Source organism: Candidatus Poriferisodalis multihospitum (assembly GCF_028283155.1).
GTDB lineage: Bacteria > Actinomycetota > Acidimicrobiia > Acidimicrobiales > Poriferisodalaceae > Poriferisodalis > Poriferisodalis multihospitum.
Genome location: NZ_JAPYOK010000080.1, coordinates 1 through 57,671, shown reverse-complemented (window position 1 = coordinate 57,671; position 57,671 = coordinate 1). Strand labels below are relative to the sequence as shown.

47 protein-coding genes and 1 pseudogene (1 of these 48 running past the window's edge) are annotated in these 57,671 nt (G+C 67.2%); 23 read left to right on the top strand and 25 right to left on the bottom strand.

Annotated features, from left to right (window positions below; all coding sequences use genetic code 11):
- On the top strand, window positions 1–2,203 hold the 3' portion of the coding sequence (locus VI480_RS07675; RefSeq protein WP_323672238.1) for a UvrD-helicase domain-containing protein. 1,406 nt of this gene lie to the left of the window's left edge; the window shows 2,203 of its 3,609 coding nt (coding positions 1,407–3,609); its start codon lies off the left edge, out of view; its stop codon occupies window positions 2,201–2,203.
- Window positions 2,204–2,233: 30 nt separating this feature from the next.
- Here VI480_RS07675 and VI480_RS07670 read toward each other — a convergent pair whose 3' ends face one another.
- The 9 genes from VI480_RS07670 to VI480_RS07630 form a co-directional block, all read right to left on the bottom strand.
- A complete protein-coding gene (locus tag VI480_RS07670; RefSeq protein ID WP_323672237.1) occupies window positions 2,234–3,604 on the bottom strand; it encodes an amidase family protein in 1,371 nt (456 codons plus the stop codon).
- A 114-nt stretch (window positions 3,605–3,718) separates the two neighbouring features.
- Window positions 3,719–4,777 (bottom strand): TIGR03857 family LLM class F420-dependent oxidoreductase, encoded by a 1,059-nt coding sequence (locus VI480_RS07665; RefSeq protein ID WP_323672236.1) that lies wholly within the window; start codon window positions 4,775–4,777, stop codon window positions 3,719–3,721.
- A gap of 92 nt (window positions 4,778–4,869) precedes the next feature.
- Window positions 4,870–6,291 carry a hypothetical protein gene (locus VI480_RS07660; RefSeq protein WP_323672235.1) on the bottom strand — a complete coding sequence of 474 codons (1,422 nt, stop codon included), beginning with the start codon at window positions 6,289–6,291 and terminating at the stop codon, window positions 4,870–4,872.
- A complete protein-coding gene (locus tag VI480_RS07655; RefSeq protein WP_323672234.1) occupies window positions 6,288–6,962 on the bottom strand; it encodes a sigma-70 family RNA polymerase sigma factor in 675 nt (224 codons plus the stop codon). The genes VI480_RS07660 and VI480_RS07655 overlap by 4 nt, the downstream gene beginning before the upstream one ends.
- A 93-nt stretch (window positions 6,963–7,055) precedes the next feature.
- On the bottom strand, window positions 7,056–8,267 hold the full coding sequence (locus VI480_RS07650; RefSeq protein ID WP_323672233.1) for a CaiB/BaiF CoA-transferase family protein: 1,212 nt from the start codon (window positions 8,265–8,267) through the stop codon (window positions 7,056–7,058).
- 24 nt (window positions 8,268–8,291) lie between these two features.
- Window positions 8,292–9,188, bottom strand: a complete 897-nt coding sequence (locus VI480_RS07645; protein ID WP_323672232.1) for a TauD/TfdA dioxygenase family protein — start codon at window positions 9,186–9,188, stop codon at window positions 8,292–8,294.
- On the bottom strand, window positions 9,185–10,204 hold the full coding sequence (locus tag VI480_RS07640; protein WP_323672231.1) for an LLM class flavin-dependent oxidoreductase: 1,020 nt from the start codon (window positions 10,202–10,204) through the stop codon (window positions 9,185–9,187). Before VI480_RS07640 ends, VI480_RS07645 begins: the two co-directional genes overlap by 4 nt.
- On the bottom strand, window positions 10,201–11,604 hold the full coding sequence (locus VI480_RS07635; protein ID WP_323672230.1) for a cytochrome P450: 1,404 nt from the start codon (window positions 11,602–11,604) through the stop codon (window positions 10,201–10,203). Before VI480_RS07635 ends, VI480_RS07640 begins: the two co-directional genes overlap by 4 nt.
- 5 nt (window positions 11,605–11,609) lie before the next feature.
- On the bottom strand, window positions 11,610–12,977 hold the full coding sequence (locus VI480_RS07630; protein ID WP_323672229.1) for an MFS transporter: 1,368 nt from the start codon (window positions 12,975–12,977) through the stop codon (window positions 11,610–11,612).
- A gap of 125 nt (window positions 12,978–13,102) precedes the next feature.
- Here VI480_RS07630 and VI480_RS07625 point away from each other — a divergent pair, with 125 nt between their 5' ends.
- From VI480_RS07625 to VI480_RS07590, 8 genes are all read left to right on the top strand, one after another.
- A complete protein-coding gene (locus VI480_RS07625) occupies window positions 13,103–13,945 on the top strand; it encodes a nitrilase-related carbon-nitrogen hydrolase (RefSeq protein ID WP_323672228.1) in 843 nt (280 codons plus the stop codon).
- 57 nt (window positions 13,946–14,002) lie between these two features.
- Complete coding sequence (hydA, locus tag VI480_RS07620; protein ID WP_323672227.1) at window positions 14,003–15,412, top strand: dihydropyrimidinase; 1,410 nt, start codon at window positions 14,003–14,005, stop codon at window positions 15,410–15,412.
- Window positions 15,413–15,478: 66 nt separating this feature from the next.
- Window positions 15,479–16,480 (top strand): TIGR03842 family LLM class F420-dependent oxidoreductase, encoded by a 1,002-nt coding sequence (locus VI480_RS07615; protein ID WP_323672226.1) that lies wholly within the window; start codon window positions 15,479–15,481, stop codon window positions 16,478–16,480.
- A gap of 187 nt (window positions 16,481–16,667) precedes the next feature.
- Window positions 16,668–17,519 carry an ABC transporter permease gene (locus tag VI480_RS07610; RefSeq protein WP_323672225.1) on the top strand — a complete coding sequence of 284 codons (852 nt, stop codon included), beginning with the start codon at window positions 16,668–16,670 and terminating at the stop codon, window positions 17,517–17,519.
- A 13-nt stretch (window positions 17,520–17,532) separates the two neighbouring features.
- Window positions 17,533–18,354: an ABC transporter ATP-binding protein gene (locus VI480_RS07605; protein ID WP_323672224.1), complete on the top strand. Its 822-nt coding sequence runs from the start codon at window positions 17,533–17,535 to the stop codon at window positions 18,352–18,354.
- Window positions 18,351–19,133 (top strand): ABC transporter permease, encoded by a 783-nt coding sequence (locus VI480_RS07600; RefSeq protein WP_323672223.1) that lies wholly within the window; start codon window positions 18,351–18,353, stop codon window positions 19,131–19,133. Before VI480_RS07605 ends, VI480_RS07600 begins: the two co-directional genes overlap by 4 nt.
- 52 nt (window positions 19,134–19,185) lie before the next feature.
- On the top strand, window positions 19,186–20,310 hold the full coding sequence (locus VI480_RS07595; RefSeq protein ID WP_323672222.1) for an ABC transporter substrate-binding protein: 1,125 nt from the start codon (window positions 19,186–19,188) through the stop codon (window positions 20,308–20,310).
- 229 nt (window positions 20,311–20,539) lie between these two features.
- Window positions 20,540–21,535, top strand: a complete 996-nt coding sequence (locus VI480_RS07590; RefSeq protein ID WP_323672221.1) for a molybdopterin-dependent oxidoreductase — start codon at window positions 20,540–20,542, stop codon at window positions 21,533–21,535.
- 72 nt (window positions 21,536–21,607) lie between these two features.
- Here VI480_RS07590 and VI480_RS07585 read toward each other — a convergent pair whose 3' ends face one another.
- Window positions 21,608–22,846, bottom strand: a complete 1,239-nt coding sequence (locus VI480_RS07585; protein ID WP_323672220.1) for a cytochrome P450 — start codon at window positions 22,844–22,846, stop codon at window positions 21,608–21,610.
- A 143-nt stretch (window positions 22,847–22,989) separates the two neighbouring features.
- On the opposite strand from VI480_RS07585, the gene VI480_RS07580 reads away from it, so the two are divergent.
- From VI480_RS07580 to VI480_RS07570, 3 genes are all read left to right on the top strand, one after another.
- Window positions 22,990–23,568, top strand: a complete 579-nt coding sequence (locus VI480_RS07580) for a hypothetical protein (RefSeq protein WP_323672219.1) — start codon at window positions 22,990–22,992, stop codon at window positions 23,566–23,568.
- A gap of 110 nt (window positions 23,569–23,678) precedes the next feature.
- Complete coding sequence (locus VI480_RS07575) at window positions 23,679–24,626, top strand: crotonase/enoyl-CoA hydratase family protein (protein ID WP_323672218.1); 948 nt, start codon at window positions 23,679–23,681, stop codon at window positions 24,624–24,626.
- 60 nt (window positions 24,627–24,686) lie between these two features.
- Window positions 24,687–25,538, top strand: a complete 852-nt coding sequence (locus tag VI480_RS07570) for an alpha/beta hydrolase (protein WP_323672217.1) — start codon at window positions 24,687–24,689, stop codon at window positions 25,536–25,538.
- A 34-nt stretch (window positions 25,539–25,572) separates the two neighbouring features.
- Here VI480_RS07570 and VI480_RS07565 read toward each other — a convergent pair whose 3' ends face one another.
- The 5 genes and pseudogenes from VI480_RS07565 to VI480_RS07540 all read right to left on the bottom strand — a co-directional run bounded on the left by VI480_RS07565 (window position 25,573) and on the right by VI480_RS07540 (window position 31,636).
- A complete protein-coding gene (locus VI480_RS07565) occupies window positions 25,573–26,355 on the bottom strand; it encodes an SDR family oxidoreductase (RefSeq protein ID WP_323672216.1) in 783 nt (260 codons plus the stop codon).
- Window positions 26,356–26,422: 67 nt separating this feature from the next.
- Window positions 26,423–27,673, bottom strand: a complete 1,251-nt coding sequence (locus VI480_RS07560; protein ID WP_323672215.1) for an acyl-CoA dehydrogenase family protein — start codon at window positions 27,671–27,673, stop codon at window positions 26,423–26,425.
- 36 nt (window positions 27,674–27,709) lie between these two features.
- The gene (locus VI480_RS07555; protein ID WP_323672214.1) at window positions 27,710–28,960 is read right to left on the bottom strand and encodes an acyl-CoA dehydrogenase family protein; all 1,251 of its coding nucleotides are present in this window, start codon (window positions 28,958–28,960) and stop codon (window positions 27,710–27,712) included.
- A 177-nt stretch (window positions 28,961–29,137) separates the two neighbouring features.
- A pseudogene (locus tag VI480_RS07550) lies at window positions 29,138–30,507 on the bottom strand (acyl-CoA carboxylase subunit beta).
- Window positions 30,508–30,604: 97 nt separating this feature from the next.
- A complete protein-coding gene (locus tag VI480_RS07540) occupies window positions 30,605–31,636 on the bottom strand; it encodes a zinc-dependent alcohol dehydrogenase (RefSeq protein WP_323672212.1) in 1,032 nt (343 codons plus the stop codon).
- 101 nt (window positions 31,637–31,737) lie between these two features.
- On the opposite strand from VI480_RS07540, the gene VI480_RS07535 reads away from it, so the two are divergent.
- Window positions 31,738–32,367, top strand: coding sequence for an SDR family oxidoreductase (locus VI480_RS07535; protein ID WP_323672211.1), 630 nt, complete (start codon window positions 31,738–31,740; stop codon window positions 32,365–32,367).
- A 120-nt stretch (window positions 32,368–32,487) separates the two neighbouring features.
- Here the strand turns inward: VI480_RS07535 and VI480_RS07530 are convergent, their stop codons facing one another.
- Window positions 32,488–32,898, bottom strand: coding sequence for an acyl-CoA thioesterase (locus VI480_RS07530; RefSeq protein WP_323672210.1), 411 nt, complete (start codon window positions 32,896–32,898; stop codon window positions 32,488–32,490).
- Window positions 32,899–32,997: 99 nt separating this feature from the next.
- Between VI480_RS07530 and VI480_RS07525 the strand changes: the two genes are divergently transcribed.
- Window positions 32,998–34,662 (top strand): Ppx/GppA phosphatase family protein, encoded by a 1,665-nt coding sequence (locus VI480_RS07525; protein WP_323672209.1) that lies wholly within the window; start codon window positions 32,998–33,000, stop codon window positions 34,660–34,662.
- Here VI480_RS07525 and VI480_RS07520 read toward each other — a convergent pair.
- The gene (locus VI480_RS07520) at window positions 34,590–36,629 is read right to left on the bottom strand and encodes a 5'-nucleotidase C-terminal domain-containing protein (RefSeq protein ID WP_323672208.1); all 2,040 of its coding nucleotides are present in this window, start codon (window positions 36,627–36,629) and stop codon (window positions 34,590–34,592) included. The two genes, VI480_RS07525 and VI480_RS07520, sit on opposite strands and share 73 nt — an antisense overlap.
- Before the next feature lie 149 nt (window positions 36,630–36,778).
- Here VI480_RS07520 and VI480_RS07515 point away from each other — a divergent pair, with 149 nt between their 5' ends.
- Window positions 36,779–39,157, top strand: coding sequence for an MMPL family transporter (locus tag VI480_RS07515; RefSeq protein ID WP_323672207.1), 2,379 nt, complete (start codon window positions 36,779–36,781; stop codon window positions 39,155–39,157).
- Between the two features lie 25 nt (window positions 39,158–39,182).
- On the opposite strand, the gene VI480_RS07510 is transcribed toward VI480_RS07515, so the two are convergent.
- Together VI480_RS07510 and VI480_RS07505 are read right to left on the bottom strand one after the other, a co-directional pair.
- Window positions 39,183–39,698 carry a YbaK/EbsC family protein gene (locus VI480_RS07510; RefSeq protein ID WP_323672206.1) on the bottom strand — a complete coding sequence of 172 codons (516 nt, stop codon included), beginning with the start codon at window positions 39,696–39,698 and terminating at the stop codon, window positions 39,183–39,185.
- A 9-nt stretch (window positions 39,699–39,707) separates the two neighbouring features.
- Window positions 39,708–40,751 (bottom strand): LLM class F420-dependent oxidoreductase, encoded by a 1,044-nt coding sequence (locus tag VI480_RS07505; RefSeq protein WP_323672205.1) that lies wholly within the window; start codon window positions 40,749–40,751, stop codon window positions 39,708–39,710.
- Between the two features lie 110 nt (window positions 40,752–40,861).
- Between VI480_RS07505 and VI480_RS07500 the strand changes: the two genes are divergently transcribed.
- A complete protein-coding gene (locus VI480_RS07500) occupies window positions 40,862–42,064 on the top strand; it encodes an acyl-CoA dehydrogenase family protein (RefSeq protein ID WP_323672204.1) in 1,203 nt (400 codons plus the stop codon).
- 47 nt (window positions 42,065–42,111) lie between these two features.
- Window positions 42,112–43,713 carry an FAD-binding oxidoreductase gene (locus VI480_RS07495; protein WP_323672203.1) on the top strand — a complete coding sequence of 534 codons (1,602 nt, stop codon included), beginning with the start codon at window positions 42,112–42,114 and terminating at the stop codon, window positions 43,711–43,713.
- Window positions 43,714–43,815: 102 nt separating this feature from the next.
- Here VI480_RS07495 and VI480_RS07490 read toward each other — a convergent pair whose 3' ends face one another.
- Complete coding sequence (locus tag VI480_RS07490) at window positions 43,816–45,516, bottom strand: ABC transporter substrate-binding protein (protein WP_323672202.1); 1,701 nt, start codon at window positions 45,514–45,516, stop codon at window positions 43,816–43,818.
- 207 nt (window positions 45,517–45,723) lie between these two features.
- Window positions 45,724–47,433, bottom strand: a complete 1,710-nt coding sequence (locus VI480_RS07485) for an ABC transporter substrate-binding protein (RefSeq protein WP_323672201.1) — start codon at window positions 47,431–47,433, stop codon at window positions 45,724–45,726.
- Between the two features lie 308 nt (window positions 47,434–47,741).
- Between VI480_RS07485 and VI480_RS07480 the strand changes: the two genes are divergently transcribed.
- On the top strand, window positions 47,742–48,659 hold the full coding sequence (locus tag VI480_RS07480; RefSeq protein WP_323672200.1) for an LLM class F420-dependent oxidoreductase: 918 nt from the start codon (window positions 47,742–47,744) through the stop codon (window positions 48,657–48,659).
- Between the two features lie 68 nt (window positions 48,660–48,727).
- Window positions 48,728–50,755, top strand: a complete 2,028-nt coding sequence (locus VI480_RS07475; protein WP_323672199.1) for an ABC-F family ATP-binding cassette domain-containing protein — start codon at window positions 48,728–48,730, stop codon at window positions 50,753–50,755.
- 75 nt (window positions 50,756–50,830) lie between these two features.
- Here VI480_RS07475 and VI480_RS07470 read toward each other — a convergent pair whose 3' ends face one another.
- Window positions 50,831–51,628, bottom strand: coding sequence for a metallophosphoesterase family protein (locus tag VI480_RS07470; protein WP_323672198.1), 798 nt, complete (start codon window positions 51,626–51,628; stop codon window positions 50,831–50,833).
- 85 nt (window positions 51,629–51,713) lie between these two features.
- Between VI480_RS07470 and surE the strand changes: the two genes are divergently transcribed.
- Window positions 51,714–52,529: a 5'/3'-nucleotidase SurE gene (surE, locus tag VI480_RS07465; RefSeq protein WP_323672197.1), complete on the top strand. Its 816-nt coding sequence runs from the start codon at window positions 51,714–51,716 to the stop codon at window positions 52,527–52,529.
- 95 nt (window positions 52,530–52,624) lie between these two features.
- Here surE and VI480_RS07460 read toward each other — a convergent pair whose 3' ends face one another.
- Complete coding sequence (locus VI480_RS07460) at window positions 52,625–53,818, bottom strand: MFS transporter (RefSeq protein WP_323672196.1); 1,194 nt, start codon at window positions 53,816–53,818, stop codon at window positions 52,625–52,627.
- A 26-nt stretch (window positions 53,819–53,844) separates the two neighbouring features.
- Here VI480_RS07460 and VI480_RS07455 point away from each other — a divergent pair, with 26 nt between their 5' ends.
- The gene (locus tag VI480_RS07455) at window positions 53,845–54,570 is read left to right on the top strand and encodes an SDR family NAD(P)-dependent oxidoreductase (protein WP_323672195.1); all 726 of its coding nucleotides are present in this window, start codon (window positions 53,845–53,847) and stop codon (window positions 54,568–54,570) included.
- Window positions 54,571–54,704: 134 nt separating this feature from the next.
- Here the strand turns inward: VI480_RS07455 and VI480_RS07450 are convergent, their stop codons facing one another.
- Complete coding sequence (locus tag VI480_RS07450; RefSeq protein ID WP_323672194.1) at window positions 54,705–55,643, bottom strand: sterol desaturase family protein; 939 nt, start codon at window positions 55,641–55,643, stop codon at window positions 54,705–54,707.
- A 112-nt stretch (window positions 55,644–55,755) separates the two neighbouring features.
- Between VI480_RS07450 and VI480_RS07445 the strand changes: the two genes are divergently transcribed.
- On the top strand, window positions 55,756–56,373 hold the full coding sequence (locus tag VI480_RS07445) for a 5-formyltetrahydrofolate cyclo-ligase (RefSeq protein ID WP_323672193.1): 618 nt from the start codon (window positions 55,756–55,758) through the stop codon (window positions 56,371–56,373).
- 184 nt (window positions 56,374–56,557) lie between these two features.
- Window positions 56,558–56,989 (top strand): hypothetical protein, encoded by a 432-nt coding sequence (locus VI480_RS07440; protein WP_323672192.1) that lies wholly within the window; start codon window positions 56,558–56,560, stop codon window positions 56,987–56,989.
- A 28-nt stretch (window positions 56,990–57,017) separates the two neighbouring features.
- Here the strand turns inward: VI480_RS07440 and VI480_RS07435 are convergent.
- Window positions 57,018–57,671, bottom strand: a 654-nt coding sequence (locus VI480_RS07435; protein ID WP_323672191.1) for a hypothetical protein, incomplete at its 5' end; no start/stop codon positions are given.

Below are 57,671 nucleotides of genomic sequence, written 5' to 3'. Positions count from 1 at the left end.
GCTGCGAGTCAATTTCCGTTCGGCTGAGCCGATCATCGACTGGGTCAACGCAGTCTTCGCCGATCTGATCGACGGCGACCCCTCCGGTGCCGGCGCCGGCTTGCAGCCCGCATACACACCGTTGATGTGCTGGCGACCGGCCATCGGTCCGGGACCGGCCGTGGTGACGCTTGGCCAGCTCCCGCACAGCACTAAGCAGCAGGGCGGTGTTCACACGGCGGCGAGCATCCGTGAGGCCGAAGCGGCCGACATCGCTGCGCTCATCGGCGAGATGCTCGACGACGGTTGGCAGGTGGAGGACCGCCACACCGGGCAGTTGCGGCCCGCCACGCTGGCCGACATCGCCATCTTGGTGCCGACCCGCACCGGCCTGCCCCAGCTCGAGCAGGGATTGTCCGACGCTCGGATCCCCTATCGGCTCGAAGCGTCGGAGTTCGTCTGGCGCAGCCGCACCGTACGAGACCTCATGATGTGCTTGCGCGCCGTCGCCGACCCCGACGACGAACTCGCCGTGGTCAGCGCGTTGCGCACGCCGATCTACGGATGTGGCGACGACGACCTGTACCGCTACCACCGGGCAGTCCGCTCGTGGAGCTGCTTCGCATCGGACCTGTCGAGACTTGCGGAGGGCCACGCTCACCCGGTCGCGCGAGCCCTAGCCCATCTGCGTGAGTTGTGCGAGCAGCACACCGAGGTGTCTCCCGCGACCCTCCTCGATCGCCTCGTGCGCCAGAGGCGGCTGCTCGAACAGGCCGCCGTGGGGTCGCCGCAGCGTGAGGTGTGGCGCCATGTCCGCTACGTGATCGATCAAGCGCGCGCCTGGTCGGAAAGCCAGCGGGGCGGGCTGCGCGGTTTCCTGCGATGGGCCGAGACCCAAGCATCCGACCGAGCCAAGGTGACCGAGGCCATCCTGCCCGAGTCCGACGACGACTCGGTGAGGGTGCTGACCATCCACGCGGCCAAAGGGCTCGAGTTTCCCATCGTGATCCTGGCGGGGCTGGGCGGTGGCAATCGCGCTCGCTCCGAGTCGGTGCAGGTCGGCTTCGGCGACAGCGCTTGGGAACGGCAGACCACCGAAGGTGGCGACGCCGCGCGCTGGTCAGGAGCGGCGGCAGTTCGACTGCGCAGCGGCGTCGAGACCGGCGGGTTCGAGGCGTGGCGTGAACGGGAGCGCCGCGCCGAGCACTTCGAGCGGATCCGATTGCTCTACGTCGGCTGCACTCGCGCACGAGACCACTTGGTGGTGTCGCTGCACCGGCCTCAGCCCTCCGACGCTTCGTTCGCGCCCGGCGCCGAGCATCTGCGCACCAGCGCGCAGCTCATAGCGGAGGTGCTCCCCCCGGCGTCCGGCAACGTCGACGACCTGTGGGACTACCGGGAAGAACCGACCGAGCGCCGCGAGTCGGGACCGAGCGCGGAGCCTGCGACCGTGCCGCTGCAAGATGCACTGCCAGACCGCTCGGCGTGGCTCGAGCGCCGCGAACGTGCCGCATCGGCATCGCAGGTCCATTCGTCGATCAGCGCGAGCCACATCGCCCGCCATCACCTCCAGCAGGATCTCCCGCTGCCAGCCAAGGACGACGCCGACTCTCTCAGCGCACGGCAACAGCCGCAACGCCGCGGCAGGGGCGGGACCGCCGTCGGAACTGCCACCCACGGTGTTCTGCAAGTCATCGATCTGAGCACGGGCGCCGATCTCGAGCGTCACGTCGCGGCGCAGGCCTACGCCGCGAACGTGCCTCGCCACCAGCACGCTGAGATCGAGCGCTTCGTGGGGTCCGCGCTGGCCAGCGACGAAGTCGACCGGGCACTGGGCGGCCGCATCTGGCGAGAGCTGTACGCGGCGTCGCCGCTGCCTGGCTCCGGCGCGCCGAGCACCCTCGTCGAAGGACTCATCGACTTGCTCTACGAGGACAGCGACACAGGCGATCTCGTCGTCGTCGACTTCAAGACCGACGCGCTCGGCGTGATGCCGGATTCTGACGGCGCGACCCTAGGACAGGCCGATGCCTACCGCACCCAGGTCGCAACCTACGCGTGGTGTGTCGAACGCTCGACCGGCCGCCGCGTCGGACGGGTGGTGCTGCTGTACCTGCGCGCCGACGGAACACCGGCGACGCCGGACGTTCTCGAAGGTGAGGCGCTGCGGCAGGCCGTCGATGCTGTGCCCACCCGGGCGCTCGATGTCCTGGCTTCGCTGTGACAGCCGGCCAGCTCCGAGGCTGCGCGACGCTCAGAGGGCGCGGGGTGGGGGCTGGTAGCCGCCGGTGAGCTCGCCGATGCGGCGGGCCAGCGCCATGGTGGTGCGGTCGCCGCCGTAGGGGCCGACCACTTGGAATCCGACCGGCAGCCCCTGCGGCGTGAGACCCAGCGGCGGCACGGTGGCGGGCAGGTACGACATGCCGGTCAGGATCGTCCAGCGGGTCATCTCGATGTAGGGCCGCTCGATGCCGTTTGCCGGGATGCGGCGTTCCGCGAACGTGCCGTCCTGCATGTGATCGAAGGGAGGGTGAAAGCTCACCGGCATCAGGATTGCGTCGTAACGGGTGAAGAAGTCGGCCCACTTGCGGCGGCACGCCTCGCGCGCCATGTGACGCTCGAGCCATTCACGATGGCCCGGGCCTTCGCCGCGGCCCGCAAGCGTCATGGCGGCCCGCACCAGCCACAGCCCCGTTTCCCACGCCGGCATCGGATCGATGTCTGGACGGGCCGCGTGGTCGACGCTCACGCCGCTGGCGTCAAGGGCCGCCACAGCCGCATTCATCACCTCGAGCACGTCGCCGTCGACCGGGCAGTACTCGTCGTCGAGCCATGCGGCGACACGCAAGCCGCTCACATCGTCCGGTGCGGGCGGCAGCTGCGGCACCCACGGGGCTTCGGTGCGCAGCAGCACATCGAAGAGCAACTCCAAGTCGTCGCAGCTGCGCGTCAGCGGGCCGAATACGTTGATGTCCGGCTCAGTCGTGCCGCCCCGCACGTGATCCAGGTAGCCGGTAGTCGGGATCACACCGAAGCTCGGCTTGTGGCCCCAGATGCCGTTGTACGAGGCCGGAAAGCGGATCGAGCCGCCGATGTCGGTGCCGATCTCGAAGCCGGTGAAACCCATCGCCGTCGCAGCCGCGGCCCCACCGGACGAACCGCCGGGGACCTTGGACAGGTCCCAGGGGTTGTTGGTGGTGCCGAACAAGTCGTTGAAGGACTGGTTGTCGGCCGACCAGCGAGGAAGGTTGGTCTTGCCGATCACGATCGCCCCTGCCGCGCGGCAGGCCGCCACGACGGCTGCATCGGTGTCAGGAACGTTGTCGGTCAGCTCTCTTGCCCCGCCGGTCGAGCGGATGCCCGCCGTTATCAGGGCGTCCTTCGCCGTGAACGGCACACCGTGCAGCGGCCCGAGCGGCTCGCCGCCGGCTTGCGCGGCATCGGCCGCCGCGGCGCGTTCGAGCGCCGCTTCGAAGTCGCGGGTGACCACTGCGTTGATGTCGCCGTCGAGCCGCTCGACGCGGTCGATGACATGTGCAGTCAGCTCGCGGCTCGACAGCTCCCCCGAGGCCACTGCCGCAGCCTGCGCGCTCGCACTCCACAGTCCCGGATCATCGCTCGCCATCTCGTCCCCTGATCCCCAAGCGCCAGGACAGCCCCGGCGCTGCGCCGACGTTAGTTCTGACGTCGCAGGGAGGTTTCGGGTCGAGCCCTGTCGTGACGAAGGCAGCCGCGGTGCTTAGGTGGCGAGCAGTCGGTAGGCGTCAATAACCGGTGCCAGCTCGGCAGGCGTTGCGCCGTGCATGAGCACGGCGTCGCAGCCGAGGTCGATCTGACGTCTGACCGCCGCGGCACATTCGGCGGGCGTACCCGCTGCCATCGGGGCCAGCCATTCATCCGGCAAGAGCGTGCCGATGTGCTCGAGCTCCGAAACCGTGGCCGTGCCGTCAATCGGGGCGAGGAACTTGGCCACGACTTCGTCCGCGCGGAACTGCGCCAGCACATCGGGATCCCAGCGGTTCACCCGCACCAGCACATCGCCGTAGTACTGCAGGTAGGTGGCCAAGCGTCCGACCGTCTTGCGCAACCGCAGCTCCAGCGGAACCTCGTCGCTGACCACCACGAAGCACGACCAGACGTTCACCTCAGCCGGATCGCGCCCCGCCTGCTCGGCAGCCACCGTGACCGCGTCCACCGAGCGCACCACCGTCTCGTCGGAATAAAACGGATGCAAGATGACGTCGTCGAAACAGCGTCCGCCCAAGGCCAGCGTGTTCGGTCCCATCGCCCCGAGGGCCAGGGGAAGGTGCTCGTCGAGCGCCATGTCGAGAAACAGGATCGGCACGCGACCGGTCGGACCGTCGTAGTCGCCGACGATCTCGCCCCGGAACAACCGGCGCATCACTAGGGCGAAATCCTCCAGTTCGGCCGTGGTGACGGGCTCCAGGCCCATGATCTGCTGCGCCACAGCAACGCCGCGCCCGAAGCCCATCGTGAATCGACCGCGGGCCAGGCTCTGCACCGTGAGCGCGAGGCCCGCCGTGAGCGTCGGGTGGCGTGTATTGATGTTCGTGACTCCCAGCGTGATGCCAATGGAGTTCGTGACCGCGGCGGCTGCGCCGCAGATGGCGCCGGCCTCCTTGCGATTGGGTCGTTCTCCGAGAAACGCCCTGCCAAGCCCCATCGCTTCGGCAGCTTGAACCTCGGTGAGGGCCTCCGAAGAGTCGTCGGCATCGCCAGGCAGCATGTAGAAGCCCAGCTCGGGAAACTCTTGCGGTGCCACTGCTCTGTCTGACATCTGCGAGACACTAGGACACTGCCTGCGCGTGCAGTCGATTCATCGGCTGCATGCGACGCGCAGCAGGTGCACGACCGCCTGACCGCTCGCCGTTACTCGGTGCGCTCGACGATGAACAGCGTCTGTTCCGGCTTGCCGACGACGACTGCGAGATGCTCGCCCGCCCTGCCGACCTCCCCGTTGACCTGGTCCAGCTCCTCATCGGCGATCGGGCAGACCTGCCACGTCTGTCCGCCCCGCCGCAGCATCGCCATTCCATGACTGACGTGCACCGTCGTGGCGACATCCATGACGGTCGTCTCGTGCAGGGCTACGTCTGCGGCCCCCCCGTCGGTCGATCGACTCGGCGTCAGCGGCAACGCCGCCACCGTGTACCTGGGCGGACTCATCGTCGTCCAGTCCAGATCGGCAGCCGATGCCGCGGCGGCATGCGCGTCGGTGCGAGCCACGTGCGGCCAGCGATCCGCGAACCCTCCGTCCAGCCGTGCGTACGGCCAGCTGTCGCGCTGGATCTCGCCGAACTCCTTCAGATCGGCGATGAATTCCGCTGCCGCACCAGTCGGTGCTTCATAGCCCGTGAGGTCCGGGCACTGCTCGTCCAGCCACAGGCGCTCGACGCGCTCAAGTTCGATGGCGGAGTCGGTGACGCGAATCCGGGCGTCGAGCAGCTCCCACCCCACCGTCGGCGGTGTGTCGTCATCGACGCGGACGTAGCTCCACCGCTCGCCTGTGCGGATCGCCACCACCTGCTCACGTGCGCAATCGAGCGGTCGAACCACGCCGAGCACGGCAATGCGCCCCGATCCGGAGAGATCTACCGCCACGACATCCATGTCGTCGGGCAGGCCCACCGACTGCCAGTCCGCGCCGTCGTACGCGTACCAGTTGCCGGCTGAGCGGGCGACGGCGTGCGCGCCGCTGAACGAGTAACGCATGTCCGCGCCCTCGGCCTCTGGCGGCGGTTTTACAATCGACACGGTCGTGGCGAACACAACCGCTTCGGGGTCGCTGCTGGCCGGCGGCTTGCTGTCCCAATTCTCCGACTCACCAGCTATCGCCGGTTCGAGCGTCTCGCCGACGGGCGGCGTGGCGGCGCCAGCCGCTGCGTCCTCCGACATCTCCGCTGCGTCCTGCTGGGATTCGTCATCACCCGCCGCTGGCGCGGTCACGATCTCGGCGGCAACCTCGTCGGCCATTTCCTCCTCGGCCATTTCCTCTTCAGCGACGCTGAATGCGACGGCAGCAGTCGTCGCCGACATGGGTTCGGCCGCCTCCTGCTGCTCTGCGGCCACCACGGAGTCGGTGAGTTCATCAAGCCCGCCGTCTCGCAGTGACACCACGCCGACAAGCGCGACCGCCACGAGCGCAAAAGCGCCCACGCCGCCGCGCACTGCGCTGCGCCGACGCTGCAATTGGGCTGCGCGCGCCTGGACGCCCGTAAGCGAGCCCGAGCCCACCGGCATCTCCGATGCAGCGCTGCGCAGCCGCCCGCGGAGGAGGTCCTCGTCGGTCACGACCCGTCCTCTTCGTCGGCTGCCGTTTCCAGCACGTCGCGCAGCTGTTCGAGACCGCGGCTGAGACGGCTCTTGACCGTGCCCGTCGCGATGCCAAGCGCGTCGGCAGTCTCGGCCACTGACCAGTCCAGGTAGAAGCGGGCCACAATCACCGCGCGGTGCGAATCATTGAGCGTCGCCAATGCCCGCTCAAGGTCGACGTCGCGCGCCCGGTCCTCGGTGGCGTGCGGCTGGGCCAGCAGGGGTCGCCGCTCTCGTTCCCGGCGGACCCGCCGCAGCCACGACCGTGCCCAATTCAACCCAACGCGGAATACCCAACCCTGCGGATTCGCGTAGGCGCTGACCTGTCCCCAGCGCTGGCACGCGCGTGCAAATGCCTCGTCGGCTGCTTCGGCGCCGAGCGCGCTGTCGCGCAGTGCCAGCCCGAGCGCACGCGCCAACTCGTCGCGATGGGTCGCATAGAAGTCCTCGAAGCGGACCGCCACCGCATCGATGGGGCCGGCCCCGGTCGCCGGCGTGCCCTCAGCCGCGCTCACCGTCAGTCCTGAGCGGATGGCGCCCGAGCCGATCGTGCTCGATTCCGCCAACGGGACAGCCATCAGCGAAGCATCGAAACGCAGACCCAAGCTCATCACTGCCGGAATCGTCAATGCAATGGGCGCGCCAGCCATGCCAAGTCCCCACGAAAACTGCCTGCCCCTTCAGACTCCCGCCGGACTGTTTCGGTTCCATGAAGATCGTTGCATGAACGTCATGGACAACGGTCACGGTCGCCTGTGCGCGCGCCCCTCGGCCGCGAACTCGTCCTCGACGAGCACGCCTGCTTCACGCAACGCGTCGATTTCCGTGCGGCCGGCGCCCAGCCACTCCGCCAGCACCTCGCCGTTGTGCTCCCCGAGGTACGGCGCCAGCGAGTCCGATGTCACCCCAGAGACCGCCGCCGAATCCGCAGTAGCTCCGGCAAATCTGTACGGCGTCTGGGTCACGCGGCGCGTGCCGCCGTCGCGAGCACTGATCTCCACCGAGGAACCCCGATGGGTCGCGGTAGGCGATTCGTGCGCCTCCGTAGTCGTGCGGATGTCGCCCCATGCCAGGTTCGCTTCGTCGAGGGCCGACAGCATCTCCGCACGGGTCGTGAACGAGCTCAGGAACGCGTTGATCGCATCGGTGCGGTGCGCCCGCTTAGCCGGAATGTCGGCATCGGGGGGCGATGGGTCCGCGAGCCCGTGGGTTTCGCTCAACTGCCGCCAGATCCATCGGAAATCGCCTGCGGTCAGAACTGGCCCGTCCACACCGTCCCACACGAGCCCGCCCTGGGAGGTGTAGTTCCCGCCGTCGAGTCCGGCCTGGCTCCCCTCATCGGTCGCCAAGAACGATTCGAGCATCGCGATGTCGATGTGTTGGCCGTGCCCAGTCGTCTCCGCGACGCGCAGCGCAGCGAGAACGCCGATGGATCCATGGAGCGCCGCGTTGGTATCGGCAACGGCGAGGTACGGCTCTTGGAGCGGCTGCTGGTGGATCTTGGCGGCGCGAGCCATCCAGCCCGACTCGCCGTGCAGCACCGCTGCGTAGGCCGCTCGCTGCGAGTCCGGGCCCTCCTGGCCGAATCCGCTGATCGACAGCATCACCAGTGCTGGATTGACCTGGCACAGCTCGGCAAACGACAGGCCGTGGCGCGCCATGACACCCGGTCGGAAGTTCTCGACGAGCACATGGGCCTCCGCCACGAGCCGCTTCACCGTCTCGGCGCCGCCTTCGGCACGCAGGTCGATGCAGACGTTTCGCTTGCCCACGTTCTGCTGGGTGTAGAACCCGGCGAGCCCCGCTCGATTGACGCCCCACAGGCGCGAGATGTCGCCTTCAGGCGGCTCGACCTTCACGACGTCTGCTCCGAGATCGCTGAGAATCCGTCCGGCGAACGGCCCGGCCAGAACGCGGCTCATGTCGACCACGCGGATGCCTGCCAGCGGTCTCATCGACTCAGCCTCCCGCGCAGTGACTCAGCGAGGCCGGTCGCCGGCGATCGTCACCCGGAGCATGTGCCGACGCTGCCCGTGGTAGTCGTTCAGGGCGTAGTGCTGGACGCTGCGGTTGTCCCACATGGTCAGCGTTCCCGGCTCCCACCGCACCCGGCACGTGAACTGCTCGCCGACCGCATGGCTCCACAGCATCTCGAGCAGCGCCTTCGACTCGTGCCGGTGCATTCCCGAGATGGTCTCGGTGAAAGCCCGATTCACATACAGTGCTTTCGCGCCGGTCTCCGGATGGGTCCGCACGACCGGATGCTTCAGCTGTGCGTGCGCCTCGTCGGACACCTGGACCTTCATCGAGCTGCGCTGGCCGGCGTACCGGTCCGAGTCGCCCCGCCGCCCGTACTGACGGGCTGCCGAGTGCACCGCGCTGAGGCCCTCGGCGAAGCGCTTCATCGTATCGGACAGCCCCGTGTAGGCCGCCTGCTGATTGGCGAACAGCGTGTCCCCGCCGAAGCTGGGCACCTCCACCGCGTACAGCGCCGTCGCCATCGGGGGGCACTCCAGGAACGACATCTCCGAGTGCCAGCCGCCGCCGAAGTTGACGGTCTCGTGGGGCTCTTTGATGACCGGAACCACTTCGGGCTCTTCAGAGGTGCCGCCGAGGTAAGGGTGGCGCTCCAGCTCGCCGAAGCGACGGCCGAAGCACGCAACATCCGCGGCATCCATCTGCTGCTCGCGGATCACCACCACGTGGTGCGCGCACAGCGCCTCCCGGATCGCCGCGGCACCCGCGGCGTCGAGCGTGGTGACGTCGAGCGGGCCCCCGCCGGCTGCCCAGAGCTCGGCGCCCAGCGCCCCGGCCAGCGGACGTATGTCGAGCATCTCACGGTCGCTGCCCCGCTCATGTGCTGCTGTCGTGCTCATCGCCCGTCACTCTCCCGCGGTGTGCGGCGGTCCGCTCCCCCGACCGTGGCGCTAGCCAGCGGATCGGCCTCCCGCAGGCGCCGTGCCACTTCCCCCGCAGCAAGTATCGCCTCATCGGGGTTCCCGCCACACAGCGTCATGTTGATGTGGCGGCAGCCGGCGTCGAGGTACGGCATGAAGAACTCGACGATGTCGTCAACCGTGCCGCATGGCGTGTATTTCTCGAACGCCTTGAACGGCACCCGGTAGAAGCGTTCCAGCTCTGGGCCGACCCAGCCGACCGCTTCTTCACGGCTGTCGCCCAAGCCAATCCATAGCTGGATGCCGTGATCAGGTGCTTGGGGTGCAGGGGTGTCGATCGCCCGTTCGGCGGCGGCCGTTTCTGCGTACAGGCGAAGCGCCGCTCGGTAGTGCTCGACCGTGCACCAGATGCCCAGCCAGCCGTCAGCGAAGCGACCGGCCCTGCGGATGGCGGCATCAGACCGGCCGCCGACATAGGTCGGGATAGGCGGTTCGGGCACCGGCACGATGCGGGCCTCGGAGAATGAGAAGAACTCGCCTGCGTGATCGACGGTCTCGCCGGCCAGCAACCGCAGCACGATGCCGAGCGATTCGTCGGTTCGGCGCCCCCGGGTTCGTGGATCGACACCGCACACCTCGACTTCGTGGCGGTCGTCACCGCCGATGCCGACGCCGAAGCTGATCCGTCCCGGTGCCATCTCGGCCAGGTTCGCGAGCTGGCGGGCGACCGGAATCGGGTGGCGCAGCGGGAGCAGATACACGCCGAGATAGACGCCCAGCGTGGGATGCAGGTTGGCCAGCGCCGCCGCGGTGACCATACCGTCATTGCCGTGCCCGATCCGGAAGCTGACGTGGTCGGCAATGAACACGTGATCGATGCCCGCATCCGCGACGAGCTCGAGCATGCGACGGCGCTCGGCCCACGGTCGTGACCAGAGCTTGACGTCGGGTGTGACACCGACCCGGATGGGCGGCGCAGCGGGGGGCCCGGTCACGGCGCAGCCGCCTCGCGGCTGGCAGCCGCCTCGTCGCCGGCAGGCGCATCCCAGAGCACCGGCAGGTGCTTGAAGCCGTGCTGGAAGTTCGACAGCAGGCGCTCGGGCCTGCGGGCCGGGTCGAGGCGCAGATTGGGGAGCCGCCAGAGCGACTCAGCGAACATCGCGGACATCTGTCGACGAGCCAGGTGAGCGCCCAGGCAGAAATGCGGTCCTGCCCCAAACGTGAGGTGGTCGTTCGGGCTGCGCTCGATGTCGAACCGGTCGGGCTCAGCAAACACGGCCGGGTCGCGATTGGCAGCCACATGGAAGACCACCACCTTGTCGCCTGCACGCACGGAGCGGCCACCGAGTTCGACATCACGCGAGGCCGTGCGGCGGAAGTGCACCACCGGCGGTATGAACCGCAGCATCTCCTCGATGGCACCGGGCAGCAGATCGGAATTGGCGAGCAGCTTGTCGAGCTGTTCGGGATGCTGCAGCAGCGCCCAGAGCCCGCCGGGGATGCCGTTTCGCAGCGTTTCGTTGCCCGCCACGGCGAAGAGGAAGAACATGGTCTCGAACTCTTCGTTGGTGATGCCACCCTCGGCGTCGTCGGCGGCCAGCAAGATCGACACCACGTCGGAGCCCGGGTTCGCCCGCTTGTAGGTCGCGAGGTCGTGCGCGTACGCGTACATGTCGGCGAGGCCCTCGCGCGAGCGAGGGTCGGGCATGCGACCGTCGGGGCCGGGGCGGATCTGGGTGCGCACCTCGCAGGCCCGCTGCGCCATCTCGGTACCGGTGGCGGGATCGAATGCGTCAGACACCGAGTACTCGGCGTCTTGGTAGCCGATGACCCGGTTGGACCAGTCGAACAGCAGCATCCGGTCCTCGGACGGCACACCCATGATGTCGGCGAGCGTCAGCAGCGGCAGCTCGGCCGAGACCTCCTTGGCGAAGTCGGCGTGCCCGCGTTGCGCCACCGCGCTCACCAGCCGCTTCGCGCGGTCCGAGACAGTGGCCTCCAGCTCAGCCACGGCGCTCGGCGTGAACGAGCGCATGAGCAGGCGCCGCAGCCGCGTGTGCTGCGGTGGATCCTGGTTGAGCATCATCCGCTGAACGAATTCGAGCATCGCAGCGGTCTGAGGGTCGCGGATCTGCGTGCCGCCGAGGTGGGACGAGAACGTCCCCGGATCGCGCAGCACCCGGTTCATGAGCTCGTGCGTGAGCACCGCCCAGAAGCCAGGCCCGGCCTCCCAGCCCATGAGCGCGGGCTCGGGCACCCAGTGAACCGGGGCGCGCGAGCGCAGCTCGGCAACCAGATCGTGCGGCACACCGTCCAGGTACGTGCGCGGATCAAACAACTGCGTCGGATCCGGTGCAGTGCTGTTCGAGCCGCTCGCGGCACAAACCGTGCTCACGCCGCTCAGCCTGCCACCTGACGCTGCGCGGAACCCACGTCCGCACCGTCGCTCGACCCCTCGGCGACGCCGGGAGCACCGACATCGTTGCTGTTCGGCTTGGCCGCAGGCCTGCGAGGGCTGCTGCCGCCTCGCTCCGGCGGCGCCGGCGGCTTCGTGACGACAAAAAACAGCATGCCCAGCGCCGTGAGTACCGCAAGCGCCACAAAGCCAGTCACGTAGCTGCCGGTTGTGTCAGCCACCCACCCTGCAGCGAGGGGGCCGACGATCGGCCCGATCATCACGATGAGCGAACTCACGCCCATGATCGCAGCGAACGCCGAAGAACCGAAGTAGTCGGCTCGTAAGGCTTGCATGAGCGGGCCACGCGCTCCCCAAGCCAGCCCATGAAAGACGACGGACAGCACCACCACGAATGCGTTGGGAGCCCACGCCAGCAGCAGGATGCCACCGGCGTGCCCGAACATGGCCACCGACGCGATGAGCCGCTTGTTGATCCGGTCGCCGAGGTAGCCGCCCACCGCCATGCCGGCAAGCTGCATCAGCGGCAGCGCGGCTGCGAACAGGCTGGCCTGCTGCAGCGAGTAACCCCGTTCGGACGTCAGGTAGAGCTGCAGGTGCGCCATCACCGCGCCGACCACGATCAGGGCGCTCAGGTGACCGAACGAGATGGTCCAGAACGCTCTCGTGCGCATCGCCTCTTTCGCCGTGAAATGGACGTCGGTGAGGCCTTCGGCGCGTACCGTCCTCCCATTGGCAACGATCTTGGCCCCGCCGTCGACCTCTTCGCCGAATTCAGCAGGGCTGCCGTCGAGGTACTTGGCCAGCCACCAAGCGACAGCAGCGCCAGCGACACCGGTGACCGCAGCAGTCGTGCGCCAGCCGAACCACGTGAACATCAGGACCACGAGCGGGACGCACATGCCGCCCAGAGCGAGGCCCATGCCGCCAAGCGCCAGGGCGCGGGCCCGCAGCCGCTCGAACCATCGGACGATCGCGACGGTGACCGTCAGGAACCCGCAGAACGCGCCGCCGACCGACAGGACGAAGAAGGCGCCATAGAACTGCCACAGCGACTGCAGCTGGCTGAACCACACGAAGCCGACCGCCATGCACACGGCGCCTGCTCGGGTAATGGTTTTGGGCCCGAACCGGTCGATCAGCCAGCCCTGCGCCGGCCCCAGCAGCGCCGTCTCGGCGCGATTCACCGCGAACGCGCCCGACAGGGCCGTCTTGCTCCAGCCGTACTCCCGATCGAGCTCCACCAGGTAGGCGCCCAGCGAGTGCATGACGAAGGCGCTCTGCAGCCCCTGGATCACTGCCCCCGCACCCACCACCCTCCATCCGCGGAAGGTGGTGCTGCGTCTGGACATCGTTACATCCTGCCTGATGAGGCGGCTGCTGCGTCGGTTCAGAGCCCCTCTTTGGGCTGATCTAGACTCGTTTTTTTCCTCCAGCCACGCACCAAGTACTCCCAACGGAGCGAGGAGGGCACAACATGGCACGCAACGTGACGGCGGCAATCGTGCAGACCGCCTGGACCGGCGGCAAGGAGTCGATGATCGAGCTCCACGAGAAGTACGTGGCCGAGGCGGCCGCAGCCGGCGCCCGGGTGATGTGCTTCCAGGAGCTGTTCTACGGGCCGTACTTCTGCCAAGTACAAGACGCCGAGTACTACTCCTACGCCGAAGCGATACCTGACGGCCCGACTACCAAGCGCTTCGGCGAGCTCGCGGAACAGCACGAGATGGTGCTCGTGGTGCCGATGTACGAGCGGGAGCAGGCCGGGCTCCTCTACAACACCGCAGCTGTCATCGACGCCGACGGGACCTATCTCGGCAAGTACCGCAAGAACCACATCCCGCAGGTCAAGGGGTTCTGGGAGAAGTTCTACTTCCGGCCGGGCAATCTGGGCTATCCCGTCTTCGAGACCGCGGTCGGGACGGTCGGCGTCTACATCTGCTACGACCGTCACTTCCCCGAGGGCTGGCGTGCCCTCGGGCTGGCCGGCGCGGAGATCGTGTTCAACCCCTCAGCCACCAGCCGGGGGCTGTCCGCATACCTGTGGCAACTCGAACAGACATCTTCCGCAGCGGCGAACATGTACTTCGTCGGGGCCATCAACCGGGTCGGCGTCGAGCCGCTGGGCGACAACGACTTCTACGGCACCTCGTACTTCGCCAACCCCCGGGGGCAGATCGTGGACGGCGCAGCATCGGACCGCGCCGAGGAGCTAGTGGTGCGCGAGCTGGACCTCGAGATGCTCGATGAGGTCCGCAACCAATGGGCCTTCTACCGAGACCGCCGGCCCGATTCCTACGAACCGCTCGTAGCACCTTGAGGGGGTCCGTCAGGACTGGTTGGGGCTTCACAGATCGCGACCTAGGGGGACACGAAGATGACGACGCTGATCAAGGGGGGCACCGTTGTCAGCTCGACCGGAGCGGATCCGGCCGAGGTACTCATCGACGGCGAACAGATCGCCGCGGTGCTGCAACCCGGCAGCGACATCGCCGTCGCAGCCGAGCAAAGCGCTGAGGTCATCGATGCCACCGGGCGGCTTGTGGTGCCCGGCGGGGTGGACGTGCACACGCACATGGAGCTGCCCTTCGGCGGCACCTATGCCTCGGACACGTTCGAGACGGGCACGAGAGCCGCGGCGTGGGGCGGCACCACCACCATCGTGGACTTCGCCGTGCAGCGCTACGGCGAGAACGTGCGCGAGTGCCTCGATGAGTGGATGGCCAAGGCCGAGGGCAACTGCGCGATCGACTTCGGCTTCCACATGATCGTCGGCGGCGTCGACAATGACTCGCTCAAAGAGCTGGACCTGCTGGTCAACGAGGGCATCACCAGCTTCAAGCTGTTCATGGCCTACCCGGGCGTCTTCTATTCCGATGATGGGCAGATCCTGCGGGCGATGCAGCAAGCCGCTGGCAACGGCGGGCTGATCATGATGCACGCCGAGAATGGCCTGGCTATCGATGTGCTGGCCGACCAGGCCTTCGAGCGCGGCGAGACCTCGCCGGTCACCCACGGCTACGTACGCCGCCCCGAACTGGAGTCCGAAGCCACTCACCGGGCCATCCAGCTGGCCAAGGTGGGCGCGGCTCCGCTGTACATCGTGCACCTCTCGGCCGCGGAGGCCCTCGAGCAGGTGGCGCTGGCACGCAACGCAGGCATGAACGTGTTCGCGGAGACCTGCCCGCAATACCTGCATTTCAGTCTGGAGGACCACCTCGACCGGCCCGGCTTCGGGGGCGCCGCCTACGTGTGCTCGACGCCGCTTCGCTCCCGCGAAGACGGCCACCAGGACACCCTGTGGAAGGGGCTGCGGACCAACGATCTGGCCGTCGTGTCCACAGACCATTGCCCGTTCTGCATGAAGGAGCAGAAGGAACTCGGGCTCAACGACTTCCGGGCCATCCCCAATGGCATCGGCGGCGTCGAGCACCGCATGGACATGATCTACCAGGGCGTGGTGACCGGCGAGATCGGCCTGCCTCGCTGGATTGAGCTGTGCGCCACGACCCCTGCTCGCATGATGGGCATGTACCCGCGCAAGGGAATCATCGCCGCAGGTTCCGATGCCGATGTCGTCATCTACGACCCCAACAAGCAGTGGACGATCAGCGTCGACAACCACCACATGAACATCGACCACTCGGCCTATGAAGGGGTCGAGGTGACAGGACATGTCGACACGGTGTTCTCTCGGGGTCGGAAGATCATCGACGACAACCAGTACCTGGGCCGGGCCGGCGACGGCCAGTACCTGCGCCGGGGTCTCTGCCAGTACCTGCAGTAGGGGGCATCACCATGGCCCGACGCAACGGAGCGTTCGGGCAGCGGAACGGATCGGGGGACTGAGAACATGGATTTTGGCGTTGTTCTTCAGACCGATCCGCCTGCGTGGCGAGTGGTTGATCTGGCCCAGCGCGCAGAGACGCTGGGGTTCGACTACGGGTGGACCTTCGACAGCCATGTGCTGTGGCAAGAGCCCTACGTGATCTACAGCCAGATGCTGTCGGCCACGAACCGCATGATTGTCGGTCCGATGGTCACCAATCCGGGAACGCGGAACTGGACGGTCACCGCGTCGCTGTTCGCCACGCTCAACGACATGTTCGGCAACCGGACGGTGTGCGGCATCGGCCGGGGCGACTCGGCCATGCGGGTGCTGGGCCACCGTCCCACCAGCCTGGCCACGCTGTCGGAGTCGATGACGGTCATCAAGTGCTTGGCCGAGGGCCGCGAGGTCACCTACAACGGCACACGTCAGCAGATTCCGTGGTCATCGGGGAGCCGGCTCGACATCTGGATGGCCGCGTACGGACCCAAGGCGCTGCAACTCTGCGGCGAGCAGGCCGACGGGTTCATCCTGCAGCTCGCCGACCCCCAGATCACCGAATGGACCGTTGCCGCCGTCCGCCGTGCCGCGGCTGATGCCGGGCGCAACCCCGATGATCTCTACATCTGCGTGGCAGCGCCCGCCTACGTCGGCGACAACCTCGCCCACCAACGCGATCAATGCCGCTGGTTCGGCGGCATGGTCGGCAACCACGTCGCCGATCTCGTCGAGCGGTACGGCGACACCGGGGGCGGGGTGCCCCAAGCGCTCACCGATTACATCGCTGGGCGCGAGGGCTACGACTACGCCGAGCATGGCAAGGCCGGCAACATCCACACCGACTTCGTGCCCGATGAGGTGATCGACCGGTTCTGCATTCTCGGCGACGCCAGCAGCCATGTCTCGCGCCTGCGCGAACTGCGAGATCTCGGCGTGGACCAGTTCGCCATCTACCTGATGCACGATGCCAAGGACGAAACCCTGAACGCCTACGGCCAGCGGATCATTCCGGCGCTCGCGACCTGACTGGCGAGCCGTGCAAGCAGAGACCGCTCCCGTATCGCCCTCTCCGGCACAATCACCGGCACATTCTCCCGGGTCAAGCCCGTCGGAGACAGACGACCCGATCGTCCGCGACCAGTTCAGTCGCCTGCAAGCTGCGCGCGAGCGCCGCCGAGCACGCACCCGCCGCATTATTCGCCAAGTCGTCGTATTGGCCGCTTTCGTGTGCCTGCTGGGCCTGGCGTACACCGCCTACAAGGCATTCGGTACCGCCATTGACGACGCCCAGTCAGGATGGCTGGTGATCGGGTCGTTCCTGCCGGAGACCACCGACCTCAAGATGCCGCCGGTGCTCGACATACTCGCCGGGATCTTCGAGGAGCCGCGAGGCACAGGCGATCCCTTCTGGACGATCGTCGCCTCCGAGGCAGCGTTCACACTGCGGGAGGCAGCGGTCGGTTTCGCGATCGGGGTCGTGGTGGGTCTGGGCATCGCGATCGCGCTGACGACCTCAGGGCGCTTGGAGCGAGCGCTTGTGCCCCACGTCATCGCCAGCCAAACGATCCCGCTGATCGCGATCGCTCCCATCATCGTGATCTGGGGACGCAAGAGCTTCGATTTCCTGCCATTCGAATGGCAGGACTGGATGTCGGTGTCGATCATCGCCACGTACCTGACGTTCTTTCCGGTGACGATCAACGGCCTGCGGGGCCTGCAATCACCCCGGCCGGAGAATCTCGAGCTGATGGATTCCTACGCCGCGCCTTGGGGACAGACCCTGTGGCGGCTGCGCCTGCCGGCATCGCTGCCATACCTGTTTGCCGCGTTCAAGATCGCGGCGACCGCAAGCGTGGTCGGTGCCATCGTCGGCGAGATCTCCGCTGGGGTGAAGGGCGGGCTCGGCCGCCGGGTGCTGCTCGAAGCCCAGCGCTACACGACCGGACCCGAGCGCCTCTATGTCGCTGTGCTCGGCGCGGCCGCGTTGGGAATCTTCGTATTCGTAGTGATCTCGACGGTGGAGTATGCGCTGGTGGGACGCAAGGGCCGCGAGGCTGTGACATGAACGGCGCGGGCCCATGAGCGATGCGCCCGACGCGAACGGCCCCGACGGCGACATCGCGCCCGATGTCGCGGCCGTCGAACTGGACGGCGTGGGCAAGGTGTTCAACCCGGGTCGGTCCAACGAGGTGAATGCACTGACCGGCATCGATCTGTGCATCGCCCCGGGAGAGTTCGTCACGTTGATCGGCCCGTCGGGCTGCGGCAAGAGCACCTTGCTGCGGCTGATCGCCGCGCTGACCGGCGTGACCGACGGATCTGTCAGCGTCAATGGCAAGACGGCAGACCGGGCCCGGCTCGACCGCGACTACTCGATGGTGTTCCAGCGGGCCGGTCTGTTCGACTGGCGCAACGTGTCGCGCAACATCGAGCTGCCGCTCGAGCTGATGGGTTGGAAAGCGGCCGACCGACGGCAGCGATCGGCCGAGATGCTGGACCTGGTGAAGCTGAGCGAATTCGCCCGGCATCATCCAGCGGAGCTGTCGGGTGGCATGCAGCAGCGCGTCGCCATCGCCCGAGCGATGTCGTTCGATCCGAAGCTGCTGCTGATGGACGAACCGTTCGGCGCACTCGACGAAATGACCCGCGAGCACATGCAGAACGAGCTGCTGCGGATCTGGGCTGAGACGCAGACCACGGTGATCTTCGTGACGCATTCCATCAGCGAGGCGGTGTTCCTGTCCACGAGGGTCGTGGTGATGTCGCCCCGGCCGGGCAGGATCTCGGCGATCATCGACACCGACCTAGGCGAGCGCAGCGAGGCCACCCGCGACCATCCGGAGTACTTCGCCAACGTGACCGCAGTGCGCAACGCGCTGCGAGGAGACCACGCCTCATGACCGCCGCGAAGGCTGTGCTACGCGCATGGCTGCCCCCGGTGGTGGCCGCGGCGATCATGTTCGGCTGCTGGGAAGCCCTGCTGGCCGTGCTGAACCCCGACGGCTTCGTGCTGCCGCCGCCCTCACGCATCGTCAGCGCCCTGTTCGGCGACTTCGACACGATCTCGACTGCGACGGGCATCACAGGATTCATCATCGTCACCGGCTTGATCGCCGGCGTGGCGGTAGGTGCATTGGCAGCAGTGCTCGTAACCGCGTTCCGCTCGGCCCACGAGACCCTGACGCCGCTGGCCGTGGCAGTCAATGCGGTGCCGATCATCGCCCTGGCACCCATCTTCAACGCCTGGTTCGGGATCCTGTCGCCCCGATCCAACCAAGCGGTCGTGGTGGTGCTGGTTTTCTTCCCGGTCTTCATCAACACGACCAGGGGGCTGGGGCAGGTCGAGCCCAGCCAGATCGAGCTCATGGAGTCGTACGGCGCAGGCAAGTGGCGGATCATGCGCGAGGTGCGCATTCCGAACGCGATGCCGTACTTCTTCACCGCGTTGAAGCTCGCCACGTCGCTCGCGGTGATCGCCGCCATCGTGGCCGAGTACTTCGGCGGCCGCCAGGACGCTTTGGGCAACATCATCACCAATTCGGCCGGCCTGACCCGCTACGACGACGCCTGGGCGGCCGTTCTGGCCGGCTCGCTGGTGGGCATCGGCCTCTACGCGATCGCTGTCGTGCTCGAACGGCTCGTCATGCCGTGGTACTTCGCAGCAAGGAGGGCGACATGACCTTGACCTTGGGCGTGAGCGCCCATTGGGAATCCCAACACGGGGGGAAAATATGAAGGTAAGAAAAACACTGATCCGGACGCTGGCGCCGCTGCTGGCGCTCGGCTTGCTAGCCGCGGCGTGCACCGGCGGCGACGACGCAGATGAGCCCGAATTCGAGCCCATCTCTGAGGTGTCGCTGCAGTTGCAGTGGTTCACGCAGGCACAGTTCGCCGGGTACTACGCGGCGCAGGCGCTCGGCTTCTACGAAGACGTCGGGCTCGACGTGACCATCCTCGAGGGCGGCGTCGACATCGTGCCGGCCTCGGTGCTCGACTCCGGTGCCGCGGAATTCGCAGTCTCGTGGGTGCCGAGGGGCCTTGTGCCTCGAGAAGAGGGCGCCAACATCACCAACATTGCTCAGGTGTTCCAGCGAAGCGCCACCTTGCAAGTGTCCTTTGTGGACTCAGGCATCAACTCGGTGGCGGACCTCGAAGGCCGCACCGTGGGCAACTGGGGATTCGGCAACGAATTCGAGCTGCTGGCTGGGCTGCGCCGCAGCGGGCTGGATCCGGATTCTGACATCCAGCTGGTGCAGCAGAACTTCGACATGCTGGCGCTGATCTCCGGCGAGATCGATGCGGCGCAGGCGATGATCTACAACGAGTACGCGCAAGTGCTCGAGACGGTCAACCCAGCCACCGGCGAGCTCTACCAGCCGTCCGATCTCAACATCATCGACTGGAACGACGAGGGAACGGCGATGCTGCAGGATGCCCTGTGGGCTGATGCCGACCGCCTCGATGACGATCCTGCGTACTACGACGCGGCGGTCCGGTTCGTGGAGGCGTCGCTGCGCGGCTGGATCCACTGCCGGGACAACACCGAAGAGTGCGTGCAGATCGTGCTCGACAATGTCCCGACGCTGGGTCAGTCGCACCAGACGTGGCAGATGAACGAGATCAGCGCGCTGATCTGGCCGTCGCCGTTGGGTGCGGGCATCATGGATGCCGACCTGTGGGCGCAGACCGTCGAGGTGGCCACCAGCGAGGGCATCCTGGCTGCCGAGCCCGATGAGGGTGCGTACCGCACCGACATCGCCGAGGCGGCGGTGGCGAATCTGCGGGACGCCGGCGTCGATGTCGTGGGCGACGACTGGGAGCGGATCCCCGTCGTGCTGCTCGAGGGCGGCGAGTAGCCACTCGCACGCTCACCAGACCGATTCGGGGTGGCGGCGGGCTCGCTGCCGCCACCCCGGTCGGCTACCTCCAGCGCCGGACCGGTGCGAGCCGCATGATGGCGGCATCCGTCGCCGGGACCATGAGCGCGCCGCGCGTGGGCCGCAATGGCTTCGCCGACGGACATGATGGAGCGATTAGTTCGCCGAGACCTTCGAGCACGCGGTGGCCGACTCAGATCGACCTGACATGAAACGCGGCCCGTGGCTCACCGCCCGGCAGGTCGATGTGCTCTTGGCTGCTGCAGCGATCATTGCGGTCGGGACGGGTCTGGCGTCGTGGGCGGTGGGCACCGGCTGGGGCCGCTGGCTGACCGTCACGCACGCCCTCGCCGGCCTGACCCTGCTGGTGCTGGCCCCCGCCAAACTCCGCGGCTCGGTGCGCACCGGGTTGAAGCGCCGCCGCACCACCCGATGGCTGTCGATGCTGCTCGGAGCTCTCGTCGTCGCGACCGTCGTGCTCGGGGTATTGCACGCAACCGGGCTGTGGCACGGCGTGGGCTACTGGTCGGCGTTGTGGACCCACGTCCTGCTGGTCGCGTTCGTGGTCCCGCTGCTGGTGTGGCACATCGTCAGCCGGCCGGGCCGTCCCGGCATCGCCGACCTCGACCGCCGGGCGTTCATCGGCGGCGCCATCGCAATGGCGGCTGCAGGCGCGGCCTACTGGATCCAGCAGCTGGTGGTGGGCGACAACCGACGATTCACCGGCTCACACGAGATCGGCTCGTTCACGCCCGCCGAGATGCCGACGACCATGTGGCTCAACGACAGGTCGCCTCGGGTGGCCGTGTCGGACTGGGAGCTCACGGTCGCCGGTGAGCCGGTACAGCTGCAGACCCTCCACGATCGAGCCACCTCGTTGACCGCCGACCTCGACTGCACCGGCGGATGGTGGAGCCGCCAGTCGTGGGACGCAGTGCCGTTGGCCGAGCTGCTCCCAGCCATCGACGCGCCCACGCTGGAAGTCACATCGCTGACCGGCTACAGCCGCCTGTTCCCCGCCCGCGACGCGGCAAATCTGTATCTGGCCGTCGGCTACGGCGGTGAACCGCTGCGTCGAGGCCACGGCGCCCCGGTGCGGCTAGTAGCGCCCGGCAGGCGAGGCTTCTGGTGGGTCAAGTGGGTGACCCGTATCGACGTCGTCAGCCGCCCATGGTGGCTCCAGCTCCCCTTCCCGGCGGAATAGCGGAAGACACGCTCAATGCCGCGGGCGTGACGGGACGAGCGACCGTCAGATGCCTGAATCCGTTCGGCAAAGTCAGATGCCGACGCGGATTTGCAGGTTGCGGGGGCCTCGGATCTGCGAGCCTCCCCATTCGGCGCTGCGGCCGTCCGCATCGGTGGCGAGCTCGAAGTTCGGAAAGCGTGCGAGCCACTCTTCGAGCGCGACCTTGAGCTCCATGCGGGCCAGGTTCGAACCCAGGCAGCGGTGGATGCCGATGCCGAAGGCGACGTGCCGGTTGTGGGCGCGATCTATGAGGACCTCGTCGGGACGGTCGAACATGGCGGGGTCACGATTGCCTGCCCCGAACGGCAGATACACCTTGTCGCCCTTGGGGACCGGGCAGCCACTGATCTCGGCGTCGTCGGTGGCGCTGATCCGTGCCATGGTCACCGGTGCGTAGGCCCGCAGGAACTCCTCGATGGCCGAATCGAGCAGTTCCGGCTCGGCCAGCAGACGCTCGCGGTCGTCGGGATAGGTCGCCAAGTGCAGTAGGCTGGCCGAGATCGAGCTCCAGGTGGTGTCGATACCTGCGAGCAGCAACAGGAAACCGACACCAGTGATGTGGCGGTTGGTGAGCGGGTCGCCGTTCGGCAGCCGCATGTCGATCAGCTTCGAGGGAAGATCATCTGCACGTTCCTCGCGGCGAGCGTCAACGAGGTCGCCGAAGTACTTCAGCACTTCGCGGGTCGCCAGGGCTCGGTGGTCGTGCTCCTCCGGCGTGGCCTGCAGCACGGCGACAGCCCAGCGAGTGAACATCGGCTCGTCCGATTCGGGCAGGCCCAGGATGCGGGCGATCACCCGCACCGGGATGTACTTGGAGAATGCGTCGGCCGCATCGACTACCCCGGAACCACCTCGGTTCGCCCCCGTCTGCGCGGCAATGACGTCGAGGCGCTCACGGGCGATGCTGCGCGTCACCTCGACGAGGTCCTCCACTGCCTTGGGCGAGAAGAACGGCAGCAGCATCCGGCGAGCGTCGGCATGAAACGGCGGATCGGAGGTGATCGGCGGGGCCGAGATGAAGGACGCACCTTCAGGCGTCCGAGCCACCGAGCTGTCGCGTGAGCTGAAGTTGTCGGTGTCGTACGCCACTGCCGCGATGTCATCCCAGGTGGTGGGCATCCACCCGCCGCCGTTCCGCTCACTGTGCGCGACGGGGCACTCGGTGCGCAGTTCGTCCCAGACCCGCGATGGGTCCGCGATGTACTCGTCGCTGAAGATGTCGAAGTCGCGCTCGACACCACCGTGATCAACACCGGTCGTCGTGCTCACGGCAGCCTCCTCGTCTGCGGCCCAGCAGTCCGGGACAGTGCCAGCGTAGGTCAGACGCTCGGAGGGGAACGCATGTGCAGTCTCAGTAATACTATGAACTATCGGCATGCCCTAGTGAATGGCGCCACTTCTAATCTGCGGGCATGCACTTCACCCGACCGTCTGAACCACGGCTGGAGCCCTTGGAGTGGGCAGCCGAGCTCGCACGCGAAGCAATGAAATCATCGCCCGCGAACGTGGTGAACATGCGGGCGATTATGGCTCACAACCGCCTCGTCTCCAAGGCGATGGGCATGTTCTCCCAGACCATCCTGCTGCAGTTCGAAGACGACCTCACCCGGCGAGACGTGGAGATCGCCGTGCTGCGGACGTGCTGGAACTGCGGCTCGGCGTACACGTTCGGCCAGCACGGTCTCGTGGCGCTGGTCGACGGCGTGACCGAAGCAGAGCTCTACTACGCGACGCGCCCCATCTCCCAAGGTCACTGGACGCCCGCCGAGGCCGCCATGATCCAACTCGTCGACGATCTGTGTGCCGACGACTGCGTATCCGACGCCGCTTGGGCCGAAGCCGCGCAGCACTACAGCGCCGCCGACATGTGCCAACTGCTCGCCGTGTCGGGTTGCTACCGCATGGTCTGTGGTTTCAACAACAGCGCCGGCGTGCAACTCGAAGAAGGCGTCCCCGGCTGGCCCGCACCGCCAGAAGCATCCCCATCCTGAGCCGCCGGCTGGCGCGCACCGACCGAAGCTCGCCCGAGACTCCCCAATCCTCAGCCGCCCGTCTGCCCTCGCAGCCATGCGCCTGGCCCTGCGCAGCTAGCGTCCGCGCCATGAAGTCCGACATGGGAGACGTTGGACCAGCCGGGGGCGCTGGGGGGACCAGCGAGCCCGAGCCGGTAGTGCTGTACGACGAGGTCGACACGGTCGCGTTCATCACGCTGAACCGGCCCGAACGCATGAACACCCTCACCGAGAGTGTCATCGCCGGTGTGGCAGACGGCATCGACCGGGCGACAGCATCCCGCAACGTCCGCTCGATTGTCCTGCGCGGCAATGGCCCGACGCTCACGGCCGGCTACGACCTCAACCCCGGCGGGGGCAGCGGCTCAGACGCCGAAGAGCTGTACGACTCGTGGGGCAGCCCGTACAGCGCCCCCGGTCCCAAGCCCCGCGACGGCGCATGGGACCCGGTGCGCGACTGGCAGTTCATGGGCCACAACGTCAAGCGGTTCATGAAGATCTGGGAATGCCCCAAGCCGGTGCTGGGCCAGATCCATGGCTGGGCGATCGGCGGGGCCACCGACATGATCCTGTGCTGCGACCTGCTGTTCATGGCCAATGACGCCCACATCGGCTACGCCCCCTCGCGCATCTACGGCACGCCCACCACGATGATGTGGGTGTACCGGCTGGGCCTCGAGCACGCCAAGCAGTTCCTGCTGTCGGGCGATGCCATCGACGCGCAGACGGCGCACCGCATCGGACTGGTCGCCTACGTGCACCCGCCCGACGAACTCAGCGAACGGGTCGAGGCGTTCGCCCGGCGGCTGGCGCACATTCCCGCCAACCAGCTCGCGCTCAACAAGCTGCTGATCAACCAGGCCTTCGAGAACATGGGCCTGCGGACCAGCCAGCTGCTCGGCACGTTCTTCGATGGCGTAACCCGCCACACTGAAGAGGCCTACCGCTGGGTGGAGGACTTCGAGACCAAGGGATTCCGCCAAGTCATCTCCGAGCGCGACGCACCCCACGGCGACTACGGCGAGCGGCCGCGATGAGCCCGACCGACGCGGATTGCGGCCGCTGCAGCGACCGCCGGCAGATCCCCGGAGGAAGCTGTGGCTGAGCAGCCGGCTCTGGTGCTGCTGCACGGGCTGGGCGCGAACCGCTTTGTATGGGACCCGCTCATCGGGGCGATGCCGTGGGATGGTGCCATCGTGGTGCCCGACCTGCGCGGCCACGGCGGTGCCGAATGGCGAGACTTGTACTCCTTCGGCGCGATGGCCGCCGATGTGGCCGAAGTGCTCGCCGACGAGCATCGAGACACCCCGTATGTGGTGCTGGGCCATTCGATGGGCGGCATCGTCGGCTTGGCGCTCGCCAGCGGCTGGTTCGGACCGCCGCCGGTGCTGGCCGCCACGATCGGCGTCAAACTGCGCTGGTCGGATGAAGAACTCGGACGCATTGCGGACCTGGCCAGCCGGCCGCCGCGAGAGTTTCCCGATCGCGACGGCGCCGTCGAGTGGTTCATGAAGCTCGCCGGCCTGTACGGCGTGTTCGATGCCGATGACAAGCGAATCGAGTTGGCTATCGAAGCCGGTGTCATGCGCACAGACACCGAGCTGCGCTTCACCGAAGATGGCGAACCGATGCGCATCGATCCCCCCGTGCCCGCACCGGGTTGGTGCGCAGCGCAGGACCCTGCCACCGTCGAAGTGGGCCCGCCCGACATGGCCGGTCTGCTCGCCGCAGCGAAGTGCACGGTCGCCATGGCGATCGGAGAGCACGACCCGCTTGTCGCGTCGGATCATCATGCTGACTTGGCCGCGTTCGCAGCGGCCAACCCTCACGCTGCGGGCGTCACGGCGCCACTTGTGTTTGCCAGCCTCGGTCACAATGCCATGGTCGAGGACCCGCAGGCGATTGTCGACTGGCTTGCGACGTTGCCAGGGTTCGCTGACGTCCTCTGATCGGTGACCTGGCGCAGGGCCAGCGCAGGCTGGCTCAGCCCTCTTCGAGCGGCAGCTCTCCGGAGATCTTTACGCATTCGCCGCCGTCGATGTCCATGACATGACCGGTCATCCACGAGCCTGCAGCGGACAGGAACAGGGCAGCCTCGCCGATGTCGGACGGCTCGCCGAGCCGCTTCATGGGCAGCTGGTCGGCGATCATCTGCCCACGCGGCCCATCCCACAGCACCCGCGCAAAATCGGTGCGGATCAGACCCGGCGCAATGCAGTTGACGCGCATCTTCGGCCCCAGCTCGGCTGCGAGCTGCCGGGTCATGTGCATCAGCGCGTCCTTGAACATGCAGTAGACACCCAGCGCTTCGGACGTGTGATGGCCGCCGACCGACGCGATGTTGATCACCGAGCCGCCGTGTTCGCCCATCCACATCTGCCTCGCAATCTGCGTCCACTGCAGCGGCGCCCGCAGGTTGACTTCGTAGGTCTTGTCGAGGCGCGGGATGTCGCAGTCGACCATCGGACCGGCCCAAGGATTCGTGGCCGCATTGTTCACCAGGATGTCCAGCGATCCAAAGCGCTCGATGGTCTCGCCCATCACCCGCTCGGCCTGATCGAGGTGGCCGATGTGCGCAGCGACGTAGCTCGCCTCGCCGCTGGCGGTCTCGGCCAGTTCGGCCACTGCCGCCTCGCACTTGTCGGCCTTGCGGCTCGTGATCATCACGTTCGCGCCTGCATCGGCGAACGACTTCGCGATGCCCTTGCCGATGCCAGCGGAGCCGCCGGTCACGAGCGCTGTCTTGCCATCCAATCGCAGTTCCATGGGAAATACCTTTCAATCGTGAGTGAGCGCGTGCGCGCCTCGTTCGTACAGGTCGAGTCCGACGCGGTCAGTTCTTGCCGATCTGGTCCCAAGGGCCGCCGTCGGCACGCGGCTCGCGTGGAAGGCCGAGCACCCGGTCGCCGATGATGTTGCGCTGCACCTCCGAAGTGCCCGAATAGATCGTCCCCGGCCGTGCGCCCATGAACGTCTGCACCCATGACAGCGAGGAGAACTCCGCCCCCACTGCGTCGGTTTCGATGCCGTTGACCGCGGGATGTCCGCTGGGCGCAGTCGCTTCCATGCCCAGCAGACCCATCGAGAACTCAGTGATCCAGTGGTGGTACTCGCTCCACAGCAGCTTGTGCAGCGATGACTCCGGCCCAGGTGCCTTGCCGGCCAGCACGTTGGTGATGTTGCGCTGGCCCATCCACTTCATGATCTCGACCTTGGCGTGTGCCCGAGCGAGATCCTGACGCACGAGCGGGTCGTCAGTGGCGCCACGCTCGACGGCCACAGCCGTGATGCGGTTGAGCTCGTCACGGAACCGCAGTGCGTCGGTCGTGGCTCCGTCGCCGCGCTCGAAGCCCAGCAGCATGTTTGCCACACGCCAGCCGTCGTTCACGTCGCCGACGACGTTCTCCTTCGCCGTCTTCGCGTCGGCGAAGAACACCTCGTTGAAGTCGTGCCGGTTGTTGATGTTGATGATCGGGCGCATCTCCACACCGGGCTGATCCACCGGCACCAGCAGGAACGAGATGCCGCGATGCTTGGCCTCGGTGGGATCGGTGCGGCACAGCACGAAGATCCAGTTGGCGGTATGGCCGCTGGAGGTCCAGATCTTCTGGCCGTTGATCACCCACTCGTCGCCGTCGAGCACCGCACGGGTGCCCAGGTTGGCGAGGTCCGAGCCGCTGTTCGGCTCGCTGTAACCCTGGCACCAGCGATGCTCGCCCGAGATGATCTTGGGCAGGAAGTGGCGCTTCTGCTCCTCGGTACCGCACTCGATGATGACGTTGCCGACCATCCCGATGCTGAACAGGTCGTTGTCGTTGCCGACCGGGACCCCAGCCTTCGCGAACTCCTCAGCCAGAACGACTCGTTCCACCTCGCTGAGCCCGGCGCCGCCGTAGGAGACCGGCCACGACACGGCCAGCAGCTGATTCTCCGACAGCAACGACCGCCACTCCTCGACGAACTGGTCGCAAGCCTCCTCGTCGAGCGATCCCATCCCGCTCCATTCGGCGGGCAGGTGCTCTGCCAGGAAGGCCTGGATCTTCTCGCGGTAGTCCTCGGCCTCTTCGGCATAGGTGGGATCCATCGTCGCGCTCCCCTGCGTGAGATGCAGATCAGTCTCTCAGCTCTTGCCGATCTGGTTCCACGGGCCGCCGTCGGCACGCGGTTCACGCGGCAGCCCGAGCACCCGGTCGCCCACGATGTTGCGCTGCACTTCCGACGTGCCTGCGTAGATCGTCCCGGGCCTCGCGCCCATGAACGTCTGCACCCACGCCAGCGAGGAGAACTCCGCCCCCACTGCGTCGGTATTGATGCCGTTCACCGCGGGATGTCCGCTCGGCGCAGTTGCCTCCATGCCGAGCAGATCCATCGAGAACTCGGTGATCCAGTGGTGATACTCGCTCCACAGCAGCTTGTGCAGCGACGACTCGGGCCCGGGGGCCTTGCCCGCCAGCACGTTGGTGATGTTGCGCTGGCCCATCCACTTCATGATCTCGACCTTGGCGTGCGCTTGAGCGAGGTCCTGACGCACGAGCGGATCGTCGGTTGCACCCCGCTCGACGGCTTCGGCCGTGATTCGGTCGAGCTCGTCGCGGAATCGGAGCGCATCGGTGGTGGCGCCATGGCCCCGCTCGAAGCCGAGCAGCACGTTGGCGACCCGCCAACCGTCGTTCACATCGCCGACGACGTTCTCTTTCGCGGTCTTGGCGTCGGTGAAGAACACCTCGTTGAAGTCGTGCCGGTTGTTGATGTTGATGATCGGGCGCATCTCGACGCCGGGCTGGTCGACCGGGACCAGCAGGAACGAGATGCCGCGGTGCTTGGCCTCAGTGGGGTTGGTGCGGCACAGCACGAAGATCCAGTTGGCGGTGTGGCCGCTGGAGGTCCAGATCTTCTGGCCATTGATCACCCATTCGTCGCCGTCGAGCACGGCGCGTGTGCCCAGGTTGGCGAGGTCTGAACCGCTGTCGGGCTCGCTGTAGCCCTGGCACCAGCGATGCTCGCCCGAGATGATCTTGGGCAGGAAGTGACGCTTCTGCTCCTCGGTGCCGCACTCGATGATGGCGTTGCCGACCATCGTGATGCTGAACCCGTCGTTGTCGCCGCCGACGGGGACCCCAGCCTTGGCGAACTCCTCGGCCATCACGACACGCTCGACCTCGCTGAGCCCGGCGCCGCCGTATTCGACCGGCCATGAGACGGCCAGCAGCTGATTCTCCGACAGCAGCGCCCGCCATTCCTCGACGAACTGGTCGCGGGCCTCTTCGTCGAGGGAACCCATGCCGCCCCAGTTGGCAGGCAGGTGCTCGGCCAGGAAGGCCTGGATCTTCTCGCGGTAGTCGTCGGCCTCGTCGGTGTAGGTGGGATCCATCGTTGCGCTCCCCTGTTATCCGTCGCTGAGTCTGCCACGCGACCGGTTGGATAGCTCAGGGGCGCGCCGCGACGGAGGCGGCAGGGCCCTCTGCTCCGGGAATCCAGCAGGTTCCAACCTCGCAGAGTTCCCTGCCGCCTCCGTCGCTAGGACATCTGTGCCAATCCGTGCGTGCTCTTACGGCCGGTAGCCGAAGGAACTCGGCCCGGGCCGGAGCGAGCGGCGGGCGAGATCCACCCACTCGCACAGCACCGGTCGGGTGTCACGCGGGTCGATGATCTCCTCGATCTCGAAGAACTCTGCGGAGCGGTGCGGCGAGCGGACGCTGTTGAGCCTCTCGCGGATCTCCTCCAGCAGCTCATCGGGTGTGTCGCTGTCGGCGAGGTCCTGCTTGTAGGCCACCTCGAGGCCACCTTCGATGGGCAGCGAGCCCCAGTCGCCCGAGGGCCACGCCACCCGGAAGCTGCGAGCGCCTGGCTGGTTGTTGGCTGCGCCCGCGACGCCGAATGCCTTGCGGATGACCACACAGGCGAACGGCGCGGTGAGCTGACCCAGTGCTGCGAGGGCAGCCGATCCGAAGCGGATGGTCCCGCTCTCCTCGGACTCCTTGCCGATCAGGAAGCCCGGGCAGTCCGCGAGGTGCACCACCGGCAGGTGGAACGTGGAGGCGGTGTCGAGCAGGCGGATGAGCTTGCGGCAGCTGTCCGCAGTCCAACCGCCGCCGTACACGTAGGGGTCCTCCCCGAAGATCGCCACCGGCCACCCGTCGAGGCGGGCCAGGCCGGTGATGATCGAACGCCCCCAGCGGCTGCCGATCTCGAAGAAGCTGCCCTGATCGCAGACCGATTCGATGATCGAGCGCATCTTGTAGACACGCCGTGGCTCGCGGGGCACGATCGAGATCAGCTCGTCGTCACGCCGCTGAGGGCTGTCGCCGCTCAGCACCCGCTCGGGCAGCTCGTCCACGTTGGCGGGCAGGTACGAAAGGAACCGGCGTGCGCGCTCGAACGCCTCTTCTTCGCTGTCGACCACATCGTCTATGGCGCCGTTGGCCGTGTGGATGTCCGCGTGGCCGAGTTCCTCTTTGCCGTGATCGCCGAGCGAGGCCTGCTCGACCAGCGCCGGCCCGGCGATCATCATCTGCGCGGTGTCGCGCACGATGACCGAGTAGTGAGCGGTGGCCACCCGGGCGGCGCCGATGCCCGCCACCGAGCCCAGCGCCAGCGACACCGACGGGGCCACCGAGAGGTGGTTGACGATGACGTCCCAGCCCCGCAGTTCGGGGATGTATGTGCGGCCCGCCATCTCGATGGACTTCACCGAGCCGCCGCCGCCCATGCCGTCCACCAGTCGGAATCGTCGTATTCCGCGACGCCGGCGGTCTTGCCGATCTCGTGGAACGAGCCCTTGTCGGCCATGGCGTCGATGCGCTCGCGCACGGTCATCTTGCCGAAAAAGTGCTGCCGCTCGACCTTGTCGGGTCCGCCGAGTGCCTCGGCGAACGCTTCGCGGCGGCGCAGCTCGGCGATCTCAGGCTCCCAGCTCATGCGACCCCCGTTCCGGCTGCTCGCTTCTGATCAGCAATTCCGCACAGAGCGTACGGCGACACTGTGGGTGCCTGCCGGTGATGCGGGGGAACCTCGCTCAGCCGGCGGTTGGATCCACCAGCAGCTTGATCGACGTGTTGCGCCGGGTGGCGAGGTCGTCGATCGTCTGGGGCAGTTCGTCGAGCGTGACCGTGCCCTGCACCAGCGGGGCGACACTGATGCGGCCGTCGGCGATGAAGCCGGCGGCGGCGCGCATCTCGTCGAGGGTGAACGCCAGCGATGTGTCCACCGAGATCTCCTTGAACAGCCAGCGGTTGGGGCGGATGGTGGCGTCGCTGCCGGTCACGCCCACGATGCACACCGAGCCGCCGAAACGCACCATGTCGGCCGATTGCTGGATGGTCTGAGGGATGCCGGCGCAGTCGAAGGCGATGTCGGCTCGCAGGCCATCCGTGGCTTCATTCACCGCTTCCCGCATCCCTGCACCGGGTGCGACAGCCGCATCGACCCCGAGTTCGAGCGCAAGGGCGCGGCGCTCGGCGTCGGGCTCCACCGCGATCACCGTGCCCGCGCCCGCGAGACGCGCACACTGGGCGACCAGCAGTCCGATCGGTCCGCAGCCGACGACGCATGCCACGTCGCCAGGCTGCAAGCGGCTGCGTCGGACCGCGTGCAGCGCTACGGAAACTGGCTCGATCACCGCAGCGTCGTCGTTGCTGAGCTCGGGGGGCACACGCACCAGCCGGTCCGCGCTCGCTGCCATGAAGGGCGCGAAGCCGCCCGAGACCGGCGCGTTCTCTCCTATGTAGTACGAGCGCGCCACCGAGCAGTAGGCGGGGTGATCGGCCCGGCATTCTGGGCATCGTCCGCAGCCCGGTGCCAGTCCGCCCGTGACGCGGTCACCCATGCCCACCACGCGGACCTCGGCATCCACGGCGACAACGGTGCCGACCCACTCATGGCCGCAGATGCCCGGCGCGTAGGGCCAGCCCTCGGCATATGCGTGCACATCGCTGCCGCAGATCCCGCACAGCGAGATCTCCACCAGCGCCTCGCCCGGCCCGGGCGTCGGCTCCTCGACCTCCCGTAGCTCGAACTGTTCCTTGCCGGTCACCAGTCCCGCGCGCATGCCACATGGTCGCGCACTACTGGCCCCAGCGCACCGGACCTCGGCGTCGGCGGCAGCGCCCAGATTGAGCGCCGGACCGCGCCCAGAAATATGGTGCGCGTATGGAATTGAGACTTGACGGCCGCACAGCGCTGATCACCGGGGGCAGCCGGGGCGGCGAGGTTGCGCGAGCACACGCCGAGGCGATGGCAGCGTGCGGTCCGATCGACATCCTCGTGAACAACTCCGGGACATCGAATGCCAAGCCATTTCTCGACATCGACGATGACGACTGGCAGGACGACCTCGATCTGAAGCTCTTCTCGGCAGTACGCCTCTGCCGACTTTGCATTCCTCACATGCGCGATCAGCGCTGGGGCCGCATCATCAACTCGCTGAACGTCGGTGCGAAAGCAGCGAGCGCGCAGACGTGCCCCACCTCAGCCAGTCGTGCCGCCGGTCTGGCGATGACCAAGGCGCTGGCGTCAGAATTCGCCCCTGACGGCGTGCTGGTCAACGCGCTCATCACCGGACTGCTGGTGACACACCAATGGCAGACGCGCTGGGAACGCGAGGCCCACGACACCGCCTTCGAGGAATTCACCGCGGCCATCGGGAATCGCATCCCCGTAGGGCGCATGGGCGACGCCCAAGAGTTCGCCAACCTGGCCCTGTTCCTCGCCAGTGACGCCGCCAGCTACGTCACCGGCACCGCAATCAACATCGACGGCGGCCTGACCCCCGTCGTCTAGGGCTCGAACCGATTGGCACAGATGCCATAGCTGCGGAGGCGGCAGGAGACTCTGCGACGTTGCGACCTGCTGGATCGCTGGTCGCAGAGGGTTCTGTCGCCTCCGCAGCGGGCGCACTACTTAGCCGGGGGCGAGTGCGTCGAACTTGTCCATGAGGCCAGGCGGCGGGCGGCGGGGCTTGCCGCCGTTGTCGCAGATGGCCGCTGTCAAGTGGCCCTCCACCAGCACCGCATCGTCGGACTCGCGGATGATCCGCTGCTGCCACCGCGTGCTCGCACGGCGACGCTCGACCAATTCGGTCTCGACGCGCAGCGTGTCGCGGGCGGTCGCCGGCGCCCGGAAACGCACCTCAAGGTTCGTCACCACGATCTGGACATCTTGATCTGAGAGGTCCGGCAGTGCGAGACCGGCGGATTCCAGCGCCAGGCAGCGGGCCGCCTCGAAATACGACACATAGACCGCGTGGTTGACGTGGTTGTACGGATCCAGCTCGCCGAATCGAGGCACGATCTGGGTCGCGTGCGTCGCCATCGGCGGAACGCTAGTGGGGCGTCATGGCGGGCCGGCTGAGCCCATCTGCTGAACCAACATCATCAGGGCCGCCCGGTGCTCCCTCTAGCGTTGCGATGCGTGAGCGTCATCGCGGCGATCGATGTCGGAACGAACTCGTTCCACCTCGTTGTCGCATCGGTCGATGCAGATGGCCATTTCGAAGTGCTGACACGCGAACGCGAGCCGGTCCGGCTGGGCTCGGGCGGCGAGGACATGAAGCGCCTTACCGCCGACGCCATGGATCGCGGCATCGCGGCGCTCGACCGCATGCGACGCATCGCTGATCACGCCGGCGCCGCCACCATCACAGCCGTGGCCACCAGCGCGGTACGCGAGGCCGACAACCGAGGCGAGTTTGTGGCGCGGGCCCTTTCCGAGGCCGGAGTGGACATCCAGGTGGTCTCCGGCATCGAGGAGGCCCGACTGATCCATCTGGGCGTGATGGCGGCCGTCCCGCTGCTCGACAAGCGGCACCTGGTCATCGACATCGGCGGCGGCTCCACTGAGTTCATCGTCGGCGACGGTGCCGAGCCCCTGCTGATGCGCAGTCTCAAGCTCGGCTCAATCCGGCTTACCGACCGCTTCTTCCCTGAGGGCCGCTCGCGTAAGCGTGCTGTTCGCGAGTGCCGCATCCACATCGAGTCGTTCCTCGGCCACTTGCCAGCCGAGATCGGTGAGCTCGGTTTCGAGACTGCTGTCGGCTCGTCGGGAACCATCATGGCTTTGGCGCGCATGTGCGCCCTCCGGCGCGGCGATCGCGACAGCCGTACCGGCCGGCTGTCGTTCACAGCCAAGGAACTGCGTTCCCTCACAGCAGATCTCGCCAATGCCATGACTCCGGCGCGCCGGCTCGACATCGAAGGGCTGGAGGAACGCCGGGCCGACATCATCGTGGGCGGCGCGCTGTTGCTGTCGGAGACGTTCAAGCTGCTTGGCATCAAGCGCATGGAAGTATCCGACTACGCCCTGCGGGAGGGGATCCTGTTCGAGCAGATGCGGCGAGCCGCTGCGCCGGGGCTGGATCCGTTCCACCGTCTCGAAGACCTGCGGCGCTCGGGAGTCATGTACGTGGCGAACAGCTACCACGAGGACCTGGGACACGCCGAGCACATCACCGACCTGGCACTCGAGTTGTTCGACGGCCTGAGTTCTCAGCACGGGCTCGGCGAAGAAGACCGGGAGCTGTTCGAGGCAGCCTCGCTGCTGCACAACGTGGGGATATTCATCTCCCACAGCGCCCACCACCGTCACAGCTACTACATCATCCGCAACAGTGAGCACCTCACCGGATTCACCGAACGCGAGATCGAGATCATCGCCCAGGTCGCTCGCTATCACCGCAAGAGCGCGCCCAAGTCCAAGCATGCCGACTTCGCCTCTCTGGGCTCAGCAGACAAGAACAAGGTGCGCTGGATGGCGGCAATGCTGCGCGTGGCGATCGGCCTTGACCGCTCCAATCGTCAGGTGGTGACGCGCATCCGCGTCGCGCACGAGCCCGGGGAGTCGGACCGACTGCTCAGCAATGAACTCCGGCTGGTCGCACGCGTCTCACCCGGTGTTGACACCTCCGTCGAACTCTTCACAGCCCGAGCCCGCAGCGAACTGCTCGAATCGGTCACCGGACGCACCGTGGTGATCGAGTCTGAAACAGCCGAGACCGGTCGGGCCACTCACCCCACCAATGGGATGCGCAGCAGCCAGCCCACCAGGATCACGTCCGGGTCGGTCAGCGCACCGCCATAGGCCTGCTCGCGGCCTTCATTCGCCTCGAAGATGAGCGGCCAGCGTGCCCCGTGGCCAAGGCGCGCCGCTGCGATCTTCCAGAGGAAGTCGCCCGGCTGGACGGTATAGAGCATGTAGTCGCCGTCATCGGCATCGCCATCGGGCGCTTCGCCAGACGCCGACTCCATCACCCGATTGCCGCCGTCGGCGGGGTACTGCTCGGCGCTGATCATGCCGCTCAGGTCTTCGACGATGTAATCCGCCAGTGCCTGCTGGTAAGTGACCCCGAGGCGGGTGAAGGCGATGTCTCCCAACGGGTAGCAGTCTCCGCCGCCGGCGAGGAAGTCGACCGTGGCGAGCGCCACCGGGTCACCAGGCACCACCTCGCCATCGGTGACGATCTGGGTGCCGTCGTCCAGAATCACCTCGCGCAGACGTGTGCCGGCGGGTTCGATGAGCCCGCAGTTGCCGTCGCGGTCGATTCCCTGCCCGGTGCCGTCTGGGTCGTAGACGACGGTCATGCCCGAAACGTGCGGGAACTGGCCCGACGCACGCGGCAGCGCGCTCAGCGCCCGCTCGAGCAACTCGGCCAGCGTGGCGCGCGGCACTTCGGCGGTGACCAGCACGTTGTTGAACGGGGCGATGTCCCAGGTGGTGCCCACACTCACCGTGCCTGCACCGATGACCGAGTCGTTGCGGAGTCCGCCGCCGTTGGTCACCGCCACCTGCGGGGCCGCCACACCGAAGCCGGAGGCGAGATGCGCGCCGCGCACCCGCAGCGCGTCGGCCATCAGGCTGCCGACGTTGGTGGACTGGCTGCGCAAGACCGGCTTGCGACCCTCAAGCTCGACATCGCTCGTGCCGAGGGCGGTGCTGCCCACCAGCGCCACCTCGGCGGTCAGCGGCTCGACAACGTCGGCCTGCACCGTGGCGTCGGGATCACGGTCGAGCGCGACGCCGATCGAGGCGCCTGCGGCCGCCGTGACATTCCCGTCGGCGTCGAAGGTCACCTCCAGCTTGCCGATGCAGCGGTAAGCACCTGGCGCAGTAACCACCGGCACCCGGCTGCCCGCCGCATCGTCCGCCCACATCGGGTACGGCGCCACCGGCTCCTCGTCGGGCTGACAGGTGTCGCCGGGGTTCGCCAGCAGGTCATCGCCGCCGCCGGCGATCACCACGTCGACGCCCCTGAGCTCGCCGACCAACGCCACCTCTTCATTCACGTCTTGCAGGTGGCTGACCAGGATGATCTTGTTGACGCCGTCAGCGGCCAGGCGATCGGCTTCTGCCTGCACGGCGGGTAGCACTGCGCTGACCACCGCCCTGCGCGGGCTCGAGATATTCGGCAGCCACGGCGTCACCGCTCCGATGACGCCGATGCGCTCGCCGCCAGTCTCGATCACGGTCGACGGCGCCACCAGTCCCCGTTCGGCCAAGGCGGCCAACTCCGGCTCGGCAGAGACGTCGATGTTGGCGCTCAGGAACGGGATCGGCGGATCGAAGCCCTCGATGAAGCGGGCTGTCACGTCGGGTCCGAAATCGAAATCGTGGTTGCCAAGCGCCATGGCGTCGTAGATGCCGCTGAGCGCAACCGAGTCGTACATCGGGCCCTCGCGATCGAGCGACACGCCCAGCTCTAGCGAGGCGAGGAAGTTGTCGCCGGAGGTCAGCGTCACTACTGACCCGGCCTCGGCGGCCGCAGCCTGCAACTCGCGCATCGCGGCCACGAACCTCGCCACCCCCGGGAAGCCCGACTCGACGTCGGGCAGCAGCTTCGACTCGCCGTCGTTGTTGTGCAGGATCGTGAGCGTCACCGGACCCGCAGAGATGAGCGTGGGCGTTGCACCGCCGTCGTCATCGGCTTGGGCACCCGACGGCAACGCTGCCAGCGGCACCGCCAGCAACATGGCGATGGCCGCCGCGGCCCAGCGGACGAGCCCGACTCGATGTCGGCGCAGTCCTGCGTCGTTCAGCTTGGTCACAGCCACGTGCTGCCTCCTCAGTTCATTCGTCACGAAGTGTTGCAGCGCCGTGTGGCGCTAGCTTGCCCGGCTGACTCTCATTGAGGGCTGCGCATCGGGCACCAGAAGTCTCGCTGTGGCACGGCAGCGCTCACCACCACGGAAGGACGCCGCCGATGTACATCGCGCTCGGCCAGTGGTGCTTCCGCAATCCGTGGCGAGTGTTTGCCGGGTGGCTGGCGCTCGCCATCGCTGCGGGACTGCTGGCAGGGCTCGTGGGGCCGTCGTGGGGCGCGTCGCTGAGCAGCCCCGACTCCGAGAGCGACCGCGCCGCCGACGTGCTGGACAGCCACTTCGGCGACTTCGACTCCAACATCAACGGATCGATCGTGGTGAAGTCCAGTTCTGGGGTAGACGACCCTGCCGTGCGATCGACGCTCACCGAGCTGTTCGTCGCCGTCGATGCCCTCGACGAGGTGACGGTCAACTCGCCATATGACCCCGGCGGCCGCCAGTTCGTCGCACAGCAAGGCCCGCATGCGGGCCAGATCGCCGTCGCCGAGGTCCAGATCAGCCGCTCGTTCAATCTCGACAACGCGGGCGGGCTCGGCGAGCACATCGTCGAGCTCATCGACCGCAGCGGCGTGCGCGAGATCCCGGGCGTCCAGGTGGAGCTCGGCGGCTCGTGGCTCGCCGGCCAGGAGCCTCCTGAGACCGAGGCCATCGGGCTCGCCTTTGCCGTGTTCGTGCTGATCGCAGCCGTCGGCTCGGTGGTCGCCATGGGCGTGACGGTCGGGACGGCGCTGATCGGTGTCGGCATCGGCGCGCTCACCATCACGATCCTCAGCAATGTCTTCACGGTGCCCGATATCGCGCCGACGCTCGGGGTGATGATCGGGCTCGGCGTGGGCATCGACTACGCGCTGATCATCCTCAACCGCTATCGGGAATGGGTGCGCAACAAGTTCAGCCCGCTCGACGCGGTGGGTGCAGCGCTGGATTCCGCAGGTCGTTCAGTGCTCTTCGCCGGTGCGACCGTGGTGGTGTCGCTGCTGGGACTGCTGCTCATGGGCTTGCCCTTCGTGGCCGGACTGGGGCTGTCTGCGGCCATCACTGTCTCGATCGTGATGGCGGGTTCGATGACCCTGCTGCCCGCCGTGCTGGGGCTGATGCGCAACCGGATGGCGACCACCAGGGTCCGCGGCATCCTCGCTGCATCGCTGGTGTCGGTGGCGCTGCTGGGCTTCGGTCTGGGCATCCGCCCGCTGCTGGCCGCGCTGCCTGCGGCCGCTGCCGTTCTCATTGCGGGGGCCGTCGGCGGTCCGCGCAACCCGTTGAGGCGGATCCTGCACCACCGTCAGCCCAAACCGCTGCGCGCCACCGCCTGGTACCGGCTGAGCCGGGTCGTGCAGCGCCGGGCCTGGCTGTTCGCGCTCGGCGGCACCGCCGTGCTGGTGCTGGCCGCCGCCCCGGTCTTCGCGTTGCGCCTCGGTTTCTCCGACGAGGGCAACTTCCCGCCCGACAGCACCACCCGCAAGGCCTACGACCTCATCGCCGACGGCTTCGGACCGGGGGCGAACGGGCCGCTCCTGATCGTCGCCGAAACATCCGGCAACCAAGACATGCTCTCGCTGTTGGCGCTGACCGACGCACTGAATCGCACCGACGGCGTCGTGGCTGCCTCCCCGCCGTTCCCGAGCCCCGACAGTCAGGCGGCAATGATCCGGGTGCTGCCCGCGACCGGTCCCCAGGACGCCGCCACCGAGACGCTCGTCCACACGCTGCGCGACCAGGTCATCCCGACCGCCATGGACGGCACCGGCGTCGACGCGCTGGTCGGCGGCACCGTGGCTTTCCAGATCGACTTCAGCGACTACCTGGCCGGACGCATGTGGGTTTTCTTCGGAGCGGTGCTGGGGGCGTCGTTCCTGCTGCTGATGGCGGTGTTCCGCTCGCTGGTGGTGCCGCTCAAGGCCGTCATCATGAACATGCTCTCCATCGGGGCGTCCTACGGCGTGCTGGTGGCCATCTTCCAGTGGGGCTGGTTCGGCAGCGTCTTAGGCATCCAGCCCGCACCGATCGAGCCGTTCATCCCGATGATGCTGTTCGCCGTGCTGTTCGGGCTGTCGATGGACTACGAGGTCTTCCTGCTCTCACGCATGAAGGAGGAGTACGAGCGCACCGGCGATCCGGTCAACTCCGTGGCCGACGGGCTAGCCGCGACGGCTCGGGTCATCACCGCGGCGGCGGCGATCATGATCGTGGTCTTCGGCAGCTTCGTGCTGGAGGAAGAACGGGTCGTCAAGCTGTTCGGCCTGGGCCTCGCCACGGCCATCGCCATCGACGCGACGCTCGTGCGCATGCTGATCGTGCCTTCGACCATGGAACTGCTCGGCGCTCGCAACTGGTGGCTGCCGGCCTGGCTCGACCGCATCATCCCCAACCTGCGGGTCGAAGGCGAATTGCCCGACACCGGGCAGGCCGACGACGAGGATCTTGAACCCGAGCACGCTGAGCAAACCGAATACGGCGAAGAGCCCGAGCACGCGGGCTGAGCGCGCACGACTGAGCCCATCGCAGTCAGCCAGCGACGAAGTCAGCGACCTCCGCGCCGCTCGCATCCACGAGTTCGCCGGGCGTTAGCTCGAAAACCGTGTCAGGCGTACCTGCGGCAGCCCACACCGTGCCGAACGCCAGCAGTGCCGGGTCCGCCACGGCACGCAGCAGCCGCGCATGGCTGAACGGAGGCGTGCCCCCGATCGCGTAGCCAGTGGCCTCCCGCACGCCGTCTGCGTCGGCACGGGTGATAGCACCGCCGAGCAACTCCCCCAGTCTCCCGGTATCGACCCGATTCGCGCCGGAGGTCAGGGCCAGCACTGGCTGACCATCGCACAGGAACACCAGCGACTTCACGATCTGACCGAGTTCGCAGCCGACTGCCGCGGCCGCCTGCTCCGCAGTACGCGTGCCCTCGGGAAAACGAAGGATCCGAGGCGTCATGCCCAGTGCTTCGGCTCCTGCCAGAAACCGCTCACGAGCGCTCAGGCGCGCGGCGCCGACTCGGTTGCCGTCGGTGTCATCAATGCCGGTCGCCACGGGTGTTGGCTACTCGGCCCAGGCCTTGACTTGGGAGATGACGTCGAGCGGCTTCTCAGTCTCGGGCGGGATGGTGATGTCGAGGTAACTCACGCCCACCGAGCGGTACACCTCAATGCGTTCGCGCACCCGCTCTGGGTCGCCGGTGAGGCTGGCACGGTCGACGTAGTCGTCGGGCACTGCGGCGAAGGCCTCGTCTCGCTTGCCGGTCAGGAACAGGTCCTGGATCTTCTCCGCCTCGTCCACATAGCCGTAGCGCTTGAACAGGTCGTTGTAGAAGTTCTTGTCGCGTGCGCCCATGCCGCCCACGTAGAAGCCCACGTTGTCGCGCACGCCCTTGCGGACCGCGTCGACCATCGGGCCCGAGCCCATCGCCACGGTGCCGCCGGCCACGATCTGCAGGTCGGTCAGATCGTCGGAGCGCTTGGCGCCGCCTGCCGCCAGCGCATCACCCCATACGTCGTTGAACTTCTCGGGAAGGAAGTGAATGGGCTGCCACACTTCGGCCAGCTCGGCGGTCATCTCGACGTTGCGCGGGCCGATCGACGCGACCGCGATCGGGATGTCTCGGCGGTGCGGTTTGGCCATGAGCTTGAGCGGCTTGCCCAGGCCGGTGCCCCCGTCATAGGGCAGGCTGACGGCACTGCCGTCGTGGACCACCTTGTCGCCCGACCAGACCTTGCGGCAGATCTCGATGACGTCGCGGGTCCGTCCCATCGGCTTGCTGAACGGCACGCCGTGCCAGCCCTCGATCACCTGCGGCCCAGAGGTGCCGAGCCCCAGGATGAACCGGCCTTCGGACAGCGTGTCGATGGTCATGGCGGTCTGGGCGATGATGGCGGGGCTGCGCGAGTAGATGGGCAGGATGCCGGTCATGAGCTGGATGCGCTCGGTCTTGGCGGCCACGTAGGCCAGCGTCGACACCAAGTCAAAGCCGTAGATCTCGCCGCCCCAGATCATGTCGACGCCAGCCGCTTCGAGATCGGTCACATGCTGGGTGAGGCGCTTGGGGTCCAAGCTCGCGCCCGCTCCGATCGCCATGGATATCTTCATCGTCGTACTCCGTCGTGCTCACTGCTGCATTGGGTCGGCGCGAATGCTAGGAGCAATGCCGCGTCGATGGCGGGGCAAGCATCGGCGGAACCCACTCGGGAGGAGCAGTCATGAATGTTCACGGAGGCGCTGGAGGATCGTCGGCGACCGCAGACGACGTCGCCGACGAGATCATCGAGACGCTGCGGCGCTGGGTTGACGAGGTGGTGGTGCCCGAGTCGTCTCCCCTGGAACTAGCCGATGAGTACCCCACCGCGATGGCCGGGCAGATGGAGGAGTTCGGCCTGTTCGGCGCCACCATTCCCGAATCGCACGGCGGGCTCGACCTCGACCATGTGACCTACGCACGGGTGATCGAGGAGCTGTCGCGAGGCTGGATGTCGCTGGCGGGGATTGTCAACAGCCACCTCATCTGCGCCAAGCTGATCGACCGGTTCGGCACCGACGAGCAGCGCGACCGGTTGACTCAGATGGCCACCGGCAAGCTGCGCGGCTGTTTCTCGCTGTCGGAGCCCGACAGCGGCTCCGACGCTGGCGCGCTGCGTTGCCGTGCAGTGCGAGACGGCAACGAGTTCGTCATCAACGGCACGAAGATGTGGGTTACCAACGGCGAGCGTGCGGGCATCGTGGCACTGCTGGCTCGGGTACCCGAAGGCGACCCCTCGGGCAGCTCGGGCATCACCTGCTTCCTGGTGGACAAGACGCCGGGCAAGCACTCGGGCGGCATCACGGTGAGTCGCAAGATCGACAAGATCGGCTACCGGGGGCTGGAGACCGTCGAGATGTCCTACGTGGATCACCGGGTGCCGGCAGACCGGGTGCTGGGGGGCGACGGTCATGACGGCGGCATCGGCAACGGGCTCCGCTGGGCCCTCGCCGCGCTTGAACTCGGCCGCATCAACGTGGCGGCCCGGGGCGTGGGCGTAGCCCAGGCGGCCTATGACGCCGCTCTGGCGTACGCGAAGCAGCGCGAAGCCTTTGGCAAGCCCATCGCCAAGCACCAGGCGATCGCCTTCAAAATCGCCGAGATGGCCACCAAGCTGCACGCTGCACGGCTGATGACCTACGACGCCGCCCGCAAGGCCGATGCGGGCGAGCGGGTCGATCTGGCTGCGGGCATGGCCAAGCTGTTCGCATCAGAAACCGCCGCAGAGCTGTCGCTGGACGCCATGCGCATTCACGGCGGGAACGGCTTCTCCACCGAGTACCCGGTGGAGCGCTACTACCGGGATGCGCCGCTCATGATCATCGGCGAGGGCACGAGCGAGATCCAGAAACTGGTCATCAGCCGCGCCCTGCTCGCCGACGACTGAGATGATGCTGGCCTAGGTTGACGGGCGCGTAGCTGGAGGTACGAGTCATGGCTGACCGCAAGTCGTTCTGGGCGTGGTGCCTGGAATCCGAGGAACCCACCGACGCCGAGCGGGCTGAGCTGGCCAAGAAGCTCTCAGCCCAGTACGGCACCGAGATCACAGCAAGGCCGGTGCCGTCGGTGGCGGATGCCGACTTGCGTGCGCCACGTATATCGATTCCCGACTCGGTGGCCGGCTGGTGCTCGACCAGCACCTACGACCGGGCTCGCTACGCCTATGGCGCACACTTCACCGAGCGGGTCCGGGCCTTCAACCTCGACTTTCCCAACCCACCCGATGTGGTGGCGCACCCTCGCAACGAAGTCGAGGTGGAGGCAACACTCGACTGGTGCGACGCCAACGGCTACATCGCGGTCCCCTACGGCGGCGGATCGTCGGTGGTGTGGGGCCTGACCCCGCCAGAGGATCGCGGTCCCACCGTGGTGATCTCGCTGGACCAGTTGAGTCATGTACTCGAGATCGACGACGTGTCTCGGGCTGCGCGCATCCAGGCGGGCGTGTTCGGCCCCCACCTCGAGGACCAGCTGCGTCCCAGCGGGCACACGCTGCGCCACTTCCCCCAGTCGTTCCGGTTCTCCACACTCGGCGGCTGGATCGCCACCCGCTCGGGCGGCCATTACGCCACCAACCACACTCACATCGACGACTTCGTCGAGTCGACCCGGATGATCACGCCGTCGGGCTGGTGGGAGTCGCGCCGGCTGCCCGGCTCAGGCGCGGGGCCCAGCCCCGACCGGATGGTGATCGGCTCGGAAGGCATCTACGGGATCATCACCGAGGCGTGGATGCGCATCCAGAAGCGCCCCACGTTCCGAGCCACGGCCGGCATCACGTTCCCCACATGGGAAGCCGGCTACGACGCCGTGCGGCACCTGGTGCAAGCCAAGCTGTGGCCGGCCAATCTGCGGATTCTGGACCCGGCCGAAGCCGGGCGCGCTGCGGGCATGGACGGCGAGCGCGCGCTGGTCATCGTGTCGTTCGAATCGGCTGAACTGACCCAACGCCACAATGTCGCCCAGGCAGTCGAGATCGCACGTGAGTGCAACGGGCACGTGCCCGACGACGAGATCCAGATCGATGACGGCACCGGCACGCCCACCGGCCGCGGCGGCGCAGTCGGCGCATGGCGCAACGCGTTCATCGGCGTGGGCAACGGCGTGGAGACCTCGCTGGGGTTGATCAACGACACCTTCGAGACTGCCATCACCTGGGACCGGTGGCCCGAATTCGACGCCGTGGTGCGCGAGAAGGTGGGCGCAGTGCTGGCGGAGGTGTTCGGCGATCATCACACGCTGTCGTGCCGCTTCACTCACGTCTACACCGACGGCCCCGCGCCGTACTACACGTGGTCGGGCATGGGCACCCCGGGCGGTGAGATTGAGCAATGGCAGACCGTCAAGGACGCCGCCAACGAGGCGCTCGAAGCAGCCGGCGGCACGTGCACGCACCATCATGCGGTCGGCCGCATGCACCGTCCCAACGCCTACGACCGCCAGCGCCCCGAGCTCTTCTCCGAAGCGATCCGGGCAGCCAAGAAGCGGCTGGATCCCAACGGCATCCTCAACCCCGGCGTCCTCATCGATCCGTAGACGCGACGAGCGACCGCCGCTGCCGTAGTCGGGCAGCGGCGGCCGCCCTGCATTTGCTCAGTCAGCCGGGCTCATTCCAGCCCGGGCTGTTGCGGCGCCTGCCTAGCGGCAGCCGCCGTTGTCCTTGTCCCAGGCGCAGTTCGGAGAGCCGCCGTTCACGTCCACGATGTCGCCGACGATGTCCCACGTCTGCTCCGCCGCGTCGTACTGGCTGAAGTCCGAGCCTTCCACGTAGTACCCGTCCACAGCGCCGTCGGCAGCAAAGTTGATGCCGTCCAGCAGCAGCGGGTGGTAGATGTCGAGCGACCGCGCGGCCAGGATGAAGTTGGTCCTGGTCAGGCCGCCCGGCAGTTCGGCAGCCACACGGATCGCCTCGGTGTGCGGGTACGCGAAGTAGTAGCCGGTGCCGAGCAGCGAGATCTCGGGATCGAGCCCGCGATCGGCCAACTCGCTCCGCAGGAACGAGATGAACGGCTCGTCGACGTGCTTCGGGTCGGTGGAGTCCTTGACACCGCCGCCCACGATCCACCAGTCATCGGCCGAATCGCCCGCCGGCGCCATGTAGGCCGCCACGGCCTTGCAGACCGACGGCGTGAACGCCACCGACAGGTCGTCGAGCAAGCCCGAGGCGTCGACCTCTTGAATCGCAAGCAGGCATGGGTTGCCGGCCGTCATCGAGATGAACACGTTCGGGCTCGCTGCCGCGATGGTCGTGACCTCGTTGGTCAGCGTGGGAGCAGCCGGGTCGTGGCGCACCGGGATGAACTCGCTCACGACGTCGGGGTTCGCATGCGCGTAGGCCTCGAAGCCCAGCTCATAGGCCAACCCGAAGTCGTTGTCCATCACCAAGCCGGCCACCTTCACCGGCAGCTCGTCGGCGAGGTTCTCCTTGATCCAGTTGCCCCACAGGATCGCCTCAGTCGAGTACGACATCTGCAGGCCTGTGGTCCACGGATGGTTCACCGGGTCGCCCCAGGCCGGGTGACCCGTTGCCACCATGACCTGCGGGATGCACTCGTCGTTGATCTGGTCGTACACGGCCAGCGTGTTCGGCGAGCCGAGCGTGTGCAGCGCGAAGACGTTCTCCGACTCGATCAGCTCGTCGATGAACTCGATGGTCTGGGCTGCCACATAACCGTCGTCACGGGAGATCAGCACCATGTCCTTGCCGGCTACGCCGCCGGTCGCGTTGACGTACTCGTAGTAGTTCTCCCAGCCCACGGTGATGTCGCCGTATGCAGCGAGGTTGCCGGACTTCACCGTCGTCTGACCGATGCGGATCGTGTCCTCGGTGATGCCGGTGGTGTCGGACCAGTCCGCCGGGCACTCATTCATGTCGATCTCGAAGCCCGAGGGCCCACGCAGGATGCCGTCGTCGCCGACGCCCCACTCGCCGGATTCGATGCCAGCGGTGAGCTTGTCGACGATGGCCTGGCGCTGTGCCGCAGCCAGCTCCCAGATGCCGTCGATCGTGGACAGGTCGAAGTCGTCGGGGTTGACGGCCGTCATGTCGTCAGACATCTCCTCTTCGGCCATCTCCTCGTCTTCGGCGGCGTCTTCCTCCAGCGCCTCCTGGGTGATGCCGCCGCCGATGGAGCCTTCGTCCTCCGGCTCAGCCTCGTCGGCCATCTCCTCGTCGGCCATCTCCTCATCGGCCATGTCCTCATCGGCTGTCTGCGTGCCGGCGTCCGTGGTGCCGTCGCCCGCATCGTCGTCGTCACCGCCGCCGCACGCAGCGGCGAGAAGCGAGAACGCGAAGAGCAGCGCCAGCAGGCGCCATAGCCGTCGGTGTGATCCGGTCATATGAGTCTCCTTGATGTGTCCCCGCACCAAGGGCCGAACGGTCCCCTGGTGCCCAACAGTCCCGCCGAAGCTAATCGCTTGCCATGCGCCACGTTGCCGCGCCGATCGAGAGGACGTGCAATGGGTGGCAGCCGAACGCGACAAGCGGCCGCCGCTACCGGATGACTCCGGCGGCGACGGCCGCTCATGTCGCTCAGTCAGAAAGAACTAGCGGCAGCCGCCGTTGTCCTTGTCCCACACGCAGTTGCCCGAAGCGCCGTTCACGTCAATGACGTTCGAGACGATCCAGGAGTGCGTGGACGAGTCGTACTGGCTGATATCCGTGCCCTCAATCGGGAAGGCATCCGCGTTGCCGTTCATGGCGAACGTGATGCCGTCCAGGAAGATCGGGTGGTGGATATCGATCGCCCGCACGGCCAGGATGAAGTTCGCCCGGTTCAGGCCTGCTGGGTTGTTCGCACTCGCAGGCAGCTCTGCGGCGATGCGCAGCGCCTCCACGTACGGGTAGCCCAGCATGTAGCCGTTGCCGAACATCGAGATGGTCGGATCGAGGTCATTGGCCTCGAGGCTCTCGATGATGAAGTCGATGAACGCATCGCTGCCGATCAACGCCGGGTCGGTGGTGTCCTTGACGCCGCCGCCCACGATGTACCAGCCGTCGCCGTCGTCTCCGGCCGGGGAGACCCAGCTCGCCGGCGCCTTGCACACCGACGGCGTGAAGGCTGCCGAGATGTCATCCTTCAAACCTGACGCCGCGACCTCCTGGATGGCCAGCAAGCACGCATTGCCCGCTGTCATCGAGATGTAGACGTCCGGGTCGCTCGCGGCGATGGTCGTGATCTCATTGGTGATCGTCGGCGATGCAGGGTCATGGCGCACCGGCACGAACTCCGACACCACGTCGGGGTTGTTGTGTGCGTACTCCTCGAAGCCCAGCTCGTAGGCCAGACCGAAGTCGTTGTCCATCACCAGGCCGGCCACCACGACCGGCAGCTCATCGGCGAGGTTGTCCTTGATCCAGTTGCCCCACAGCACCGACTCGGTCGAGTACGACAGGATGCTGCCCGTGGTCCACGGGTGCACCTCGGGATCGCCCCACGCCGGGTGGCCCGTCCACACGAACGGCTGCGGGATGCACTCGGCATTCAGCGTGTCGTACACGGCCAGCGTGTTCGGCGAGCCCAGCGTGTGAATCGCGAAGACGTTGTCGTTCTCGATCAGCTCGTCGACGAACTCGATGGTCTGTGCAGCTACGTACGCGTCGTCGTAGGACTTCATGACCACATCGCGGCCTGCGATGCCACCTTCGGCATTCACATGCAAGAGGTAGGTCTGCCAGCCCAAGCGGGCGTTGCCGTACAGCGCGAGGGTGCCTGACTGCGGACCGGTCTGGCCCAGACGGATCTCGGTGTCGGTGATGCCCTCAGTGTTGGACCAGTCATCGGGACACTCGTTGAGATCGATGGTGAAGCCTTCGGGTCCGCGCAGGACGTTGTCGTCGCCAACGCCCCACTCGCCGGCCTCGATCTGGGCGGTGATCCGCTCGACAACCTTGGCCCGCCGGAATTCGGCCTCTTCGAAGATGCCCTCCATGGTGGAGCGGTCAAACTCCATCATCTCCTCGTCGTCCATCATCTCGTCGTCGGCCATCTCCTCTTCTTCGGCCGCCTGCTCGATGACCTCCTGGCTGAGACCGCCGGCCTCTTCCTCGGGCTCGTCGGCGGCCATCTCCTCCTCGTCGTGGTCGTGGCCGTCGTCCTCGTCGTGGTCGTCCGCTTCCTCCTCGGCCATGGCCTCGGTGGTCTGGGTCTCGCCGGCGTCGTCGTCACCATCGTCGCCACCGCAGGCGGCCGCGACGAGCGAGAACGCGAAGAGCAGCGCTAGCAAGCGCAAAAGGCGGTTCTTGGATAGTTGCATGGGTCCCTCCTCGGTGGAACAGCAGCCACCGCGGCGTCGCAAGCCGACAATCAGCAGCCGTAGCCCCCGACTGTCTCCCCATGACCGCTGCGGCGGTGCGCGCGAGAGTAATCGCGCCGCGCCGGGCCGTTCTCAGCTCGGGTACGACGATCGCGTGACAATCGCCCGCAGCAAGGACACCGACGAACGAGCTGCGGCGGCGGCAGGAGACTCTGCGACGTTGCGACCAGCCGGATCGCGGGTCGCAGAGGGTTCTGCCGCCGCCGCAGCGGGCGCGCGCGGGCGCGAGCGGCATAGCGTGTCGGCCCATGGAATGGGGAGTCACTCTGCCGCACTTGGGCCGCATCGGATCTCGCGATGGGCTCATCACGTTCGCATCGGAAGCAGACCAGCTCGGATTCGCTTCGGGCTGGGCTTCGGATCATGTCTGCTGGCCCGCCGAGCTGGTGTCGAAGTACCCGTACTCCGACGACGGCTCGTTCCCGGCGCCGCCGAAGACGGGATGGCTCGACCCCATCGGCACACTGCTCTTCGTCGCCGCTGTCACTGAGAACCTGCGGCTGGGCTTCAGCGTGCTGATCCTGCCGTACCGGCCGCCAGTGGAGACGGCGAAGCGTCTCGCAACCATCGACGTGCTGTCGAACGGCCGCCTGATCCTGGGCGTGGGCGTGGGCTGGATGCGCGAGGAAGCCGAAGTGCTGGGCATGCCATGGGATCGCCGTGGCAAGCGCTCTGACGAGCAGCTCGAGGTGTTCAAGGCGCTGTTCACCGAGGACGACCCGAGCTTCGACGGCGAGTTCTACTCGTTCCCCGCCGTCGGCTTCGAGCCCAAGCCGGTGCAGGACCCGGTGCCGGTGTGGGTCGGAGGCAACACGGCGGCCGCCTACCGGCGGGTGGCGCAGCATGGGCACGGTTTCCACGCGGCGTTCGAGACAGTCGACGAGGTTGCTTCGGGTTGGAGCGGGGTGGGCGCGGCGTGCGATGCCGTCGGCCGGGATCGCAGCGAGATCACGCTGTCGCTGCGGTACTACCTCGATCCGGCATCGGCCATGAAGCCCGAAGTGTCGATCGCCGGCAGCACCGAGCAGATGATCGACAGCGTCGGGCGCGTTGCCGAGGCCGGCGTGACGCATTTCGTGCTCGATCCGGTGGCACGCGGCGGCATCGAGGGCCGCCTCGAAGCCCTGCGTGCCTTCATGGCCGACGTGGCCCCCCACTTCGCCTAGCGGCTCAGCCGCTAGGCGCCGCTCTCAGACGAGCGCGTCCCGTCGCCGGCCGGCGGCAGACTCGGGCTGTGCTGTGGGCATCCTCGCTCGCCAAGTCGTACCCGCCGCGACGGCTGTTCGCTGACGTCAGCGTGCAGCTGGCGCCTGGCCGACGCGTGGCGCTGGTGGGCGGCAACGGGATCGGCAAGACGACCTTGCTGGAGATCCTGGCCGGCATCAACGAGCCGGACGAGGGCGAGGTCCACCGCCAGAGCGGGCTGACGATCGGCTACCTGCCCCAGGAGCTCGCCGAGATCACCGACGGCACTGTGCTCGAAGCGACGCTGGCCGGAGCGGGCGACATCACCGCTATGACTGCCGAGCTGCGATCGCTGGAGGCGAGGTTGGCCGATGTCGACGCTGCCGACCACGACGACGTGCTCGCCCGCTACGGCGAGCTGGAGGCTCACTTTCGCCAGATCGGCGGCTACGGCTTCGAAGCGGAAGCGCACCGGGTGCTCGCCGGCTTGGGCTTTGCAGCCGACGATGCGCAGCGGCCGGTGGCGCAGCTGTCGGGTGGCTGGCGGATGCGGGTCGCGCTCGCCCAGCTGCTGCTCGCGAAGCCCGATGTGCTGCTGGCCGACGAGCCGACAAATCACCTCGACGTCGACTCCGTGGCCTGGTTGGAAGACCAGCTCGCTACGTGGGAGGGCGGGCTGCTGTTCGTCAGCCATGACCGTGACTTCATCGACGCAGTTGCCAACCGCGTGATCGAGATGGACGGCACGACCGCGCATGAGCACGTCGGCGGCTTCGCCGAGTTCGTTGTGGCTCGCGAGGAGCGGATTGCGGCTGCGGAGGCGGCAGCGGCGCAACAGGCTCGCCGGCGGGCCCACACCGAGCGATTCATCGAGCGGTTCCGTTACAAGGCCACAAAGGCTCGGCAGGTGCAGAGCCGGATCAAAGCTCTGGCGAAGCTGGCACCGGTGGAGGTCCCGAGCCGCAAGGAGCTGGCGGCCCGCTTCGGCTTCGGCACACCACGGCGCTCCTCGCGGGTCGTCGTGGAGATGATCGACGCTTCAGTGGGATACGCCGACGGAGACGCTCCCGTGCTCGAAGGAGTGGACCTCGTCATCGAACGCGGCACCAAGGTGGGCGTAGTCGGCCCGAATGGCGCCGGCAAGACGACGCTGCTGCGGGTATTGCAGGGCGAATTGGGCGTTCTCGGTGGTGAGTTGCACCGCGGCCGCAACGTGGACATGGCCACGTTCGCTCAGCATCTCGCCGAGGTCATGGATCCTCGACGGTCAGTGGTGGAGGAGTTCACGGCCTCGGTGGGCGATCAGCCCGGGCGGAATGTACGCACGATGCTCGGCGGCTTCGGTTTTCCGGGCGACGCTGCGGACCGCAAGGTGGCAGACCTCTCCGGCGGCGAGCGCACCCGGCTGGCGCTCGGCATCACGATGGCCAACCCGGTGAACCTGCTGGTGCTCGACGAGCCGACGAATCATCTCGATCTGCCCAGTTGCGATCTGCTGGAGGATGCGCTGTCGGTGTACCCGGGCACGGTGCTGCTGGTGACCCACGACCGCCACCTCATCCGCAGCGTGGCCGATTCGCTGATCGTGGTGCGTGACGGCACCGCCACTCTGCACCCGGGCGTCGACGAGGATCTGCTGCGGCCGCCGGGGCTGAGCACGAGACGCACCGCTGGCGGCAGCACCGCGGGAAGCACTGGTACCAGCCGCAAGCACACGGACAGCGGAGGCACGGGCGGCCAGCATGCTGGCAGTCGAGATGCCGGTACGGGGGCACCGACGTCGCGGGCTACCGCTGCCGAGCGCCGCCGCGAGGGGGCTAGCAGGCGCCAAGCCGTCCACGAAGCGACCGCCGCCATGCGCAGGGATCTGGCTGTGGCCGAGCGAGCCTGGGAAGCCGCCGAGCACCGGGTCGCAGAACTGCAGGCCCTGCTCGGCGAGCCCGCGACCTACGACGACCCCGATCGTGCGCGTCAAGTCGCTGAGGACTACGGCACTGCCAAGTCCGATGCGGTGCGCCACATGTCCGAATGCGAGGCGCTGCAGCGTCGTATTGACCGCGCCGCCACCGGAGACTGAGCAGCTAGCCGCTCTGCAACCAGCATCCGACCGGCCGACGCCAAGGGGTTGAGCCCTGGGCAGATATGCGTGCCGCTAGGCGCAGCCGTCGGGTGGCGCGGCCACTGGCACATGAGCTACGGCAACCGAGCGGTCAGCGCCGTCCGCACCCTGCGAGAACGTGACGAGCGAAGCAGTGCCATTCGACGGGATGCCCATGGGCGCCCCCGGGTACCAGGCGACGACATTGCCGACCGAGACATCGGTCGTCACATGCCAGTGCCCGAGCGCCACGTAGTCGGCGCCGGTGGCCTCGATCTCTTCGGCGGCGATCGGCGACGACCGGTGTGCATCGTCGGCTGTGCGCTGGAAGTGCCCGTGCCCAGCGGCAATGAACCAGCCGTCGTCGGGGCGGGCCGGCACGCCTGCCAGGGGCCGGTACTCGGAGTGGTGCAGGTCCATCGCCCGGCCCCACAGCGTCAGGTCGTGCTCGCCGAAGTGCAGGGTGGCGCCCTCGGGATCGTCGAGGAAGATCACGCCAGCGCCGGTGACTTCGAGCCGGTGCTCATGATCCGCATGGGCGCCCCACAGCGACTGCTCGTCATGGACGTCGTGGTTGCCGGGGATGATGACGACTGACGCATCGACGCTGCCGAGCAGTTCCATCGTGTGCGCGACATCGGACCGTTTCAGCCGGGCGTGGTCGAACAGGTCTCCCGCTATCAGCAGGATGTCGACTGCATGGGCGACCGCGGTTGCCGCGAGGGCATGGATAGGGCACTGGCATACGTCCCGGTGACTGCCATGCGGCCCGCGTACATGCCCGATGTGCACATCGGATGTGTGCAGAACGCGCAACTGGCGCCCGCTGCCCGTCCCAGCCCGCTCCTTCACAGCGAGACAGCTTGCCACGGAGCCGACACTCCCCGTTCCGGAGCCATACGTCGCCGCTTCATCTGCGGGCAGTACCTTCGACACGGTGCGGATCCTGGTGACCAATGATGACGGAATCGAGTCCGAAGGGCTGTACGTGCTTGCGAGCGCCATGACCGCTCATGGCGATGTGGTTGTCGTGGCGCCAGATTCCGAATACTCGGGCGCGGGCGCCGCGATCGGTCCGCTGCATCTCATGGATCCCGAGGTGCACAAGGTGCGCTTCGAAGGCGTCACCGATGCTTGGGCGGTTTCGGGGGCGCCAGCGTTGTGCGTGATGTTCGCCCGGCTCGGCGCATTCGGGCCGGTGGACTTGGTGGTGTCGGGGATCAACCCGGGCGCGAACGTCGGCCGATCCGTGTACCACTCCGGCACCGTCGGCGCGGTGCTGACTGGCCGCAACGGCAACATCCCGGGCTTGGCGGTCAGCCAGACCGTCGAGGGATTCGGGGTTGAGGGCCAAGGCTGGGAAGACGCCATCGCCGACCAGAAGTGGCATTCGGCGGCCGAAGTCGCCAGCGTCGTGCTCAGTGGTCTGCTCGCCGACGAACACGACTCGGCATGGGCAGTCAACCTCAATGTGCCCAATCGTGAAGTCGCCGACATGAAGGGCTGGCGGTTCACCGAGGTCGGCACCCTACCGCCGCGTTCGATCACTTCGGTGAGCCTGGAGCCGCATCCCGACAACGCTGACGCGTTCCGGGTTGCCATGGAGTGGGGCGACGCCGTCGACATGCCCGCCGAGGTCGACACCGGCGCCGTCATGGACGACTTCGTCTCGGTGTCGTTCCTGTCGCGTCTCACTGCGCGAGCGCCGACGGCCGACACCAAGCTGACTGCCTGCCTCAACGGCTTGTTCTGACGCGGCACCGTTCCCGCTCAGGCCGGCTCAGGGCAGACAGCGGCCGCTCGACATACTTCGTCTGAGCGGGTGGGCGCGAGCGTGGTGGGAACGCTTCAGGCCGTGAGGCGGCGGGTCATTCTGAAGTTGCGCACCAGCATCACCGCCGCCGCGATGCCGAGTGCCACCGCCACCCATGCTCCCCAGCTCGCGAGATCGGCATACGAGCGGTGCTCCACCGCCAGGCCTGAGCTCACGCCCGCGGCCGCGCCGAGCGCCGTCATCAGCACGTCCGCGGTGGCTTGCACGCTGACACGGCGCTCCTGGGGAAACGACGCCGTCAGCAGCGAACTGGCGGCCACCACACAGCAGCTCCAGCCGATGCCGACGAGGAACAGGCCCAGTAGCAAACCGGTGGCATGCGCAGCCTCAGTGTTGGCGGCCATGACAGCGCCGACGGTGAGCACGAGCGCTCCGAGAACGATGATGATCTGGCCGCCGACACGGTCCACCAGCCAGCCCACATAGGGCGAGAACGCAAACATGCCCGCGATGTGCAGCGACAGCATGAGGCCGATGATCAGCGGGTTCTGGCCTCCCTGGGACATGTGAATCGGCGAGACGGTCATGACGCCCACCATCACGGCCTGCGACAGCATCATGCCGATGAGAGCAATCGAGGCCACGGGATGGGCCAGAATGCGGCCAGCCTCGGCCAAGCTCGGCAGCTTGACGCTGGTGGCGCCCGCATCGGCAGCCACGACATGCAGCGGGTCTGGACGCAGACGGCGCCAGAGGTTGACCGTTGCGAGAACGAACAAGCCCAGCGCTAGGGCGTACGGCAGCGCGAAACCGCTCAACCCCTCGGTGTCGGCAAAGAAGCTCTTGAGACCGAGCGCCACCGTGGGTCCCACCACCGAACCGGCCGTGCTTGCCCACAGCACCAAGCTGATCGAGCGGGCACGGTTCTCATCGGTTGCGAGGTCGGCGCCGGCGTAGCGTGCGGCCAGATTCGCGGCTTGGCCGGTGCCGATGAGCACCATGCCGACGACGAGCACCGAATAGCGCCCGAGGAACGCCGACAGCATTGCCAGCGTGGCGCCGAGTGCGCCGACGAAGTAGCCGGCGGCCAGTCCGGCACGGCGGCCGTGACGGGCCATCAGCGCGGCCAGCGGGATGCCCGCAAGCGTGCCGCCGATGCTGAGGCACACGGCGGCCAACGAGGCCTTCGTCTCGCTGCCGGTCATCTGGTCGGCGAGCAGGGTCGATGCCGAGAATGACGCCGTCATGGCCAGCCCGCCGGGGATCACCCCGAGCTGAGCAGGAGGAATGCGAGATGCGAGACATCACCGGTTGCGTGGCGATGATCAGCGGTGCGAATCGCGGCATCGGCGAGTCCATCGCTGCTGCTCTGCATGCCGACGGCTGGGCGCTGTCGCTCGCTGCTCGCGATATGGCCGCGCTCGAAGCCTCAGCGGCCTCGTACCGCATCGACGGCGGCGGCCCGACCGTCACCCTGCACTGCTATGACGCAACCGACCTCGATGCGGCCGAGCGCTGGACCGCCGAGACGATTGCGGCGCACGGCCGGATCGACTGCCTCGTGAACAACGCCGGCGTCGCCTATCCCGATGTGTTCGAAGAGCTGACTGAGGACACGCTCGACGAGATGTGGGAGGTCAACGCGAAGGGGCCGTTCCGCATGCTCCGTGCCACGCTCGACCACCTGCGCCGCAGCGGCGAGGGCCGCATCGTGAACGTGATCTCCATGTCGGGCAAGCGAGTGCGCGGCACCTTCGCACCCGGTTATGCCATGAGCAAGCACGCCGCAATGGCCCTGCATCACTCGGTCCGCCACCTCACCTTTCCTGACGGGATCCGGTGCACGGCCGTGTGTCCGGGCTATGTGCAGACCGACATGACCTCGGGTTTCGGTGTGGACCCGTCGATCATGATCCAAGCCGACGATCTGGCGCAGGCCTTGGCCACGATCCTGCGGCTGCCGAACACCGCATCAGTCGCCGAACTGCTCGTCACCACCGAACCCGAGACCATCGCCTGAAAGGCGCAGCGTCGGAAACGGAGGGCAGATTCGGTACCGCGACGTGGTACCGTCATCTCGCGGATCCGACAAGTGAGGCAGGTTGCTGCGCTGGCCTGTCAATGTCGTGACAGCGACCCGCCTCACGGATCAACTTAGGCACCATCGACACCACGAGAGCTGCGAATTTTGTCGCTGCCGTCGTGAAAGGTGCCGAACCACTTGTCGAGCGGTACCAGCGCCGTTCCGTAGTTGCAGTCAAAGTACCGGTGGTGGAGCGTGTGGAATCGGTCCCCGCCCGCCACGGTGCGGTTGCCAGCGACGACGAACCGGTCGAATCCCGCATGTGACACTGCCGGCGACAGCAGGAAGTACGTGGTTGTCAGCGTGATCAGGTAGGGGTTCGCCGGGATCAGCAGGAACATGAGCGGCACCGAGAGGTACAGCACGTGCTCGAGCGGGTGCATCGACACGCCCGACCACGGGCCGATATTGACATTGCGGTGGTGCAGCGAGTGAGCCCAGCGGTACAGGTGCTTGGTGTGGAGCAGCCGGTGGTTGGCATAGAAGTGCACCGAGCCCAGCGGGAAGATCAGCAGCGTCAACGCCGCTGTGTAGCCGAAACTGGCGAGATCGCCGCTTGCCGGAACGGTCCAGATGAGGTCGTTGGCATACAGCCACAGCATCAGCGCCTCGTACAACGCTGCGATGGGGCAGGCGCTGGCGAGCGACCAGAAGACGTTGTCACGCGTCTGGTTGCGGAACAGGAACGGGCGGCGACCCACCGATAGCCATCGCTCGTCGTACTTGTGCCGGGTGCCCTGGCTGCGCCGGATGAACAGCCGCCAGTGCAGGCCGCCTGCCACCGCAATCATGAGCGCCACGTTGCGCACGTAGACCAGTGCGACCGCCGACGCGGCGGGGCTCGCGAAGCTCTCGAGCGGCGGCGTAAGCCAGTTCCACGCCACGATGCCGACAGCGATCCACAGGCCGCCCTGCCACCAGAGGAACTTGGTGATCGTCCAGCGCGCCATCGCGAGCGGTCGAGGCGGCCGCTCGTACATCGGCGGGAGCGTCACCTCCCCGATCCCCACGACGCGGATTGTACGTCTGCATGCACCGATGCCGAGAGCCATGACCGGGCCGTTCGGCCCCGCTGGGGACGGCGGCGACATCGACTGGTGCGAGACACCTAGCGTCGGCGCCGTGAGCGCGAGACCGGGGGCTGACGCTTCGAAGGCCGACTGGCGTCGGCGGGTTCGGGATCACCGGCGACCGATGTCCGCCGAAGTGAACGCCGCCGTCGTCGCAGGCCTGCGGGCGTTCATCGAGGCATTCGACGAACGCTCGACCCCCGTCGCCGGGCGCCCCATGCCCCCGGGAGCCAATCTGATCCTCTTCTACCGGGCCATGGCGGACGAGCTGTCGCTGGACGGTCTGGCTGACGGGCTCGGCTGGCAGCGCTTCGCCGTCACCCGCACTCCCCCAGCCGGTCCGCTCACGCTGCACCCGGCGATCGGGGCGATGGAGCAGCATCGCTACGGCTTCCCCCAGCCCACGGCCGCCGCGTTCGAGTTGCAGCCCCGGCACATCTCGCTGGCGCTCGTGCCCGGCGTGGCCTTCGACCGCCTCGGCACACGGCTGGGTCACGGCGTCGGCTACTTCGACGAGTTGCTTGCCAGGCTGCCCGGAGACTGCCCCCGTGTCGGCGTGGCCCTCTCCGAGCTCGTCTTCGATCGGCTGCCGTCCGAGCCCCACGACGTTCCGATGACCCATCTGGCAACCGAGGATGGCGTCGTCGCCATCGCCCCAAGCTCGAACTGACGGCGGCGTTGCCGAACGGGGGGCCAGATCGGCAGCGCCGTCGAAACTGGCTTGGTCGCCGACGCGTCGGCGCATAGGTTGCCGATCAGCATTTCCCTGCACGTTTGCGAGCGCGAGTCCGCGCGCTTGGAGGGTCATGAACGGTCAGGTACTCGCTGTCGAGCGACACGTACGCTTGCGACCCGTGAACGCCGATGAGCTGCTGAGTCGGCTGGCGGCGCGCAGTGCGGCACGGGAGGTGCCGCCTGGCCCCGGCGCACTGCGGACGGTCCGTTTCGGCCATGTGGAAGTCGCCACGGCATCCAAAGCCAGCGAGACGTTCATGCGGGCCCGGTGGCGCGAACGGGTCGGCAACTCCGAGCTGGGATACCTGCTCGTTTCCGACGACTCGAAGACCGACGGAAGCGTCCTCGTGCTCGCTTGCGGCAACCGATACCGGCTGTTCGACTGCGACCCGTCCGCTTCGACAGCGGAATGGCTTGACCTCGACGCGCAGCTGCTGAGCGACGAACGCCGGGCCTTCCTCGCACTGCTCGCCCCTGGCTATCTCGCCGAGGGCGGATTTGCCGAACTGCAGGCAGAGGCTCGGGCGTTCGGCTCAGCCTTGGGGCACTGACTCGACGGTCTTGTGGTCGGGCGAGTGCTCAGGGAGTCCCTAGTCGCAGTGTCCTGTTCAGTGCCGAGCGCCACGCATCGAAGTCGAACCATCCGCAGCCGACACAGCCGGACGCGTCCTGCTTGTCGGCAGGTGCCCATTTGCCGTTACCGGCGTAGAAGAACCGGATGCCGAACGGAGTGCCACGGTTCCCGGTCTTGTAGCAGCGCTCACAGGCCCGCGATTTCAGCAAGTTGTGGCTGACACTTCCATTCGACTTCTTGAGCAACTGGAACTTGTCCACGATGTCTTCGTCGCTCATCGCGCTGTAGTCCTGCTGAGCAGCAACCTCAGTGCCACCCCAGCGCAACTGAGGCAGCTTGTGGTCCACGGTCAACTGGTTCGGTGGGCGCTCCGTCAATTCGACCACATCGCGTGAGCCGAGAAGCCTTACGGCACGACGCACGAAGCCTCGCGGCATCGTCGACGATGGCACTGCCCGCGTGAAGTTGCCTTGCCAGCGGTCGTGGCGCGTGGTGCGGTCGCAGGCGGTGCACAGGTGGTTGGCGCTCTCAATGACCAGCCCAGGACGTGATTTCGTGCCTCGTTGCAAGCCCTGTATGCCTGCGCCTCCAGCGATCTGGGTTATTCCCGTGTGCGTGTACTCGCACTCGCGGCAATGCCACTGCATATCGCGCAGCAC

Coding starts and splice junctions, on each gene's coding strand:
- VI480_RS07670 (WP_323672237.1), bottom strand. CDS start 3,604: ATGGCGAGCGATGATCCGGGACTGTGGAGTGCGAGCGCGCAGGCTGCG.
- VI480_RS07665 (WP_323672236.1), bottom strand. CDS start 4,777: ATGTCAGACAGAGCAGTGGCACCGCAAGAGTTTCCCGAGCTGGGCTTC.
- VI480_RS07655 (WP_323672234.1), bottom strand. CDS start 6,962: ATGGCTGGCGCGCCCATTGCATTGACGATTCCGGCAGTGATGAGCTTG.
- VI480_RS07650 (WP_323672233.1), bottom strand. CDS start 8,267: ATGAGACCGCTGGCAGGCATCCGCGTGGTCGACATGAGCCGCGTTCTG.
- VI480_RS07645 (WP_323672232.1), bottom strand. CDS start 9,188: ATGAGCACGACAGCAGCACATGAGCGGGGCAGCGACCGTGAGATGCTC.
- VI480_RS07630 (WP_323672229.1), bottom strand. CDS start 12,977: ATGTCCAGACGCAGCACCACCTTCCGCGGATGGAGGGTGGTGGGTGCG.
- VI480_RS07625 (WP_323672228.1), top strand. CDS start 13,103: ATGGCACGCAACGTGACGGCGGCAATCGTGCAGACCGCCTGGACCGGC.
- hydA (WP_323672227.1), top strand. CDS start 14,003: ATGACGACGCTGATCAAGGGGGGCACCGTTGTCAGCTCGACCGGAGCG.
- VI480_RS07615 (WP_323672226.1), top strand. CDS start 15,479: ATGGATTTTGGCGTTGTTCTTCAGACCGATCCGCCTGCGTGGCGAGTG.
- VI480_RS07605 (WP_323672224.1), top strand. CDS start 17,533: ATGAGCGATGCGCCCGACGCGAACGGCCCCGACGGCGACATCGCGCCC.
- VI480_RS07600 (WP_323672223.1), top strand. CDS start 18,351: ATGACCGCCGCGAAGGCTGTGCTACGCGCATGGCTGCCCCCGGTGGTG.
- VI480_RS07595 (WP_323672222.1), top strand. CDS start 19,186: ATGAAGGTAAGAAAAACACTGATCCGGACGCTGGCGCCGCTGCTGGCG.
- VI480_RS07590 (WP_323672221.1), top strand. CDS start 20,540: ATGAAACGCGGCCCGTGGCTCACCGCCCGGCAGGTCGATGTGCTCTTG.
- VI480_RS07580 (WP_323672219.1), top strand. CDS start 22,990: ATGCACTTCACCCGACCGTCTGAACCACGGCTGGAGCCCTTGGAGTGG.
- VI480_RS07575 (WP_323672218.1), top strand. CDS start 23,679: ATGAAGTCCGACATGGGAGACGTTGGACCAGCCGGGGGCGCTGGGGGG.
- VI480_RS07565 (WP_323672216.1), bottom strand. CDS start 26,355: ATGGAACTGCGATTGGATGGCAAGACAGCGCTCGTGACCGGCGGCTCC.
- VI480_RS07560 (WP_323672215.1), bottom strand. CDS start 27,673: ATGGATCCCACCTATGCCGAAGAGGCCGAGGACTACCGCGAGAAGATC.
- VI480_RS07555 (WP_323672214.1), bottom strand. CDS start 28,960: ATGGATCCCACCTACACCGACGAGGCCGACGACTACCGCGAGAAGATC.
- VI480_RS07540 (WP_323672212.1), bottom strand. CDS start 31,636: ATGCGCGCGGGACTGGTGACCGGCAAGGAACAGTTCGAGCTACGGGAG.
- VI480_RS07535 (WP_323672211.1), top strand. CDS start 31,738: ATGGAATTGAGACTTGACGGCCGCACAGCGCTGATCACCGGGGGCAGC.
- VI480_RS07530 (WP_323672210.1), bottom strand. CDS start 32,898: ATGGCGACGCACGCGACCCAGATCGTGCCTCGATTCGGCGAGCTGGAT.
- VI480_RS07515 (WP_323672207.1), top strand. CDS start 36,779: ATGTACATCGCGCTCGGCCAGTGGTGCTTCCGCAATCCGTGGCGAGTG.
- VI480_RS07505 (WP_323672205.1), bottom strand. CDS start 40,751: ATGAAGATATCCATGGCGATCGGAGCGGGCGCGAGCTTGGACCCCAAG.
- VI480_RS07500 (WP_323672204.1), top strand. CDS start 40,862: ATGAATGTTCACGGAGGCGCTGGAGGATCGTCGGCGACCGCAGACGAC.
- VI480_RS07495 (WP_323672203.1), top strand. CDS start 42,112: ATGGCTGACCGCAAGTCGTTCTGGGCGTGGTGCCTGGAATCCGAGGAA.
- VI480_RS07490 (WP_323672202.1), bottom strand. CDS start 45,516: ATGACCGGATCACACCGACGGCTATGGCGCCTGCTGGCGCTGCTCTTC.
- VI480_RS07485 (WP_323672201.1), bottom strand. CDS start 47,433: ATGCAACTATCCAAGAACCGCCTTTTGCGCTTGCTAGCGCTGCTCTTC.
- VI480_RS07480 (WP_323672200.1), top strand. CDS start 47,742: ATGGAATGGGGAGTCACTCTGCCGCACTTGGGCCGCATCGGATCTCGC.
- VI480_RS07455 (WP_323672195.1), top strand. CDS start 53,845: ATGCGAGACATCACCGGTTGCGTGGCGATGATCAGCGGTGCGAATCGC.